The organism is Shewanella sp. NKUCC01_JLK (assembly GCF_019345615.1).
Taxonomy (GTDB): Bacteria; Pseudomonadota; Gammaproteobacteria; order Enterobacterales; family Shewanellaceae; genus Shewanella; species Shewanella oncorhynchi.
Window position 1 is genome coordinate 115,343 of sequence record NZ_JAHKRD010000011.1, and the last position, 57,671, is coordinate 173,013.

Consider the following 57,671-nt stretch of genomic DNA (forward strand, 5'->3'; position numbering starts at 1 on the left):
TGGAGCTGCAAGTGCTGGTGGATAACTCGGCCATGTCTAACCCGCGCCGCGTGGCTGTGGGTATGGATGCAAACCGTTTGGCCATGTTGCTTGCCGTAATGCACCGCCATGGTGGTTTGCAGATGTCGGATCAGGATGTGTTTGTTAACGTGGTGGGCGGCGTGAAAGTAACGGAAACCAGTGCCGACTTAACCTTGCTGCTTGCAATGGTATCGAGTTTTCGCGGTGATATTTTGCCTAGCGATTTAGTTGCCTTTGGTGAGGTCGGGCTGTCCGGCGAAATTCGGCCTGTGCCTAATGGGCAAGAGCGATTAATCGAAGCCGCTAAGCATGGCTTTAAGCGAGCAATAGTGCCCAAGGCCAATGTGCCGAAAAAGCCTCCAGCTGGGATGGAAGTGGTGGGTGTTTCTAAGTTATCTGAAGCGCTAGAAGCGATTTAGCATCAAATGCTCGCGAGTGAGATTAACACCAGCAAGCAAAACAGCGCCATTAGGCGCTGTTTGTGTTTGTGAGCGAGTGTCTTAATCTGTGATATTGTGTTTTTCGATAAACAACATAAGTTCACGATTCAGCAAAGAAGCATCACCTAGGTTCAGTTCCACCATACGTTTTAGGTGGCTGATACTATCAACATCGATAAAGTTACACTTCAAACCTAATTGGGCATTTTTTTGATGGACCAACTCAGTTTCCATACGGATCTCAATGTCAGATTCTGGTAAGGCAAAACTGAGGGTAATAGCATCACCCGAATTAATAAAATTTTGCGGTTCTTCAACCAAGGCGCCATTTAGACTCAAATCGAGAATGGTCGTCTCCCACTGTGCACCACCTTGTTGTAGATGTGCGCTCGTGGCAAATAGAATCCGCGAAAACTTACGCCTTTCGTCCATACCCAATCCTTTTTCTTTCATAGTCAGCTAAGTGTAGTCCCATCAGTGCCTCTAAGCATAAGTCATATTGATGTGACTGTAAAAGCAGAGTAATTTTTTGTTCAATAAAGCTACCAAGATCGCATATTCACGCAGGCGGTGTGAATGACGAGGTGTTCGTTACATAAAGCGTAAGTGTGGCTCCTTGTACAACAACCCCTGTAACATTAATACACCAAGTATCAATACACTAAGTATCAAGGTTTGGTTGACTTGCCATATTCTAATATTGGGAGATGAAGGAGGGGGGGAAGTTAGCGTACGTTTACGCGGCACTGGCAGACTCTTATCGTGATTAATGTGATATTAAGTAGCAGTTATTACATAGGTTTAGGCGTTTTTTTAAACAACAGATTTCAGTTTTTGCCGCTAATTTTTTATCGAAGTGTAGGCGATGTCTTAGCTATCTTTGGGAGATTCCAGTATCATCCGCGGCCAACAACGGCTGCGTCTACATGGTTAATGGCTTTTTAATCATCGCGAGGCATCACTGCTTGCAGATCATGGATTTTTCCCACAGTAGGAAAATGATGTGGATCTCTCACCCAAGTCTGATGGATTTGGGGCTCTAATCTGCCGCAGCCAGCGTCGCCAATTGCGTTTTAGGGTAATTGGTACCGACCCCATTTTAAGAGATCACAAGGTATAACAATATTATGTCTGAGCAATTGAGTTCAACAGCCGTATCCTCTGGTTCGTTTCTAGACCGTTATTTTTCTATTCAACAACGTGGTAGCACAGTTCGCCAAGAAGTGATTGCGGGATTTACAACCTTCCTCGCTATGGTCTACTCAGTGATTGTGGTGCCAAACATGTTAGGCCAAGCGGGGTTTGATCCCGGCGCCGTGTTTATAGCCACCTGTTTAATTGCTTCATTTGGTTCTTTGCTCATGGGTTTATGGGCTAACTTACCTATGGCGATTGGCTGCGCGATTTCGCTCACTGCCTTTACTGCGTTTAGCTTAGTGCTCGGTCAGGGAATGTCGATTCCAGTCACCTTAGGTGCTATTTTCCTGATGGGCGTGACGTTCACACTTGTGAGTGTGACAGGTATTCGCCAGTGGGTACTGGCGAATTTACCAAAGGGCATAGCCCACGGTACAGGCATAGGTATCGGCTTGTTTTTACTTTTGATTGCGACTAACAGTGTGCAGTTGATTGTGGCCAATAGCGCAGGCTTACCTGTGAAGTTAGGCGACATTAACAGTTTACCTGTTATCGCTACCGTTATAGGTTTAGCGGCGACAATTGGTTTAGAGCGCCGCGGTGTACCAGGTGGTATTTTGTTGGTGATTATCGCGCTATCGGTATTTGGTTTAGTGTTCGATCCGAGCGTTAAATACCAAGGTTTGTTCGCCTTGCCTGATTTTACCTCAGAGCATTCACTGATTGGTCAGCTCGATATTATGGGAGCCTTTAATCCTGTGGTCTTGCCTATCGTATTAGCGTTAGTGATGACGGCGATTTTCGATGCGACCGGCACTATCCGTGCTGTGGCTGGGCAAGCGAATTTACTCGATAAAGACGACAATATTGTCGGCGGCGGTAAAGCCTTAACCTCAGACTCAGTCAGCAGTATGGTGGCAGGTTTAGTCGGCGGTGCACCAGCGGCTGTGTATATCGAGTCGGCGGCGGGTACTGCAGCGGGCGGAAAGACAGGTTTAACGGCTACCATAGTTGGCGTACTGTTTTTATTGATGATGTTTTTAGCACCATTAAGCTATTTAGTGCCTGCCTATGCGACAGCGCCTGCTTTGATGTATGTGGGTTTGTTGATGCTGAGTAATGTGGCGAAACTCGACTTTGACGATAAAGTTGATGCCATGTCGGGCTTAACCTGCGCTGTGTTTATCATCTTAAGCTGTAATATCGTTACCGGTATTATGCTGGGTTTTGTGACACTGGTGGTAGGCCGTATTTGCAGTGGCGAATGGCGCAAACTGAAGTTAGGCGTGCTTGCCATCACCTTAGGTTTAGTGGTGTTTTATATGGGTGGCTGGGCGATTTAAGTTAGGCAAACTGAGTGATTTGAACTGAGTTATTGAGAACAGAAGCGAGTGCAGTCTTAGGATTAGCACTCGCTTTGATTTTGTGTCCTGTATTCACAATAGGCACGTAATAAGTCTTTCCAAGTAACAATCCCAACCAATTTACCGTCCTCTAACACGGGTAAGCAGCCGATATCGTTATCTAATAACATGCGGGTGGCCGTGTCTAAATTGATGTGGGGTGCGACGGTAACCGGATTACGCGTCATCACTTGATGTATACGTTTTTGCAGGGTTTCTAAGTCTCTTGCGGTTTCCGCGCTACTGCCTAAGTTCGGGCTAATTGCGCGTAATAGATCCCGCTCCGATAACACGCCTTCAAGTTGATACTCATCGACGACCAACAAGTGATGAAAGCTCGCTTGGTCGAAGATTTCCTTCGCCACAGTTAATCGATCGTCCATTTCAACCGTGACGACTCGGGTACTCATAATATCGGCGATAATGATCGGCATGATGATCCCCTGTTAAGCTTGCGCATCCTAAGATGCGCTCTGTTAATGCGCTGCATTACAGTTACTTATAACAGAGTGGTGCAAGTTTAGCCAACACCCATTACAAAGTTTTAACTCAAAGATCTTGGACCTCTGGCTCATCATCCGCTGTGATTGGCATCCGCTCCGATTCGGGCAAGTGTGCACCTATGTAGCGTTGATACTTTTTACCTTTCAGTTTGTGGGTGTCCACCAGCACTAAGCCATCGATACAATCGCCAAAGTCGGCGTCGATACCAAAGGCGAGAAACTTAACCCCATCGGTTTTACACAGTTCACCATATTGTTTGTAGAGCGTAGGTACGGCCGCTCCCATACTCGCGAGCACTTGTTTGAGTTGCTTAAAGTTACTCTGATAATCCTCGGAGAAATACAAGTCATCTAACTTAGCTTTTTGGGATTTAGATAAGCCAAAGGGCGACATGGAAACTGCCATCTGCTGCGCAGGTGCAAATTCCCGCGCATAGAAGTGCACTAGCATTTCCCTAGCACTTCCAGGCAGTTGATTACTGATGGACACTGGGCCAAATAGATAACGATATTCAGGATGCTTGGCGAGATAAGCCCCAATGCCAAACCATAGATAATCTAAACTGCGTTTACCCCAATATTTAGGCTGCACAAAGCTGCGACCGAGTTCTAACCCTTGCTTCACAAAGGGCATAAAGCTGTCGGCGTATTGGAATAGGGATTGGCTGTAGAGTGCGTTGTCGCCATATTTTGCTAAGACTTGCTCACCACTGGCAAAACGATAGGCGCCGATAATTTCAAACTGCTCTTTATCCCACAACACTAAGTGTTGGTAGTAGGAATCGTATTTATCGATATCGCGGCGCTTGCCCGAACCTTCGCCTACGGCGCGAAAGGCGATTTCCCTCAGGCGGCCGATTTCCCGCATGATGGGATTACTGTCGTGGTGTTGGTACAGATAAATCAACTTGTTATCTTGCGTTTCCCCTAGAAGTTCACATTGTTGCAGTGCCGCTTGCAGTTCACGGCGCGATTCGGGGTGGGCGATAGCGCTCTGGGTGATAAACAGTGGATCTTTATCTTTGCCGATACGATACAAGTGATTTTTAAGCAGTTTTATCTTGGTCTTGAGTGGAAAGTCCATTGAGCGTACGGCTTCATTGGGAATGAGCTCGCCAATGCGGATCGGCATATTACGTTTAGCCTGCTTGAACATTTCCTTCACTAGCAGCAGTGTCGCGAGTGGCTTGTAAATCATAGATGCGCCGTAGAAAGTGGCAGAGTTTTTGGCATCTAAAAATATTGGCAGTAGGGGCGCATTGCAGGAAATCGCCATCTTTAAAAAGCCTGAGTGCCATTGGGTATCACGCACGCCGTTAGGACGCAAACGCGAGACTTCGCCCGACGGGAAAATCAGCACTGCGCCTTCGTTACGCAGGTGCTGGTGGATTTTTTCTAAATGCTGTTTTGGTGTGCCGCCGGTCATATTGCGCACTGGCAGTAGGATTGAGTGCAGCGGTTCCAGCGCCATCAAGAGTTCATTCGCGACGACTTTTATATCTGGGCGAACTTCACTGATGAGTTTGATGAGCGCTAATGCATCGAGTGAACCTATAGGATGGTTGGCGAATATCACCACTCGGCCTTCGCAGGGAATGTTTTCTATCTCGTTGGCGGGCACGGTAAAGCTAAAGTCAAAACTCGCCAGCATTTGTTCGACAAAGTCTACGCCCTGTAAATAGGTATATTGACTGGCGATATCGTTGCACTGTTTTTCATTGAGTAGGTAACGCAGCATGGCCTTGGCAGGTTTAGCGAGCCAAGGTTTGTCATTGATAGCTGGTAGATTTTGTTCAACCACATTATCAACGGTAAAAATCATGTTATTCGCCTTAAACGGCACAGTATGCTTGTTATGGCTAAGGTTGCTGTTTAGCGTTTTTTCATTGTATTCCATAGCGTTATGTAATTGATTCATAGTGTTAGGCAACATCCCTTGGGCGAGTTTCGCCGGTATTTGTGTTTGGCATTTGCTGCGCTGCCGTTTTTTGTTGCTTGTCTTTGTGCGTCTTAGGCGGCTGTTGTACCAGCGCTATACTGTTGAGAATATCGAGCTTGAGCGTTTGCTCGTTCCAGCGGCAAAGTTGTAATTCGCCGCTTAAGGTTTCTGTGATTAAACTGCAGTTTTCGACCCAGTCACCGTCGTTGGCGTAGATGATCTGCCTCTTTTCAGGGGGACTGAGTGGTGAGTAATATTGGGCGGCTCTGGAGTGAGTCGAGAGTTCGGGTTGATGGATATGACCGCAGATCACACCGTCAACATCAAAGTGCTGGGCATAGTTGAGTACCGCTTGACGGTAATGTTCAATAGCCGCTTGAGCCTTGCCCACTTTGGACTTGATATAACTTGCCAGTGACCAATAGGGATAACCTAAGCGTTCCCGCAAGCTATGGAGATTGCGATTGAGGAACAATAATAGGTCATATAAATGGTCGCCCAATATGGCGTAGAAACGGCCGACACACACATCGGCATCAAACTGATCCCCGTGGAGCATCAAGAGTTTATGGCCGCCAATTCCGTGGTGAATATGTTGGCGGGCAATTTTAATATTCCACAGGCTTAGCTCGGCGTAGGGTTTAATCAGTTCGTCGTGGTTGCCCGGCAGATAAATCACTTGGGTGCCGTTTTGTGCCAGTTCAATGAATTTCTGCAGTACCTTATTGTGGCTATCGGGCCAGTGCAGCTTACGTTTCAACGCCCATAAATCGACTATGTCACCGACCAGATACAAGTGCTGACAACGCACGGTTTCAAGCAAGCTGAGCAGGTAGTCAGCCTTGCAATCCTTACAGCCTAAATGAATATCTGACAACCAGAGGGCGTTAACTGTGATGCTTGCTGTATGGGCTGAAGTTGATGCGGATGGGGTAATAGCGGCACAATTGGATTGATTTGAGGATGTTGGTGCTAATGTTGGCGTTGAGCGATTAAAGATGGGAGGGGAAAGGCTGGGGTCATTTATCTCTTCCCGCGTAGACCTCTCAAGTTTCCTGAAATTAAATCCTGTCATCTCGTATTCACCCCATTAGGCTGTTAACGAATATGAGCTTAGTGGGGGGCTTTGACCGAATGATGAAGTTTAGATGACATGCAGATGACAAAAGGTGGATTAGCCTGGACTGAACCTGTCAAGATTCACATCAGGATGCAATTAGAACTGACAGGTTGATTTAACTTATTATTGCCCCAAAGCAAGATAACTTTGTTGTCAGTTTGCAGCATGAATTGTCATTGTTTCCCCTGTGACTCGCCGCCCTTGCATTTAACAAGAAGCGTCCCTGAGGGCTCTACTAAAACATCCTGTTTTAGAAGGTCACAGTTGCAACAATGCCAATCTTAATTAACACTTCTGCTGTTCGTTTAGCTAAAAAGCTATTGCCCCAAAGTGTGTTTCGTAGTTTGAATGCTTTAATCAAAATCAAAGTCGTGGGGCTTCACCCCACACCCGACCAAGGAGGACTACTCGTCCTATCCTCCTTGGATGCTCCAAGACGCTCCCAACGGAGTTGAAAGCCCCTTGTGCTCATTGATAAATTTGCTATCGCTTCCGAAGGATGCGTCCCTGCACCTGCGAAAGCTAGCTCGCCATCCATGGCGAGACTCACGCAATTTGTCTATTCGCCCTGCGGCAACTCCGAGGGGAGGTGTATTCCTTGGAGTTTTGAGTCGTTAGATAGTGATTCATCAGCAAAAAATAAGCGCGAAAAAGGAGAAAGCTAAAACGATATCAAGTGATTACCCATCAAACTGTATAAAAAAACGCTACCGCAAAAAAGCAAATTCCTATAGCATCATTTTTACCAAGTGACATGGATGTGGCTGTGGCCATATTTAAGATTGAGTCAACAAGCGATTGATGCCCAGCAAATAGCGAAGCGCATAAATACTAAGACGTTAACCGCTATCGTAGTAGAGAATCATGTACATACCTAAGAATCTTGAAGTAAAAGATCCATTAGTAATCAGTGAGCTAATAGCTGAAAATGGATTTGGAATACTAATCAGTGCTGATCTAACTGCTACACATTTACCATTCATTTTCGAACCGGATGATGGAGGGCTTGGTTTTCTATTTGGTCACTTTGCTAAATCAAATACCCATTGGCAAATTGCTGAGAATCAGAGAGTTTTAGTTATTTTTCAAGGGCCACATGCCTATATTTCACCAAGTTGGTATGTAACTAAACCAGCTGTACCAACTTGGAATTATTCAGCGGTTCATTGCTATGGTTACCTCAGTATTCTTGATAACGATGAGAATCAGCAGGCTATGGCTGAACTTATTGTTAAATATGAACCTGAACTGTTAAATAATATTGATATTATGCCTGCTGATTATCAGTTAAAGCTTCGTAGCGGTGTTGTCGGATTCAAAATTGCAATTGACGAGATTCAAGCTAAAGAAAAATTAGGACAACATCGCAAACTAGAGGATCAAAAGGGAGTATTTGCGGGTTTACAAAAATCTAAGGATTTAAGTGCTGTCAGTTTATGTGCTTACATGCAAAAGAGAAATGTTGGTACAGGCAGTTAACAAATCGTGTTATTCGAGGCCTTCGGCCCTTAGCCGCTAAAAAGTTCGCGAGTATGCGCGGAGCGTTAATCCATAGAAATATTAATCCGAAACTCACTTATTCGAGCTAAAAGTCTAACTCGGAATTGTCCCAAAGCGTGCTGGGTATCTCCTTCAAACCCGCATGTTCCACTAATGCCAAAAAGGTGAGCCGTGGTGATTTGCGAGACGACCGTCCGCCCCATGGACGGGGCGGTCGAGCATCCAAGGACGGACTTGCTGCGAGTCGACGAGCAAATGGTATGGCAAACCTATAAGTCGGGGCCTATGCATTAAGTTCCCTACAGCTTAAGTTATAAGTCACTCAATCGTACTATTCGTGCACTTTTGTCCCAAAGCGTGCTGGGTATCTCCTTCATACAGACTGGTTACACTAGTGCCCAAAAGGTGAGCAATGGTGATTGGCGAGACGACCGTCCGCCCCATGGACGGGGCGGTCGAGCATCCAAGGACGGACTTGCTGCGAGTCGACGAGCGAATGCCATGGCAAGCCTGTGCGAGTGGATACCCGTAAACGCTAAACTTCTAACAACTGAAATTACTGCTCCCCAAACACTACTTTCCAACACATTTCTGTCCAAAAGTGAGTTGTGTGGTGTCGAGTGGAGATTGTACGATTAAGTCACGCTATATAATCAAATCAGCCAGTTCGTGTATGAGTTAGTGCAAAAAGGGGAGTCAGTTAATCTGACTCCCCTTTTTTAGAACGCTTGTTGGACTTACATTAAAACCTACGTTAGGCCCAAACTAGCGTAATTTTAGAACAATAAATGCGCTACACCTGCGATAACAGGCAGTGTCACTAAGGTGCGTAGAATAAACACTACGAAAAGCTCAACGAAGTTGACGGGAATTTTACTGCCGATAAGCAGTGCACCGACTTCACTCATATAGATCAACTGAGTCACAGATAAGGCTGCAATTACAAAGCGGGTCATATCTGATTCAATTGAGCTGGCAAGGATTGACGGAATAAACATATCCGCAAAACCGACCACGATTGTTTTAGAGGCTTCAGTGGCTTCTGGAATATGCAGTAATTCGAGTAATGGAATAAACGGCATACCCAGATAGTTAAAAATGGGCGTGTGCTCGGCAATAATCAGCGCTAGCGTACCAATGGCCATTACCACAGGGATAATGCCAAACACCATATCGACAACGTTTTTAACGCCTTCATTTAAAACGGCTTTTATGCCACCGGCACTGGCGGCTTTTTCTAAGGCTTTATCAAAGCCCCAAGATAAGGCGCCATGTCCTGCAGGGATCAGCTCATCATCTGGCATGCGTGGTGTGTCATCTATGTAGTTGTCTTTCTTCCACGATAATGGTGGCAACTTAGGCACAATCACAGCGGCGGCAAAACCCGCGAGGCACACAGTCAAATAAAAGGGTACAAACATATGCTCTAACTTAACTTGTGAGATCACCACTAAGCTGAAGGTAATCGATACCGCCGAGAAGGTTGTACCAATAACTGCGGCTTCTCTCTGGGTATAAAAACGGGCTTCGTATTGTTTGCTGGTCAGCAAAATGCCGACACTGCCATCACCTAACCATGAGGCCATACAATCAATAGCGCTACGACCCGGTAGATTGAACACGGGACGCATGACTTTCGTTAAGAGTGTGCCAAAGAGCTCGAGTAGGCCGAAGTTCAGCAGCAGCGGCAGTAACATACCCGCAAAGATAAATACTGAGAACAACACAGGTAATAAGTCGTTTAAGACTAATGCGCCAGTGCTCGAGGAGTTGATGATCTCTGGACCTAAACCTAAGTAAGTCAGTACGATAAACACTGCACCTAAGATTCGAGTCGTCAACCACATAGGGCTGACATTCAATAAACCATTAAGGAAGTGATTTTGGCTAACAAATGTGGGCTTAAACACTTTTGACAGTAAAGAGGCCAGCGCCGTAGTCACAACAATAATAGTCACTATGAGGGTTAGCACACCGCTCAATGCGCCTTGCAGTGCTTTAGATATGATAGCGATAGGAATTGTGATCGCATCGTTGTAGCTGATAGGGGTCATAAATAACAACAGACCAATCAGCGAAGGGACGATAAAGGTGAGTATCGTCTTAATGTTTCGGTTTTTATTTTCAGTAGCCAATGTTGTACACCTTAAAGTACGAGTCGTACATGGTAAATTTGAATAAATAGCCGCACGTAACAAGCTGTCGACGCTAATTAAGGTGCATTTAAATTCAACTCAAAAACGAGAATGGGGAAGATTACTCGCTTAGCTTCTCTATGTAAAACGATTCGCTAGTTAGTTTGATATAAGCAGCAAAACAGCATAGTTATTTTACTTCAGTTTTCGATAAATTAAGAGTGGCTATATTGGCTTGCATTACTGTAAAAGCATTATTAAACATGGCGTTATCATCACTCACTTGAGGTTGGTTAACGACTGGTTAATTACTTGTTTACTGATGTGTGTGAAACTATCTAGATGTTATTTCTGCACAAAAATGCATCAACAACTTTAGCGTTACTGCCGTGTTGGTTGGTTTTCTGTTCGATTTGAAAGTGCAATAGAGATAACTCTGGCTATATAGCGTTGGCGAGAACCTGTTGTGCATATCGCGGTAATGTTAAGGATCCTTGGGCACTAGGACACATTTTTATGCGATAAGCCTTTAAATCGACTTATCTCTAAAAGTGACCTTCTCCACTATCTTGATGCTTTTGTGATTGACTAAAAAGTCGCAAATAACGATGAAAGTAAAAATATTATTCATAAAGCGGATACCCGCCGCTTTAAATCTTCTCATTTCCATGTAAGTTAGTATTACTCCCATCCAGCTCTAGTATTCATGATCGCAAAAGTACAGAAGGTTACGATTAAAGGCGGCTCAACACTGGCCATTAAGTTTGGTTTTTTGGGGATCTTTGGGCTTTTAATTGGCATTGTTATTACTGTTTTGGGGTTCGATGATTCTGAATTCCATCGCTTCAATTTTTTGAATCACACCCTAAGTGAATTAGGGACTTATGGTCATTCGTCTTTCGCTGTCATTCTTAACGGTGGATTGTTTTTTGGCAGTTTAAGCCTCGTTTTCTATTGTTTGTCTTCTTTGCAGCAGGTGACTTCTTGCTGGGGATACCCTTTCTTTATCAGTTTGGCTCTCACTTTTCTGGCTTTAGCGAGCGTGGGATTATTTCCGGTGAACGTGTATCACTTGCATGTTCTTGGGCTGAAATGGTTTTTCTATCTGGGGAGTTTGAGTGCGATCTTCTATTTAGCCTTGGTCTGTTTCGGCAAGTCTAACTTTGGCCGTTGGACTGGGTTGTTGGCGTTAATAGTCTTATGTAGCATGTTGACGTTTCTGTATGCGCCACAGCTCAATTTAGGTTTGACCGAAGGCGATAGACCGTTTTATCAGGAGATGGTATTGCAACTGCCGCGTCCTACTTTGTGGTGGCCAGCCCTACTAGAATGGATTGGACTGGGAAGTTTATTGTGTTGGACAAGTGTGCTGCTTTTTAGCCAGTTAAGCTTCAGCCAAGATCCCAAAATCATTGGCTGAGTTATCTTTGAATTTAGACTTATCTTCAGCTCTAGGCTATGGATTCACATGCACAGCAAGGCCCGCGTCACCAAACCAATAACCGTTGCACTGGGTTATACCAAGTTTGCTATTCATCGAAAAATCCTGAGTATTTTTAGTCGCTTGAATCGTATCGACCAAAGCATTGGCTTTAGTGATGCAGTCAAGACTACTGGGTGATACTCGAAACACATCGACCCCCATTTGTGTCATTGCCGCTATTTCACTGCGTAAATCTAAACAGCTAGCGGATTGGGTTTGAATTCCATTGAGCCTGAGTAAAGGTTGCTGCTCTTGGGTTTGCGCGAGTAGTCCTTTACTGTATTCACGGCACACCGTTTCGCAATGATCTTTCGTGAGCTGTTTGTGCCTAGCGGTAAAGCAGCGCGCCGAATGGGCGAGTGGTAAATAGCCGTGGCCGAGCACTTCCACCTCAAATGATGGCTGTTCTTGAATTACTTGTTGTAACCAAGCCTTAGATAGCTCCACTGGCATCACAAATCTTTGCATTCCAAACCGCTGCAAGATGTCTAAACTGGCGCGATTGTAGTTATTGATACTCGCGCCGCAGACAAAGGGTAACTTACGTTCTTTGGCAAGATACACTGCCGCCATATCGTTTGCTTCGACGATAAATTCACCGTTATCGACCTGGCGTTTGAGCTCAGTATATTCAGATGGCGCTTCGATTAAGGCCAGCGTCGAAAGCACGACTTCTTTACCCGCCTGCTTGAGCATTTGCGCCAGCTCTAGATAATCGCCCCACTTGAGTTCGCGTCTGCGGCTACAAACCGCCTCACCTAAATACACTAAGGGAATTTGACTGGCGGCGACTTGCTGGTAAAAGTCAGCGACTTGCTGTTTCTGCCAGCAATACAACAGTGGTCCTAGGGAAATCTTCATAAGGTGTCCTTTGTCAATCTTGCTCTCTATTTACCTTTTATTGCCAATCGCGCTCGTAGGCGCCAAGCGTAGTGATCTGACCCTCGGATACTTTCGCTAGGGCTTGTTCCCAATGGGGTTGATTTTGGCTTTGTGAGTACAGCGCTGGATTATTTAGATAGGTGTCTATGGCTTGACGCCATACTCGAGTGACTTGTTCAACATAGGCGGGGCTGCGTTGACGTCCTTCGATTTTCAGCGACACTATGCCAGCTTTGGCTAGCTCTGGAAGTAAGCTTAAGGTATTCAAACTGGTTGGTGATTCGAGTAAATATTGCGGCGAATCTTGATCTGCTGTGATGTAACGGCCTTTGCATACCACGGGATAACCCATTTGTTCGTCGAGGGCCGATTTATCGATTAACACATCGTTGAGCCGGGTTAATCTGTTCTGTCCTTCTTCTTGCCAGCGTACGTGTTTTGCTGGTGAACAAGATCCACCTGTGTTGGGCGATTGGCCCGTTACATAGGATGACAGCTGGCAACGCCCTTCGGCCATAATGCACAGACTACCAAAGGCGAATACTTCCAAATCCACTGGGCTGACTTTAGCAAGATCCCGTACTTGTTTCATGGATAACACCCGTGGCAATACTACTCGGGCGATGTTAAAGGCTTCTTTATAAAAGCTCAGCGCACCCAGATTGGTTGCACTGGCCTGCACCGATAAATGCAGTGGCAGGTTTGGATAGTGCCTATGGGCATAATCGAGTAAAGAAAGATCGGCGACAATTAATGCATCCATACCCAGTTTTGCCGCTAAATCGATAGCCTGATACCAACGATGCTCTTCACCGGGCTTTGGAAAAGTATTTAAGGTCAAAAAGATTTTTTTGCCGTGCTTTTGCGTCAGCTCAGTGGCTTCTTGCAATTTTGCGGGGGTGAAGTTTAATCCTGCAAACGAGCGCGCGTTGGTGTCGTCTTTTAACCCTAGATACACTGCGTCGGCTCCGGCATGTAATGCCGACTTTAGCGAGGCCAGATTTCCTGCTGGACACAACAGCTCCATAGTGATGCTCCCGATAAAATGATAGCCGCTGAGTGTAGGTAAGATTGAATGGCGATGAATTGATTTAAAACAGGTTTAAGATCATAAAATCCCGATAAACTGGGATATATCATGTTTTATTCTTGTAGGGTTACCGCTATGTCCGCTGTTTTTTTCGCAAAATTTGCTCAGCAACTTTTAGAGTTCACCCCAAAAGCCATCGGCTTTCCCCTTGCTAAGATGCCGTTTAGCCTCAAAGCAAAAGCCATCAGCCAATTGCTTGAACTCTTACTTGCCGAGCAAGCTGCTGACGATGAGCTTGGATTTTTGACGGATAAATGGGTCGCGATTCGAGTGGAAGATATAAACTTAGCTTTTGAAGTCAGTTTTAATGGTAAGTGGCAAGTCAGAGAGCTCACGGATGCGCAGGTGACCTTTAGTGCCAACTCTGCTGAGCTAGTGTTAGTGGCGGCGGCGAAGGAAGATCCCGACACGCTATTCTTCCAGCGTAAGCTGAGTATTCAAGGTGATACTGAATTAGGGCTCGAAGTGAAAAACCTGCTGCTAAGTATCGAATTTGCCAGTATGCCAGCCCCAATTCGTCTTAGTGTTGAAAAGCTTGCCGCTGTGATTGAGCGTCTGCAAATTGAAGCGAAACCGACAATTATTCTCGCCAAATCCCCAAGCTTTTAACGTTATTTAGTGAGACTACACACTGCTAATTCCATAAATAAGCCCGCTAAGTTGTTATCTTAGTGGGCTTATTTTTATTTAAACTTTATTGTATAGTTTGGTCAATGAGTTAGTAGCTTGCACTCAGTTGTAGTCCCGAGTAGCTCGAATAAGCGCGTAACATCACATGGTAAGTTCCCGCTTGAGTCACGGTAATCGAACAGCTTTCATTGTTCCCATTTTTATAGGGACGGCAATCATAGCTGGTGGTCGTTGGGGTAGTGCCTGCTTTGACATACAGGTCTACATCTCCAGTTCCGCCACTGGTGGCAATGTTGAGTTGGCTATTGGCTGGAACCACTATCTTATACAGTTTCTCTGTTGCCGTTGCCCCGCTTAAATTCGTGACAGGTACGCCATTGGTTAAGCAGTTTGCATCGGTGCAGCTTCCGCCGCCATTCAGGTTATAGCTGGCTGTCAGTTGGGCATTGGCGTAATTATTATAGCCTTGCACCATCACATACCACCGACCCGCCGTAGGTGTGGTGAAATTACAGCTCTCGTTGTTGCCATTTTGATAGGGGCGGCATTGGTAGCTTGTTGTCGTCGGTTTTTGCCCTTGGCTGACATAAATATCCGCATCACCAGAACCACCCGCTAGATTGATCCCTAAACTTGCCGCATTGACTGGGACATCGATGTAGTAATACGTCGCAGAACCTGTGGCACCACTGATTGCGACACCCACATTATTTTGCAGCGGTGTTTCATCGACGGGGCAATTATTGCCACAGCCACCATCATCGCCTGCGAGTGAAAAGAGTAATTTATTGGGTGAACCTGTTTTCGCGTCTGTAACTTTATTTGACGTGGCGCGCGTCGTGAGTAAGTTTGTTACCTGTGCGGGAGAGAGATTTGGATTTTCATCTAAGTATAATGCGGCAACGCCTGCCACATGTGGGGCAGCCATTGAGGTACCACTTATGGTATTAGTCGCTGAATTCGAGTTATACCAAGCGGACGTAATGCTCGAACCTGGCGCATAGATATCAAGGCAAGTCCCGAAGTTAGAAAAACTCGAGCGGGAATCGTTACTGGTGGTTGAACCAACCGTGATGGCATTTACCGCCCGTGCGGGTGAGTAATTACAAGCGCTACTGTTGTCGTTACCCGCCGCCACTACGAAAGTGACCCCTGCGGCAACTGCGGCATTGACTGCATCATCAGTTGCTTGGGAGGCGCCGCCTCCTAAACTCATGTTTGCGACGGCGGGGCCGGAAGCATTGTTTTTCACCCAGTTTATCCCTGCAATCACGCCAGAGTTACTACCTGAACCTGAACAGTTGAGTACTCTGACGCCCACAAGATTGACGTTTTTAGCCACACCGTAGGTAGCACCGCCAACAGTTCCTGCCACATGGGTACCATGGCCGTTACAGTCAGTCGCATCGTAATCATTATCCACAAAATCATAGCCACTGCTGGCGCGACCACCAAACTCATTGTGAGTATTAAGCACGCCAGTATCGATCACAAAGGCGGTTACACCAGAGCCGTCGAAATCCGTGTGATAGTTACTATCCAATGGCAAGTTTCGTTGATCGATTCTGTCTATGCCCCAGGTCGGACTCGGTTGATTGGCATTGGCTTCAACCATAGGCGTTACTGACATGATTTGATCTTGTTCTATGTATTTCACATTTGGATCTTTACGCAGTGCTTTAATCTGTTGGGCGCTGGCCTTGATGAGTACACCATTGAGCACATTGCCAAAGTTTTTCATCACAGTGACATCATATTGGTTGACTAAACTCTCGGCTTGTTTCGTCGCGAATTCAGCTATGGTGTTGTTATTACTTAGATTAAGAACGCTTGGGGTATTGAATACAACAATGTAAGTATCTTTGATGGCTTTAGATTGTGGGACACTTACCATACTCGCTTGGTATTCATTAGCGTTAACAGGGAAGTAAGCAAGTCCAGTTGCGACCGCGACTGCAATTAAATGTTTCTTATGCATGTTGAACTCCATTTTCTTTTTATGTCTCCACGGACTTCGAGACATAATTTAATGTAGAAGGTATTTTCAACCTGCCCAGTTCGGTGCTTAAGGCATATCTAATTTACAAGGTTAAAATGTAACACTTGATTTACAATTTGACCGCAAGTGACTTTTTACTTAGCTAAAGAGTGAGGTGTACAAATAAGCGTCAAAATAATAACTATTAGTCTATTAAAACAACCTAGTCTGTAAAAGTGGTGATTTATCAAGCGACATTTTGTCCGAATCACAAACTGTGAAGCAGTGATAAATTCCGTCTGCTACTTTTTTGACATTCACCGCTGAAAAGAAGTCAGTCTAAAGTAGTGTTTTGACTAATGCTGAAATAAAGGCTTGGATTTAAGCGATTTAAAGGTTTTCCATACCGTTAAATGCATCTTTATTGTGATTTTTTATGCGGATTGTTTTGCGCAGGTTATTGCAGGTATTAGAGCAGATGTGACCGAGAGGCATTATAGCCACTCGGTCAGGTGACGTGATTAAGTTTTTTGCGTTAACACGGCAAATTTCACTAACAATTCGTCGTTAGATTCGACACGGTTTGGATCTGGGTCGATGCAATCAATGGGGCAGACAGACACGCAAGTCGGTTTGTCGTAGTGACCCACACATTCGGTGCAACGGTCTGGATCGATTTCATAGATCTCTTCGCCCATAGTGATGGCCTGATTAGGACATTCAGGTTCACACATGTCGCAATTGATGCAGCTATCGTCGATCAGTAGTGCCATGATCTTAACCTAGTTCATGTGGGTTGCGAGTATCCTGACCTTGGGGCAAGTTACGCAGCAAAATTCCGTGGCTCAAATCGACTTCTTTCGGCACGGGTAGATATACAGTGTGCCCCGAACCTAAACCGGCTTCAACCGCTTCAGCTTTGCGATTTTCGAGTTGTTCAATCGTCAAACTGATATTGCCTTGCGGCGTCATCAGTTCAACACTGTCGCCAACGGAGAACTTGTTTTTTACTTCAATTTCGGCCAATCCTGCAAGATTACGTTTTCCCGTCAGTTCACCTACAAATTGTTGGGTGTCACTAACTGAGTAGCCATAGTCATAATTTTGGTATTCATCATGCACATGGCGACGTAAAAAGCCTTCGGTATAACCACGGTGGGCTAGGCCTTCTAATTGATTCATTAGACTGCGGTCGAAATCTTTACCCGATGAAGCATCTTCAATCGCGCGGCGATACAGTTGTGCGGTACGGGCAACGTAATAGAAGGACTTAGTGCGGCCTTCAATTTTGAGCGAGTCTATGCCCATTTTAGTCAGGCGCTCAACGTGCTGAATGGCCCGTAAGTCTTTAGAGTTCATGATATAAGTGCCGTGCTCATCTTCGAAGGTGGGCATGTATTCGCCGGGGCGATTGGCTTCCTGTAGTAGGTAAATTTGATCTGTGGGGGCGCCTGCGCCTAAGGTCGTTGGCGTTTCAATTTGCACCGCATTTGGCAAGGCAATGATGTCACCGCTGTCATTTTGCTGCGCTTCGTGTACATCGTATTTCCAGCGACAAGCATTAGTGCAGGTGCCTTGGTTAGGATCGCGTTTGTTGATATAACCCGAGAGTAAACAACGGCCTGAATACGCCATACACAGGGCACCATGCACAAACACTTCAAGCTCGATATCGGGGCAGCGCTGACGAATTTCTTCGATTTCATCTAAGGACAGTTCGCGTGACAGGATCACGCGTTTGATGCCTTGGGTTTGCCAAAACTTTACCGAGGCCCAGTTGATGGCATTCGCTTGCACGGATAAATGCACCACTTGATCAGGAAACGCTTCACGCACCATCATAATTAAACCGGGATCGGACATGATCAGTGCGTCAGGCTTCATCGCCACTACGGGTTCCATGTCCTTGATATAGGTTTTTAGCTTGGCATTGTGGGGCGCGATATTGCTCACCACATACAGCTTTTTACCGAGTGCATGGGCTTCTTCAATCCCAGTGGCAAGGTTTTCCATTTTAAAGTCATTGTTACGTACCCTTAGACTATATCTTGGCTGACCGGCATACACTGCATCTGCGCCATAGGCAAAGGCGTAGCGCATGTTCTTTAAGGTTCCAGCTGGAGACAGCAGCTCAGGTTTAAACATAATCACTCTCAAATGGGTTAATAAATGACGCGGTGCGCGGGGGCGGCATTTTACACAATGAAAGTAGGGGTATGCAAATTGCCTTAGTTAACTTTAGCAGTACTTCACATTTTACGAATATAGTGAGTTTGGCTTAGATCAACTGGAGCGGAATATTTCAACTTGAGTGATGATTGAGGTCGATGATTAAGACAGATAAGTAAGGCAAAATTGATAACGCAATCATACAAATTATTAACGTCTGCTGTTTTTTCTACGCATCTAATGACAGCCAACTGATATACTCCAACAATCCAATGTTGATGTTTACAGATTGATGGGAGTTAAGATGTCTACCGAACATCTACTGTTAGTCAGTTTATTAAAAAAACTAAAAGACGATGCCTTAGTACTACCGACCTTGCCTGAAGTGGCGATGCGGGTGCAAGAAGTGGTTGGACGCTCCGATGCGAGCCTTAAGCAAGTGGCTGAAGTGATCGGTCAAGATGCCGCGATTTCTGCGCGTATTATTAAGGTTGCCAACAGCGCGTTATATAGCCGAGGCGTACCCGCTGAAAGTATCAACAGTGCGGTTTCTCGTATTGGGTTAATCCAGATTAAAAGCATTGCCACTTCGGTGGCAATGGAGCAATTATTCATTTCCACCAATGAAATGGTGTGGGAAGTCATGGACGAGGTGTGGCGTACCTCAATCGATGTAACTGCTGCGTCTTGTGCCATGCTGCAGATGTACAATAAGCGTCATTCAACCAGTCGGTTAAATTTTGATACCTTAACCTTAGCTGGACTCGTGCATAACATTGGCGCCTTACCTGTATTAACAGAAGCGGAGGCGCATCCCCATTTATTCACTAGCATTGATCAATTACGCGCGCTCGTACGTAAAATGCAAGGGCCTTTGGGTCGTGCAGTTTTGAAAAGTTGGGATTTCTCTACCGAAGTGATGGAAGTGGTTGAGCGTTGGGCTGATTTACCTTATCTACCCGATCATGTCACCTATCTCGACTTTATTCGTGCAGCGGCCTTTTATACCGGTGAATTGCGAGCGGGCACTGAACTAGAGCAACGTCTCGGTGTGTTTGTCGCCCGTGGATTACCTGTGACGACCGATGATTTAGCCAGTGATGAGTTTATGGAAAAATTCCATTCAATTAGAGAAAGTTACCAATAATCGTTAGGCCTAAATGGAATTCAAATGGCGCTGATATCTTTTATCGTGTCATTTGAGAAAAAGCTTACGTGGTATGGCAGAGGCCAAGGTATGTTCGTAATCGGGTTAGTTGTCGCTTCTCTCGCTTTATTGATATTTTCATTGTATATCCTGCAGTCAAAGTACAGATCTTTACGGTCGCAGCAAAAATTTTTAGCACAGCTTTGTACCCAGCTAGAGCAGCAAAAGGTTGAACGCCAAGCTTTAGACATTGGCATCGTCCCCCAAGCGTTTGTTCCTCTCTACCATACTTTAAATGAATTATTAAAGGCGTTACCGGCAAGTGTGGGTAAGGATAAGCTAACAGGACTTGTTAATCGTGTCGGCTTGAAACGTACTCTTACTGGCATGATGCCGCTGACTCAAGGGACATTAGTGCTAATTGATATTTATCGATTTCGCTATGTGAATGATCTCTTTGGTTTTGTGTTTGGCGATATCCTGCTGAAGCAATTTGCCGAACGCTTAAATAGCTTAAGTTTATCCCCGAGATTAATCGCACGCCTCAATGGTGATGAATTCTGTTTATATTACGAGCAAGCGTTGACTGAGGAGCAATTAGTCCACTTAAGAGGGCGGTTGCAAGTGCCTTTTAACATTAAGAACACGCCAGTCAGCGTTAAGCTTCAAATCGGTTGTCTGCATTTACAAGAACACCACGCCGACACGAGTCAGATGCTACGTCGAGTCGATTTGGCGCTGAAGAAAGCCCGCCATTCTCGTAGTGCGATTGCTTACTATGCTCAAAATGATGATATTCGTCAGTTAAGGGAACTGAAAATTATCGATAGTTTGCCTAAAGGTTTGCAACGTAATCAAGTATATATGGTGTATCAAGCTAAACAGGATATTGCCACGGGTCGATGTTTTCAGGTTGAAGCCTTGATGCGTTGGGAGCATGACGAACTCGGGATTATTTCTCCTGGAGAATTTATTCCCTTAGCTGAATATGCTGGCATGATTGATTTAGTCAGCCAATGGGCACTCGATCAGGTTTTAGCACAGCAGGCAAAATGGCGCGCGGCGGGGATACAATTGTGTGTTGCAGTTAACCTGTCGACACGGGACCTTGACAGTGAAACCTTACCCCAAGAAATTGCTGCAAGATTAGCCTATTACCAGCTCCCACCCGAATCTTTGATGATCGAAATTACTGAAAGCACCTTAATGGCGGATTTGACTAAGGCGGTCGAGACGTTAGGAAAGATACGTGCCTTAGGGGTTAGACTTGCAATTGATGATTTTGGTACGGGTCATTCTTCCTTAGCTTATTTAAAGCATTTACCCGTTAATGAAGTCAAAATTGATAAAGCCTTTTTAAAGGATCTGGAGCAGGATAAACCATCGGAATACATCCTCGAAGCCAGTATTAATATTGCCAAAAAACTCGGTTATGAGGTAACTGTTGAAGGAATTGAAACGCTTGAGATTAGAGATAGGTTAGTGGCTATGGGGGTTGATACTATACAAGGTATGTATTACGCGAAGCCCATGAGTGCCGCCGAACTCGAAATGAACTGGGCCCAACTACATAATACAATCTAAACCTTGTGCTCATTAAAGTAAGCGCTCGTTAAATCAAATGCTCGTTAAATCAAGAGTATTAAGGCTTGCAGTCGAGCCTTAATACTGTCCAGTTATCGCTATTTGAGTTGTACTTCTTTGAGTGATTTTTGTTGCCTTTGCTTATGTCGAAATAAGCTCAGGAAATCGCGCGCGTACTTGTATGTAAGAGTATTAGCTTTGTTCGCTTGATGTGAAACCAAGACTTAATATGGCGATTAACTCTGCCGGCATAGGCGCTAGTTGACGGGCTTGATTCATACACACCATTTCAATTGTTGCCGTGACCGCAGGCTTTTTACCCTGTGGACGCCAAATCTCCTGCTGCCACACAGTGCGGTACTTACTCTCAAAGTAAAACTTAGTGCGAACATCGATAATATCGGCAAATTCCACCCCCTCATGGCACAACATATCGCTACGATACACAGCAAAACCCAGTTGGTTTTGTTGCCATAATGCACTTAAACGCTCAGCACCAATCACATGCTCACGGGCTCGCTCGAAGTATTTCAAAAAGTTGGGGTGATACACCACGCCAGAAAAATCAGTATCTTCATAGTAGATTTGCACTGGGAAAGAAAAGGTCGGGCTAAATTGCGGCATGGGGTACGGCTATTCTAGATAGTTTTATTGCGCAATAGTTTAGCGGCTTATCTCTTAAAACAAAACCTCTAATGCGGAGAGACAAAAGCGCTGTTAAGGGAAATGTGCAGGCTACTTTAGGTCGGCAACTGCGATGCTTAATCTGGACATGATTGACAATGTGACGACTGAAATAGTCATTAGATTCGATTATGTGACGTTTTTCTGCTTATAGATAAAATGCTTGTTACCCAAAAATATCACGCTAATCAGGCAGTAAAATCACACTATCGTGCCTAATTCATTAATCCCTTCCTATACTGATAACTGCAATCCCTTTCTTACGTTGATTTGCTAGGTTGAGAGCTTTATATGAGCGAAATTAAAAAATCAGAAATATTGACAGAGAGTGGCACAAATGAACTCGAAATTATTGAGTTTCATCTACATAAGACACTTCCCAATGGTGGCCATAAAGTGTGCCATTACGGTATTAATGTCGCCAAAGTGAGAGAAGTCATTAGGGTGCCAGAAACGTCAGATTATCCCAATGCCCAGCGGCACATGGTTGGGGTGTTCTCGCTGCGAGAAAAATTGATCCCTTTGGTCGATCTAGCCGGTTGGCTCGGAATATCGACACCTGAGGATTTAACCCACAAAGTGGTCATAGTGACTGATTTTAATAAGATGATTAATGGGTTCTTAATCGATAGTGTTCGTAGCATCCATAGAGTGTCGTGGGAGCAAGTTGAATCGCCGAGTCAATTTTTAGAAGCGGGTGAAAATGATTGTGTCGTTGCCGTAGTGCGCCGTGATGGCATGCTCATTATGATATTGGATTTTGAGAAGATTATTGCCGATATCAATCCTGAACTGAGTATGGATAAGTACGATGTCACGCTCGATAGAAGTGTACTGATCAATGATAAAATGCTGGCGAAACGTGAAGCGAAAACGATTTTAATTGTCGATGATTCCGCTTTTATTCGTAAGATGATCGAAAATACCCTTCGCAGCGCAGGTTACAACATTATCACAGCCAAAGATGGTGGTGATGCCCTTGAAATGCTAATGGAATTTGAGAATCTTGCTGACCAAGATAATGCTTCTATTTCTGATTTTGTCAGCGCCATTATTACGGATGTTGAGATGCCTCGCATGGATGGCATGCATTTGGTGAAACGCTTAAGAGAATCCAAGGCGTATCGACAAATGCCAATTGTGATGTTTTCCTCTTTAATGAGTGAAGATAACCGCGCAAAGGCGATGGCATTAGGTGCTAACGATACCATTACTAAACCAGAAATTGGTCGTATGGTCGGTATGATAGATAAATACGTATTTGAAGAGTAATGCTATTTCACTTAGCGGCAATATTTGAATATGGGGTATTCGAGTCATCGCTATCAACGTCTTGAGTGATTCTTCAATGACAAACCATATCAAAGTAAAAAGCCATATTCACCGAGGCGAATATGGCTTTTTTGTAGGGTAAACGTTGTTTACTAGCGGATGATCATTTGATCGCGCTCTGGTCCAACAGAAACCATGCTAACGCGCACACCCATTAAGTCTTCAATACGTTCAACATATTGTTGTGCGGCGACTGGCAGGCTTTCGAAGGTGCGACAACCAGTAATATCTTCGCTCCAGCTTGGCATTTGCTCATACACTGGGCTTAACGCAGCAGTTTGTGGCCAAATTGGGTTCTCAGTGTGTTCACCAGCATAGGCAACACAGATTTTCAGATCTTTCATGCCAGAAAGACAATCAATCTTAGTCAGGGCAATTTCGGTTGCCGCTTGTAGCTCAACACCATTACGGGTGGCAACAGCGTCGAAGTAACCCATGTCACGTGGACGGCCTGTCGTTGCACCAAACTCGTTGGCATTTTCGCGGAAGGCGTCTTGCTCTTCCATTGCGGTCACTAACGTACCTGTGCCGACTGATGAGCTAAAGGCTTTCGCGACAGCAATTACGCGCTCTGGACGCAGAGCTGGTAAACCGCTGCCGATACCCGCGTAAGCCGCAGTCACGTTTGAAGATGTGGTATAAGGATATTCGCCGTAGACTAAGTCGCGGCCAGCACCTAATTGCGCTTCAAACAGTAAGCTCGCATCTTGTTTTTGTAATGCTTTTAATGGCTCTGTCACGTTACAAATAAACGGACGCCAAGGTGCCGTCACTTCTAATAACCATGCGGTCATTTCGGCGGCGGTTTGATTAAAATCGCAACTTGGATAAAGTGCTTTTAACTGCGGTAATTTCCAGTCGAGCATAAATTGAATGCGCTCTTGCAGCACTTCAGGTTGGTTTAACCAGCCGACTAAAATGCCTTTTTTCATCACGCGATCGCCATAGGCTGGTGCAATCCCTTGACGGGTTGAACCATAGGCGAGGTCGCCAAGACGTTGTTCTTCTAAGGTATCTTCTAATGCATGTAGAGGTAAGCACAGGGTAGCACGGTCAGAAATGCATAATTTGACTTCAATGCCAGCCGCTTGCACTTCAGCAATTTCTACACTGAGTTTTTCAGGACTGATCACCATGCCAGGGCCTAAAACTGCAACGCAGTTAGGGTTGAAAATGCCACTCGGTAATTGGTGTAATTTAAAGGTGCCATAGTCGTTGACGACGGTATGCCCAGCGTTGTTACCACCTTGAAAGCGAATACTGGCAGCGGCATCCGCGGCTAAATAATCTACGATGCGGCCTTTGCCTTCATCACCCCAATTTGCACCCACAACCACGATCGACGGCATAACAACATCTCCTCATTGATTAAGACGCTATGCTAGACCCGTCATTTAAATAAGAGAAATTAATTATGGTTATCATCCCAATAAGAATTTCATATATCATTGGCTATCATTAACTCTAATACTTTGCAAAAGGTGGCGTTATGCTCGATATCCATTGGTTAAAGACCTTCGTGACTTTGGCTGAATACAAGCATTTTGGGAAAGCGGCCACAGCGCTGCACATGACGCAGCCCAATGTTAGCTTGCATATTAAGCAGTTAGAGCAAAGCACTCGAGTCAAGTTGATTGACCGTAATCCCTTTCGATTAACGCAAGCGGGATTTCGCCTGTTAGAGAGCAGTCAGAAGACGTTAATGGAGCTGCAAATTTGTCAGGCGGATCTCAATGCGATTAATGACCTTAGCCAAGGCACATTGACCATTGCCGCCAGCGATATTATCTCGCGGTTATTGTTGATCCAGCCGTTTCAGCTTTTTAAGGCGGAGTTTCCGGGAATAGATTTCTCACTGCTCAACACAACCTCATCACAAGCCTCTGAATTGGTGAAAAATGCCGAGGCCGATTTAGGGTTTGTGATTGCGCAGAAGGAAAGTCAGCCACTGCATTTTACTGAGCTACAACAGATTAAATGGTGTGCAATCGGAGATAATTTACAGCAATGGCAGCAGGCAAAACCCTCTGTGGATACGCCCTTAGCCGAGCAACCGACGTTGATTTTATTAGGACACGATACGCGAACCCGCGAATTGTTAGATCCCGCATTACCGTCGCTGAACTTATCGAATTACAGAATAATGGAAGTCGGCAGTGTTGACGCGCAAATCGATTGGGCAGAGGCGGGATTTGGTGTGGCTATCGTACCGGAGTTTTCGGTTTACACTAAGGCGAATCTCACCACTAAAGTCACTCCTCTCCCGCAATTCCCTACTACGAGTTTAGGTTATATTGTGCGCCAGAATCAGATCTTGTCGAAGGCTATTAAGCAGCTGTTATATTGGGTGAATCAAGAGATCATTCGCTCGCAGCGGTAATCTATCATTCGCTTGTAGCGATAGTGGATTAGTCAGCGACTAAGAGCAGTTTGTCGTATTGGCCTGTGGCTTTTAGCTGTGATAAGCCAGCGTCGAGTTGGCTTGCTAAGGTTTGTGCTTGCGGATTTCCTTTCGAGAAGGCCAAAAAAATATCGCTGCTGTGGTTAGCAAATGCAGGAATAATCTCATCATCTACCCCCATTTTTTTCAGGTTTTCCTTCGCGACTAAGTCGAACATCAAGGCGGCATCTATGCGACCAATCAACAATAAATTGATAAGCTGTTGTTGGTTGGCGACGGTGACGATATTGAGCTGTTGCTGTTTAACTAATGTGGGAAACTCATCGCCATATTCATAGCTTTTAATCACGCCGATAACGGTGCCTTTAGGTAGCGCCCATTTATTGTCTGCCAGAATAGGCTTTTGTTTCTTTTGATAAAAAGAAGCCGTGGCGATAAATAATGGGGTGTTTCCAAAGATGAAGCGTTGCTCAGTACTGTTCTCGCGGGTGACGTTAAACACCCCATCAACTGCACCTTTTTCCGCCATCATTAAGGCGCGGGAGTAGGGCACAACTAAGCTATTCACTTCAATATGCGACTGTTTAAATGCGGCTTGGATTAAACGATGGGAAATACCTTGACCAAACTGATTGGCGAAAGGTGGCCAACTGTCTTCTGCGGCTAAGGTTATGGCTTGAGGTTGCGATTCTGCTGGTATTGCATTGCTTTCTTTAGCGAGTGCCATGTTACAAATAATGGATACGAGCAATAAAACGATGCTAAGTATCAATGCTGACGGCAAATTTAATGCCTGCTGCATCCTGAGCTTCATTCTGTTCCCTGCGCGCATTTTGCTTCCATCTCCCCGCTTAATATATGGCTTTTATAGCATAAAGAATTATATCTAGACTAATGATTTGAATATTAATTACTGATAGTTAGTCCTTTTGTGATGTTAATAGGATATTTTAACAACCTCAGTTTACTGTGTGCGGGTTTATTATTTTTATGTACTGTGTTTAAGGGGAATTTTACGCTGGGCAACACATGAACTGGCTTAGCTTTCTTGTTAATACCAATCGTACTAAATATCTGTTCATTCAGCGGGATTTCAACGCGCTTTAGACAAGGCGAAGGCTTGAAGGCATAGTGGTGCTCTGTCGAAAGCCTTGAACGCAGTATAAAGCGCGTTAAAACCCGCCCTTCGGGAGCCACACAGGCATCCCACTCCGGTGTTGCATTGACTTAAAAGGGAATAACCATTTCTGCGTCAATGCGCCTTGGATTGAGATGCCTGTGAGGCTCTGAACTGATTAGATATTTAATGTGATTGGTATAAGTAGAAGAAATTGAACTGGATAAGTTTCAATGCTGCCATCAAACGAATCGCTAAATTGTTTAGTGAGGTTCGTTTGATGGTGATGTGTGTTGATCTTAGCTGCGCTATTTGACCTTAGTGGCTTGCATCGAAAACCAAGTCTTATAGGGCTGATACTTGTCATAGCACCAATGGAATAGGGTGCTGTAGAAGAAGAAGAAGATCAAAAAAACCGCTTCTAAGCCCATGGCTGCCAACCAACCTATCTGTAGAAACCAGGCGATGGTCGGTATGCTAATGAAAATAAGTCCCCCTTCAAAACCAAAGGTATGCAGTATTCTGGTTTTCAAAGTGCGTTGCTCTCGATTTGCCCCAAATACCCTGTCGAATCCTAGGTTGTAGAAGTAGTTCCATACCACGGTATAAAGACTCAAAGCGATACCAACTATGACAAGTTCACTGGTTCCCTTGCCTGATATAAGGGCAGAAACGGGGATAATAATAGCAAGTGCAATCGCTTCAAAGAGTAAGGCGTTAAAGATACGTTCTGTCGTTTTCATGGCTATTTCCCATTCATTTAATGTGACTATGGCCATAATTTTATCTAGTATAGGGATAAGTTATAGTTAGATAGTATCGGTAAAAACGATATGTTTAGTCTCGAACAACTCGAAGCCTTTATGGAAACCGTAGAATCTGGTTCATTTTCGAATGCTGCAAGGCAACTTAAGAAAGCACAATCCGTGATTAGCCAGCATGTGATGAATCTTGAAATTGACTGTGGGGTTGAGTTATTTGACCGTTCGGGTCGTTATCCAGTATTAACGGCCGAAGGTAGTAAATTACTGCCCTACGCAAGAGCGACGATTCTTCAACATCGTAGGCTCAAACATACCGCCTTATCGCTCTTCAGTAGTCAATCTTCAGAAATGTGCCTTGCGATGGATGAAGGCATTCCGATACAGAGAATATCTGAAATTATTCGGTTGTTAGAAGGTGATTTCCCTAATATCGAACTCGAGTTTCTCAGTGCCTCAAGCATAGATATTATCGACATGGTGCATTCGGGAAGAGCATCTACAGGATTGATTTTTAGTGAATTATCTATGCCAAGTAGTATAGATTTTGAGAGTATTGGGGTGATTCAATTCGATCTTTATGTGGCGAGTTCGCATCCCTTAGCAAAATCAGTTGCACCGAACATGGACTCATTGCGACTGTATCGACAATTACTTATCCGCTCACGGAATACTAAAACCAGTAGTTTTCAGCAGGCGTTCAGTCCTGATGTTTGGTATGCCGATAACTATTACGTGTTATTGGAGCTCGCATTACAGGGCCATGGTTGGTGTCTATTGCCCGAGCATATGGCGTCCAGTTCAGTTTTATCGGGTAACTTAACTCGCGTCCCCATAGAATTTGAGCAGATAGGCTGGCATGCAAACGTCGATGTGATCCAGCATCAAGATAAAAGCAGCCTGCCATTATTGAAACGACTCAGACAACTGTTTAGAGAACTCTTGGTTGGACAGAAATAAATGGTTGGACAGAAATAAAGCAAAGCATAAATAAAACCCCAGTTAAGTGAGTACTCTACTGGGGTTTAGTTTTTGTGGATCAGGATTGGTGAATCAGGATTAATTATTACGCGGAAAGTTAGCCAGCACTAGCTCGGCCACTTTGCGCAGTTCATTCGGGCAAATTCCACTGGTCGCTTGTACGGCCATACCTTGCAATACAGTGCCTATATAACGGGCAAGCAGCAAGGGATCGGCGTCAGCGGGCAAATCACCTTCATTTTTGGCGCGTTGCAGTCGTTCGCACAGGGCTATTTCTCCGTCACGGCGACGATTAATCAAAGTGTCTTTAATCGCTTGTCCTGCTTCACTACAGGTGAGTGCCCCTTGAACAATCAAACATCCCTGTGGATGGCTTTTATCCACCAAAGAGCTTGCCGCACCGAGTAGCATTGACTCGATAACCTGATAGGCGGTTTTTTGTTCCAGTGCCGGGTAGAAAAACGCACAGGGGCGCTGTTCATATAATTCTATCGCTTTGAGAAATAACTGTTCTTTATTACCGAAAGCGGCATAAAGGCTAGGTTTATTAATGCCCATAGCTTGGGTGAGATCGGTTAACGATGTACCTTCAAAACCTTTGAGCCAGAAGACTTCTAAGGCTTTTGCTAATGCATCGTCAGTGTCAAAAGCTCGTGGGCGACCAACACAGGGCGTCTGGGTGACGGTTGACATCATTAGGCTCCTCAATTCTCAATTGCCCCTAGGATAGACATGGGTTTAGTCCCTGTCCAGCCACACTTGCTACCTATGACGGACTTAGGGGGATATGTCTACTTAGTCATTCAAGGTGTCACCTAAGTTCAGCATGTTATCTGCGTTAGTCAGTGTTTGCTCCAATATTCATCAAAATGCTTTGCAGTTCAAACTCGTAGCCTTTTGCCTCTGGACGCATTGCCTGCCTAGGGTAAGTGCACACTTTTAATTAAATACCGCTCGGTACATAAATTTGTTGACAGCATCATTTTACGCTATATATTACCGTCCAGTACAGAATGTTTTTTACCAGTCGGTATTTAATTGGTTTGGTTTGTAACACAGCTGCATGTGTGTGGTTCGAACAGCGTGAAATGCCCGCCACTTTGAGGATAGTAATATGATGAGTAACAAACCTTTACGAATAATGATGTTAACGGCTGTGGCTGCTTTCGTCCTTTCAGCTTGTGGTGAGCAAACAGCGCAGCAGGGACCTGCACCGAGTGCGCCTAAGGTGGATGTCGCTCAGGTATTGCATGAGCGAGTCACCGAATGGGATGAGTTTACCGGTCGTTTACAGGCGCCAGAAAGTGTCACCCTTATCCCGCGGGTGTCAGGCTATATAGACTCAGTAAATTTTAAAGAAGGCGCCTTAGTGAAAAAAGGCGAGGTGTTATTTCGCATCGATCCAAGCGTGTTTGAAGTGGAAGTGGCCCGGTTAAAAGCAGATCTTGCTAGCGCACTCTCTGCAGAGCAACTGGCCACTAATGATTTTGAACGGGCACATAAGTTATTTGACCAAAAGGCGGTCTCGGCCGAATTACTCGATACCCGTGAGTCGAATAAACGTCAGACTGCAGCCGCAGTCGCTTCGGTGAAAGCAGCACTCATGCGCGCCGAGCTTGATTTAGCTTATACCCAAGTACAAGCGCCGATTGATGGCCGCGTGTCCTACGCCAATGTCACCGCGGGTAACTATGTCACTGCAGGGCAGAGTGTGCTGACCAGCTTAGTCTCTACCGCCAGCATGTATGCCTATTTCGATGTGGACGAGCAAACCTACCTTAAATACGTGAAGTTAACTGCGCAGAACAAACGTAACGATCCCCGTGCTGACGATAATGCTGTGTACATGGCTTTAGCCAATGAGCGCGATTATCACCATATTGGCATGGTCGACTTTGTGGATAATGCGATGGATAAGCAGACGGGTACTATTCGAGTTCGTGCGACTTTTGACAATGAAGACAATAACCTATTGCCAGGCTTGTTTGCGCGTCTTCGTACTGCGGGCAGTGGCGCCTATGAGGGGATCTTGATTGACGATAAAGCCGTTGGCACAGATCTCAATAATAAGTTTGTGCTGGTCGTCGGTCATGATGGCACGGTCGAATATCGCGGCGTGACCTTAGGCGAAAAAGTCCAAGGACTGCGCATCGTGACCCAAGGCTTGATGGCCGATGACAAGATCGTCGTCAATGGTATGCAACGCGTACGTCCTAAGATGCAAATTGAGCCAAACATAGTGGACATGGTCGACAACGACAAGCTCGAGGCGCTACGCCAAGCCCAGTTAATACTCGATAAAAACCAAGAGCATTTGACGGCGCAAGCGGTCGAAACGGCGAGCCGCGGTTAAGGAATAACACACCATGTTGTCGCAATTTTTCATTAAAAGACCGATATTTGCAGCCGTGCTGTCATTGCTGTTTCTTATCACGGGGGCGATTGCCGTTTGGCAGTTGCCTATTACCGAATATCCAGAGGTCGTGCCACCAACTGTAGTGGTCACTGCTAATTATCCTGGCGCAAATCCTAAAGTGATTGCCGAAACTGTGGCTTCACCGTTGGAGCAGGAAATTAACGGCGTCGAAGACATGTTGTACATGTCATCGCAGGCGACGTCCGATGGACGTATGACCTTGACCATCACCTTTGCGATTGGCACGGATGTGGATAAGGCACAAACCCAAGTGCAGAGCCGAGTCGATCGCGCTATGCCCCGTCTGCCGCAGGAAGTACAACGTCTTGGTATTGTTACTGAAAAATCATCGCCAGACTTGACCATGGTGGTGCATTTGTTATCGCCGGATAACCGTTACGACATGTTGTATCTGTCTAACTATGCGGCGCTAAACGTCAAAGACGAGTTAGCACGAATTAATGGTGTCGGCGCGGTACGTTTGTTTGGCGCCGGCGAATACAGCCTGCGGATTTGGCTTGACCCGAATAAAGTCTCGGCGCTGGGTTTATCGCCAGCGGACATTATTGCCGCCGTGCGTGAGCAAAACCAACAGGCAGCAGCGGGCAGTCTAGGCGCGCAGCCCAGTGGTAGTGCTGACTTTCAACTTTTGATTAACGTTAAAGGTCGTTTAACTGAACTGTCTGAATTTGAAGATATCATTATCAAAGTTGGTCAGAATGCTGAGGTGATCCGCCTTAAAGATGTCGCGCGGGTCGAACTCGGGGCAACGAGTTATGCGCTGCGCTCTTTACTCGATAATAAGGACGCGGTCGCTATTCCTGTATTCCAAGCATCGGGCTCTAACGCGATTCAGATTTCCGACGATGTGCGCGCCAAAATGGCAGAGCTGTCTAAAGGATTCCCTGAAGGACTCGAATACGAAATCGTTTACGACCCAACAGTGTTCGTGCGTGGCTCGATTGAAGCTGTGGTAAAAACCCTGCTCGAGGCCGTGTTGCTGGTGGTGTTAGTGGTGGTGCTATTCCTGCAAACTTGGCGCGCATCGATTATTCCGCTGGTGGCCGTGCCTGTGTCTTTGGTCGGTACCTTTGCCTTTATGCATCTGCTCGGTTTCTCGTTAAACGCCTTGTCGCTATTTGGGCTGGTGCTCGCTATTGGTATCGTGGTTGACGATGCCATCGTCGTGGTCGAAAACGTCGAGCGTAATATTGCCGCAGGATTAAGCCCTGTAGAGGCAACGCAAAAGGCGATGAAGGAAGTGACTGGTCCGATTGTGGCAACCACCTTAGTGCTGGCGGCGGTGTTTATTCCAACGGCCTTTATGAGCGGTTTAACCGGGCAGTTCTATAAACAGTTTGCCTTGACTATTACTATCTCGACCTTTATCTCGGCGATTAACTCACTCACTTTGAGTCCGGCATTATCGGCGCTGTTACTCAAGAGCCATGATGCACCTAAGGACGGCTTAACTCGTCTAATGGATAAGTTGTTTGGTGCTTGGTTATTTGTGCCTTTTAATCGTTTATTTAACCGTGCATCCGATGGTTATGGCTGGTTAGTGCGTAAGGTGATCCGTTTTGGCGGCATTATCGGCCTAGTGTATTTAGGCATGGTGGCGTTAACGGGTGTGCAATTTGCCAATACACCAACGGGTTATGTGCCCGGCCAAGATAAACAGTATTTAGTGGCCTTTGCCCAGTTGCCCGATGCGGCATCCCTTGAACGTACGGATAGTGTGATCAAGAAGATGTCTGAGATTGCACTAAATCACCCCGGAGTAGCGCACTCGATTGCCTTCCCTGGCCTTAGCATCAACGGTTTTACCAATAGTCCTAACTCAGGCGTGGTGTTTGTTGCGCTCGATGATTTTGACTCGCGTACCAGTCCTGAACTGTCGGCGAATGCCATTGCCGGCCAATTAAATCAGCAATTTGCTGCTATTCAAGACGCGTTTATTGCCATCTTCCCGCCGCCACCTGTGCAAGGCCTCGGCACTATAGGAGGGTTCCGTCTGCAAATTCAAGACAGAGCCAACCTTGGTTATGAGGCCTTGTATCAGGTGACCCAACAAGTGATGTACAAGGCGTGGGCCGATCCTCAGTTAGCTGGTGTTTTCTCTAGCTATCAAGTGAACGTGCCACAACTTGAACTGGATATCGATCGGACTAAAGCGAAACAGCAGGCAGTGTCGCTCGATCAAATCTTCCAGACATTACAAACCTATATGGGCTCGACCTATGTCAACGACTTCAATCGGTTCGGTCGAACTTATCAGGTGAATATGCAAGCCGACGAGGCGTTCCGTCAAAGTCCGCAACAGATAAGTCAGCTAAAGGTGCCGAATCTGAATGGTGACATGATCCCGCTAGGTTCGTTCATCAACGTCAGCCAAAGTTCAGGCCCAGACAGAGTGATGCACTATAACGGTTTCACGACCGCTGAAATCAACGGTGGTCCAGCGCTCGGAGTGAGTACAGGCCAAGCGCAGGCGGCGATTGAGAAAATTTTGGCTGAAACCTTACCTAATGGTATGACTTATGAGTGGACCGAGCTGACTTATCAGCAAATTCTCGCGGGCAATACGGGTCTTTTGGTTTTCCCGCTGGTGATCATCTTAGTGTTTATGGTGCTAGCCGCCCAGTACGAGAGCTTAAGCTTGCCATTGGCGATTATCTTAATCATCCCAATGACCTTACTTTCAGCCCTCAGTGGTGTGCTGATTTACGGTGGGGATAATAATATCTTCACCCAAATTGGCCTGATAGTGCTGGTGGGGCTGGCGACTAAGAACGCTATTTTGATTGTCGAGTTTGCAAAGGAGAAACAAGACCATGGTATGGCACCTATGGAGGCGATATTAGAGGCAGCAAGATTACGTTTACGTCCTATCTTGATGACATCTATCGCCTTTATCATGGGAGTGGTGCCTATGGTGTTCTCCACTGGCGCGGGCGCCGAGATGCGCCAAGCCATGGGCGTGGCAGTATTCGCCGGTATGATAGGGGTGACAGTTTTTGGTCTTATCCTAACGCCGCTGTTTTACTATGCCTTAGCAAAGAGAGGCGGTAAAAAAGCCGATGAGTATAAAGAGATAACAGTCGGTTAAGCTTGTTTTCTAGTTGAAAACACATGAAAGGTCTACATTGAGTAGGCCTTTTTTGTTTATTCACGGCGAGAGCGATTAGATTTGACTATCTTTAGCTGGAGTTAATTAACATTAGGTCAATTGATGCTTAGTGATGGTATTGCTCGCTAGGTTAAAACTAAAACCAGAAATGAGGAATATCGTTGGTATTTTCTGGATCATCAATAAGAAACAATGAATAACTATTACCAGACCATTCTGTTAGCTTATAACTTATTGCCACTTGAGCGCGTCATTATCACAGAATGATTAGAATGGTTACTGTTTTACGACTTTTCTATATAATTTGATGATTATTCAATACATTAGTAATGTACAATGCTAGATGAATCTAGATCGTTTTTTTACGCAGAACTCAGCTAAGGTACTTGTTGGCCTTGCATCACTATGCCCGAGGTAACGGATGATCCTATATCGCGTTTTATATGCGTTAGTACTTTGCGTTTTGATCTATTTCACGCCTCAAGTCATGGCTGCTGAACTCAATATTAATGTAGTAGATCTGCAACAACAGGCCATTGCCGATACTGTCGTGGAGCTGATCCCTGCTGTAATGCCTGATAATGCAATACCTGTCGAGCATTATGAAATGTCGCAAAAAAATCGAACCTTTATTCCCTTTGTGCTGGCGGTGCCTAAAGGTGCAAAGGTGGATTTCCCCAACTTAGATCGTACTCGCCACCATGTGTATTCTTTTTCAGAAGCTAAACCTTTCGAACTTAAATTGTATGTGGGTCAGGCCGAAGCGCCGATTCAGTTCGATAAACCCGGTTTGGTCGCGCTTGGCTGTAATATTCACGATTATATGCAGGCATTTATCTATGTGGCAGATAGCCCTATTGTCGCGGTGACGGACGAAAAAGGTGAGATCCAGTTTAAGGGACTTACCGCCAGTCAATATAAAGTTAAGCGCTGGCATCCATGGCAGAAGGCGGCATCAGAGCCAACGGATTTACTGATAGTTAATGGTCCTAATCAACTCAGTCTGTCCTTAGACATTGAGCGTCAAGCTAAACCGTCGGCTCCGCCGTCGGGATTTGGTCACTACGATTCTGAAGGTAAGCCATTACATGCTAAATAGTTTTCGCGCCCGGCTGATTTTAGTTTTCTTTATTGTGCTGACGTTAGTGCAATTTGCCACGGCATTTTCTGTGTTGACAGCGACCGAAAAAGATAACTTTTTACAGCAACAGAAAAGCCTCGATATTGGCGCGAATGTGTTTCTCGAAGTGTTATCGAATCGCGGTATTCAGCTCAGTCAAAGTTTGTCCGTACTCAGTGCCGATTTTGGTTTTAAGCGCGCGATTGCTACTGGTGAGCAAGAAACCATTGAGTCAGTGTTATCTAATCACGGCTCTCGTATTGGTGCCGACGCCGCTGTATTGTTATCACCTAAAGGGGAGCTCTTGACCTCGAGTTTGCCCGGACTCACTCAGGATGATATTCAATCCTTATTTAATATGACCACCAGCAATCATAATGCGTTAGCTATCCTTAATTTTGATCATGCTAGCTATCAGTTTGTGCTGCAGCCGGTGAAGGCGCCGACCTTAATCGCTTGGGTTGGCATGGGTTTTTTATTGGATGAGAAGGTCGCCCAACAAGCTAAAGCCATTACGGGCATCGATGTGAGTTTTGTCAATCAGGCAACGGGCCGCACTGAAATTGCTTCAACCTTATCAGATAATGAAAAGTTAAGCGTAATTGAGCAGGCGAGCTTATTGCCTAGCTTGCTGAAAATGCCTAGTGAAAGTATTCCCGTAGATCATCTGTCTATGGGCATCAAACTTTATGATCACAACGGCAGCCAATTAGCGCTACTACACCAATCAAACCTCAAGTGGCAGCAAAGTTATCAGCAACTACGCAATAATATGCTGCTGATTTTTGCTTTGACCTTAGCACTGGCGATTGCGATTGCGATTTGGTTGTCGGGCAGTTTGACTGAACCTGTGCATCAACTTGTGAATTATGCCCGCAAAATCGGTCAAGGTAAGCAGCCTGCCAATATTCAAGGTGCGCCAGCAGAGCTGAGGGTGTTGGCCAAGAGTTTGTCCTTAATGCGCGATGATATTGAAGCGCGGGAAAAGGATTTAGTCTACCAATCTCGCCACGATAGCTTGACAGGTTTACTCAATCGTTTTGCCGCAAAACAGCATTTGGCGGATCTTAACGATAAATTATCCGGTGCTATGGTGTTGTTAGATATTAAACATTTCCGCCATATCAACGATATTATTGGTTTTGCCAATGCCGATACTTTGTTACTGCTTTTTGCTCGTCGCCTAGAGCAATTAGCACCGACACCGGATTTACTGGCGCGTTTAGACGGTGACTCATTTTTACTTCTGTATAGTCAAGGTATTCGCCCCGAGCACTTGCTGAAATCATTGGATATGCTGGAGTCTCCCTTTCCAATCCAAGGCTCAAATATTTCTCTTACCGTGCGGGCGGGATTACTTGAAATCGATGGTAATGGTGCTGATATCGATGTGTTAGTGCGCCGCGCCGAAATTGCTCTCAATCAAGCCTGTCTCGAAGAGCAACGCATCGTCAGTTATCGTCAAGGCGCCGATGAAAAGTATCAGCGTGAGCTGACGATTATCCGTGATTTGCCTATAGGTTTAGCGCAAAACCAATTGTATTTAGTGTTCCAACCTAAAGTGGATTTACGCCTAAACCAGTGCACTGGCGCCGAGGCATTGATCCGTTGGCAACATCCTACGCTAGGGTTTATTCCGCCCGATGAATTTATCCAACTGGCTGAAAATTCAGGCAACATTGATATTGTTAGCCAGTGGGTATTGAAGCAGGCAATTCAGCAATTAGTGACATGGCAGCGGCGGGGTATAGTGCTAAAACTGGCTATTAACCTGTCGGCCCATGATTTAGTCGATACTCGCTTACCGAATCAAATCGCCATTTTACTGAAAGACAATAATCTGCCAAGCGGTGCACTCTGTATCGAAGTCACTGAAGGCGCCGTGATGAAAGATGCACAGACTGTGGTGAGTGTATTACAGCGATTCCGTGACATGGGCGTGTCTGTTGCCATTGATGATTTTGGCACAGGTCATTCATCATTAGCCTATTTGAAAATTTTACCTGTTAATGAAGTGAAAATTGATCGCAGCTTTATCAAAGACATGCTCACGGATAGCCAAGATGTGATGATAGTCGATACGAGTATTAAATTGATCCACGGCTTAGGTTTTACCGTAGTAGCCGAAGGCGTTGAAGAACAAGAAGGTGTTGAGATATTGCGTAATCTCGATTGCGATATCATTCAAGGTTACGTGTTTTCGAAACCCTTAAAAGCGGCTGAATTTGATCTGTGGTTCGAGGCGTTTAACCATCCAAATACTTCTGATGCATAAGCGCGTTTACTCAAGTCAATATGCAAAGACGTTAGACTAACGATTCATCGTCGAAAGAATTAGAGCGGAGCATCCAGTGAACATTTCCATAAATGCATTGAAGTTGAATTCATTAACTTGGAATTATGTTAAGGCTTTGTTTTGCCTATTTTTACTATTGGGCACTGTTCCTACGTTTGCTGAAGGTAGCCGTGTGGTCGGGACTGGCGGCGGGACGATGATTGAAGGCAGTGCTGGCGGTGGCATAGTGCCATGGGCCGTGATCAACGGTTATGGTAGTAGCGGTGAATGGTCGGCAACGGCGATGGCGACGGGTGTCTATGTCGATGATTTTACGCTGAAAGTGATCGGTGCTTCTTTGAGTTTTGATAATCGATTCGAGCTGAGCGTTGCGCGGCAAACCTTTGATTTGGATACTATGGGCGGCGAGTTAGGCCAAGATATCTTCGGCGTAAAATACAAGCTTGCCGGAGAGCTGCTTTATACGGCTATGCCGCAAATTACCTTAGGTGCCCAGTATAAAAGAGTCGATGACTTTGCGATTCCTCAGGCAGTTGGGGCGCGGGATGATTGGGGTTTAGATGTGTATATTGCTGCCAGCAAAGTATTTTTTGATGCGGTAGCGGGACGAAATGTATTACTCAATGGGACCGTGCGCGCGACCAAGGCGAATCAAACGGGTTTATTGGGTTTTGGTACTCAAGCCAATCATGATTACCAGTTTGTGCTCGAAGCCTCTGCCGCGGTATTGCTGACGGATAATGTGGCACTGGGTATTGAATATCGTCAGAAACCCGATGAGTTAGCTTTTGCCCAGGAGGATGATTGGCAAGATGTGTTTTTAGCTTGGTTTATCAATAAGCATCTTTCCGTGGTGACGGCCTATGCGAATTTGGGCAGTATTGCGGGGTTTGAAGAGCAACGGGGTTGGTACCTGTCGGTGGAGGGAGCGTTATGAGGCGTTTACGGGTGAAGCTATTACCTTTCGTCGCAGTGTTTTTTTTCACTGGCTGTGCGGTGCAAACGACCGAAACCTCAGCATCACAAAATCACTTGAGTCGCCAAACCGCAAGCCATCAGACCTTATATCAAGAGCTAGGTGGTAACGCAGGCGTATCGGCGATAGTCGATGGTTTGCTGGCTCGTATTGCCACAGATCCACGCATAGTGCATCACTTCCAAGAGACAGATATTGCCCTATTTCGTGAGCGTGTCATTGAACATTTTTGTTTGGTTGCCGATGGTGGCTGCGTGTATCACGGCGAAAGTATGCAGCACAGTCATAGAGGCTTGAATATTACTCAAGCGGATTTCGATGCCTTAGTTGGCCATTTGATTGAATCGATGAAAGAGCAACATATTCCGCTATCGACCCGTAATGCCTTTCTAAAACATCTCGCCCCTATGTATACGGACATTACCTATCAGTGACTTGCTTCATCTTTAAAGTAGAAGCTCAACATAGCGTCTCTACATTGAGGGTGAAAGAGTAAATGAGTTAGATACGGTTAGCGTGATGGATAGGCGCATTCTGTCTTTTGACTAGAGCAATAACGCCTCATCTATGGGATGGAACTGGCTCGCTGCATCCCTTAAGGATTTAGCTGTCAGGGTAGGGACGCCATACACTTGGGTTTCAACGCCATACTTTTGATGAATTTTTTGCAGCAATAAATCGAAATCGCCATCACCAGACAATAAGATCACAGTATCCACTTCACTCGCCGCTTCCATAATATCGATAGTGATCCCCACGTCCCAATCGCCTTTGGCCGAGCCATCGCTACGCTGAATAAACGGTTTTAACTTCACCTCAAAACCTATGTGCTTTAGTGCGTCTTGGAATTTCAATTGCCCATCGTCGCCCTTATGGATGGCATAAGCCACGGCCAACGCTATGTCTCCCTCGTAGCCTAAGTGTTGCCACAGTTTACGATAATTAAATTGGCGACCATAGGCTTCGCGGCAGGTGTAATAGATGTTTTGTACATCGACAAATAAAGCTATTTTTTTCAAGGCGTTTTCCAGCGGCTAGGGGAGTAAGGGCACTATAGCATATCGAAGCAATAGGGTTTTCAAGGATGTTAGAGTGTTGGGTTCAGCCGTTGAGATGGTGAACCCAAAGCGTATGTTAGCTCCTATGGTATTTTTGATATTCCCCTGGTGACATGCCGCTGAGTTTTTTAAAGTAACGCCCCATATGACTTTGATTGGCAAAGCCATTATTGAGGGCGATATCGGTCAAGGATTGCGTTGAATGGCTCAAGCTTTGTTTGACCTTTTCAATGCGCACTTGCAGCAAATACTCCTGCGGCGTCATCGCAAATTGGCATTTAAACATGCGGCAAAAATGGTACTCGCTAAGCTGGGCAAGCTCGGCCAACTCAGACAGGTAAATCTGCCGATGTGAATGGCAATAAATAAACTCTTTGATCGCTTTGGCCACTTTAGGTGCGAGTCCCCCCTTAATTGGCCCCACCGACAAATTAAAGCCTGAGCTTTGCAGCAAAGTCACCAGCACAGTGTCGGTTACCTGTTCCATCATCAGATGGTGATCCCTCGTCTGCCAATCGAGCCCGGCAACTTGATGTCGAAACAGCGCCTCTAATCTCGGATTATCGACAAAGGTCAACTCAGGTAAACGCACTTGGCGTGGATCTTTATCAAAGACTTGCACCGCCAATTTTTTAAGATGTTCATCGCTAAAATACAAATGCATAAACTGCTGCGGTTGCCCCAGTTGCCAATGGCTTTGGCAGCCTTGGGGCATAAGACAAAACTTACTGGGCGCGCCATAGTCGGCCTTGATATCGGTTCTGTGGGTTTCGTAGCCGCCATCCAGATACATGCTCAGCGTATGTTGTGCATCGTTTTGGTAATACAGACGCTCGCTCGCATTTTGATAATGAGCCCAAGATAAATCCTCCGTAATCGCTTGTTTACGAATACAGGTTTTGGCGGATTTATCAAAACTGATGTATTTGGGCTCCATGGGTTCCTAGTGATCTCACTGGCTAAGCATTTTGTCTTTCCAAATTATCGCACTTATGGGCGTGGCTCAACGTCCGCTCGCGATTAAAACCGCAATATCGTGTTATGGCCAACAAGATGGTGACATAAGGACGAAAGCCATCGCTGTATAGTTTGCCTCATTAAGCATTTTATGAAGGTGTAGGGGACTCATTATGGCTGCTGTGATGTATTTGCTGATGATTTTTGTGTGGGGTTTTTCGTGGATTGCCATTAAGTGGCAGCACGGTGAGGTGGCGACGGAAGTCTCGATTTTCTATCGGTTTGCGATTGCGAGTCTCTTGATGTTCGCCATTGGCTTTGCCTTTAACAAGCTGCAAGCGGTAAAGCTTAGGCAGCATCCTTGGTTTGCACTGCAAGGCGTGTGTCTATTTTGTTTGAACTTTATCGCGTTTTATACCGCAACCCATTATATCGCCAGCGGTTTAACTGCAGTAATTATGGCCACTGCCCCCATTTTTAATGCGATACATGGCCGCATTTTTTACGGCACGCCAACCAGCCGCAATTTTTGGTTAGGCGTTAGTGTCGGTCTGGGGGGCATTAGCTTACTCTTTGGTGCCGATTTGCTCGTGACTCAGTGGTCACAAAATTTAGTGTGGGGCTTATTGTTTTCGCTGTTAGGTACGTGGTTTTTCTCGATTGGTAACATGATCAGTATGCGCAACTCGCGCGATAATGTGTCGCCCTTTACCTCAACAGCGTATGCCATGTGCTATGGCAGTGCGGCGTTACTGCTGATCATCTGGTTTAAAGATTTAAGCTTTAGTTTACCGCTGACAACCAGCTATCTTGGCAGCTTGTTCTACTTAGCCGTTATCGCCTCTGTGGTTGGCTTTACCGCTTATTTGATCTTGGTTGAGCGAATTGGCGCTAATGCCGCTGCGTATCTGTTGGTGATTACCCCTGTGGTGGCGTTAAGTGTATCGAGTGTGTTTGAGGATTATCAGTGGACTTGGTATTCAAGCGTGGGACTCTTGCTGGTCGCGCTCGGAAACATGTTAACGCGCCGTCAAAAACCGCTTGGTGCTGGTCTCGGTTTACTTTTAGGCTTAGCCAATAAAGCAAAAAACGCTTAAAACGTTAATGAGAAAAAAGCCAAGACACTGAGTGTCTTGGCTTTTTGTTATTCGATTATCAACAACTATGATTAGCGCTAGGCTTTAGGTGCGAGTTCCTGCTGTTTTGCCGCTAACTCTTGCGCTTTAATCGCCGCTTCGAGTTTAGCTTCAACATAACCAGGGGAGTGCGTTGTGGCCGAGATTAATCGATACATGGCGGGGATCACCAGTAAGGTCACAAAGGTAGCAAACGCCATTCCGAAGAACACCACAGTACCTACAGCAATACGGCTTTCTGAGCCTGCGCCCGTCGAGAAAATTAGCGGCACAGCGCCCACTAAGGTAGTGAAGGCTGTCATTAGGATTGGCCGTAAACGACGGGATGACGCATCGATAATGGCTTTATCGAGTTCAAAGCCGCGGTCACGCAATTGGTTGGCAAATTCCACGATGAGGATACCGTTTTTAGTCACCATACCAATTAACATGATCATGCCTATCTGGCTGTAGATGTTGATCCCTTGGCTGGTGATCAGTAGTCCTAAGAAACCACCGAATACACCCATAGGCACAGTAAACATTACCACTAACGGGTTGATAAAGCTCTCAAACTGTGCGGCTAATACTAAGTAGGCAACCAGTAAAGCTAAACCAAATACGATAAAGATACTGCTTTGGTTTTCTTTAAAATCTTTGGATTCGCCCGTGTAACCAATCGAAATATCCTTAGGTAATAATTCAATGGCTTTAGCGTCAAGGAACTTTAAGCCTTCACCTAAGGTGTAACCTTCACTGACGTTAGCCTTGAGGGTGATCGATTTTTGCTTATTGGTGTGGCTTAATCTTTGTGCCGAGGCAATTTCTTCTATATGGGTGACAGTATCGAGAGTGACTAATTCACCCTTAGCTGACCGCATGTAGATTTGGCTCAGGTCACCGACATTGTTGAAACTGTTTTCATCACCGCGTAAATACACATCGTATTCTTCACCTCGATCAACAAAGGTCGTTTCGGTGCGTCCACCCAGCATGACTTCTAAGGTTTCCGATACTTGGTCGACACTGATCCCCAGTTCTGCGGCGCGCTCTTTATCGACAGTAACAATGAGTTCTGGCGTTGTTTCTGCGTAGTCTAAGTCAGCCCCTTCCATCATAGGGCTAGCGTTAGCCTCTTCTTTCAATATCTGCGCCCACTTAAACAGTTCGGCATAGTCCGAACCACCAAGTACAAATTGCACGGGTTCGCTCGATTGCCCTCTAAAGCCTGGCATCATAGGGCGAACCATTACATCTGGAATATCCTTTAAGGCATTGCTAATAATTCCAAGGGCTTGTTGCGCAGTCACATCGCGGTGTTCCCAATCTTCTAGCTGCATGATGACAAAGCCAGTTTGATCGCCAGCACGGCCACCAAAGGCGGGAGCTTGTACGCTGAAGGATCGCAGCACACCTTTACCTAGCAAGGGCATGAGTCTGTCTTCGACTATGTCCATGTTGGCTGTCATACGGTTATAACTGGTGCCTTCGGCGCCTTTAATAAAGGCGAACAACACGCCGCGGTCTTCCTGCGGCGCAAGCTGTGACGGTACTTGTTGCATTAACCAAGCGCTGCCGCCGATACAAGCGAGGATAACTAAGGGCGCGAGTAAACGGAGTTTAATCGCTCGAGTCACGGCGACGCGATAAACGCTTTCCATGCGAGCAAAGCCGCTGTCGACCCAACGATTAAAGCGATTCGGTTTGACGTTGGCTTTGAGTAATTTACTGCTCAGTACAGGCGTAAGTGTGAGTGCCACTAAGGAGGAGAACAGCACTGACACCGCCAGCATCACGGAAAACTCGGTAAATAGTAGTCCGACCATGCCCTCCATAAAGGAAATTGGGAGGAATACCATCACCAGTACCGCCGTAGTGGCGATAACGGCAAAGCCCACTTCTCGAGTACCTTTATAGGCGGCGAGTAAGGGCTCTTCACCTTTTTCGATATGGTGGAAAATGTTTTCAACCACCACAATCGCATCATCCACCACTAGACCGATGGAGAGGATTAATGCCATCAATGTCAGTAGATTAATCGAATAACCTAGCATGTTGGCGGCGATAAATGCCGAGATCAAAGATACTGGAACCGTCACCGCTGGGATTAACGTTGCTCGTGCTTGTCCAATGAAGATATACAGCACGAGTACGACCAAGGCGCCGGTGACATAAAGGGTGCTATACACTTCGTTAATCGAGCGGTCGATAAATACGGTCGAGTCGAAGTCGACCACTAGGCTAGTGCCTTCGGGCAGGAAGTCTTGTACGCGATCAACTTCTTTATGCACTTCTTTGGCAACGAGCAGGGGGTTGGCATCGGACTGGGCAATAATGCCTAAACTGATGTTAACTATGCCGTCACTTTTGAAGGTCGAGTTTTCGTTTTGTGCGCCAACAGCCACATCCGCCACATCTTTTAAGTAGATAGCCGTGCCATCGCTGGCGGTACGCACCACAAGATAGTCGAAATCCTTCGGCGTGTAGTACAAGCGTTTGGTACGCACCGACATCACAGTGGTGTCGTTGCGCACTTGGCCGCCGGGCGTTTCTATGTTCTCTTTACGCAGGGCGTTGATAATATCCGTTGCGGTGACATTACGTCCTGCCATTTGTTCGGGCCTGAGCTTGACGTACATGACCTTATACAAGCCGCCGGAAATGCTGATAGAACTCACGCCGCTGATTAAACTGAATTTGTCCTCGAGAACTCGCTGGGCATAGTCCGTTAATTGAGTGCGGTCCATCACACTCGAGCTTAAGTTCACATAGACAGAGGGTTCGCCGGAGCCGTTGTCTTTTGAGACGACGGGGTCTTTTGCATCTTCTGGGAGTCTGCGTTGGGCGCGGGCCACAGCATCACGCACATCGCTGACCCCTTCGGTTAAGTTCCAACCTAGGAGGAATTTAACTGTGATACGCGAGCTACCGTTACGAGTGGTCGAGGTGATTTCGTCAATACCACTGATCCCTGTTAGCTCATCTTCTAAAGTCTTAGTGATCTGGCTTTCCATAATCGCCGCCGATGCACCCGAGTAACTGGTGCTGATGGTGACCACAGGGCTTTCGACGTCGGGCATTTCCCGTATCGACAGTTTAGTGAACGACACTATGCCAAATACACACAGCAGTAAGCTTAAAACGATGGCAACGACAGGGCGTTTAACCGAAACATCGGATAACCACATTATTTCGTCTCCGTTGCTTTAGGACCTGAAAGCTCTGTCGCACGGACTGAGGCTTTATCATCGAGCGTGACTTCATTGATTTGCAGGCCATCGCGCATATTGACTAAGCCCTGTACCACGACTTTGTCACCTATGTTTAAACCGCTTTCGATTAAGACTTGGTTATCGATACGTGCCCCGAGTGTCACTTCTGTGCGGTGGGCAATGTGGTCGGCGCTAACTACGTATACGTAACGTTTAGTTCCTGAATATTCAAGAGCTTGCACTGGCACCATAGGTGCTGAAATCGCTGGGAAGGTGATGGTTGACGACATCATCATGCCCGGTTTTAAGCGTTTCTTCGGATTATCGAATAGCACTCGTACTTTGAGGTTTAAGGTTTCCTCATTGACGCGGGGATCGATAGCCACCATTTTGCCAGTAAAGATTTCATTCGGCCAAGCGCGACTGGTGGCTGACACTTGCATGCCAATACTCAGTTGCGATAGGAAATGCTCAGGTACTTGTAAGTCGAGGCGCATGCTGGACAAATCATCTAGCGACATCAACTCAGTGCCCATGCTGACCATCTTGCCTTCGCTGAAATTAATCAGGCCAGTATTACCCGCAAACGGTGCTATCAGCGAGTGGTAATGTAAATCTGCTTGGGCGGAGGATAAGCGTGCTTGGGCGATATCAACACTGGCTTTTTGTGCGTCAATCTCGGTTTGGGTAATGGCGTTACGGCTGATCAGTTTTTCAAATTCTTTGAGTTTACGTTTTTCATCATTGAGGAAAGCATTGGCCTCGGCGACGGCGGCTTGGGCTTTCATATCATCGAGTTCAATCAGTAACTGGCCTTTTTTCACCGCTTGGTTTGAGGTCACTGCGACTTGTTTAATCTTACCTGTGACTTGCGGTGCAATGATCACTGCACGTTCAGCCGCGAGTTTGCCGATAAGAGAGATAGATTGCGCTAATGGATATTCAATCACTTCACCCGTGACCACAGGAACGGTACGCATAAGATGTGGTGCGTTCTCGGGTTTAGCCGCTTGAAGGACATCACTAAAACTCACCGCTGTGGCGATAATCGCAAGCAGGGCAATGGCAATAATGGTTTTTTTCATTGTAATTATTATCTCGCGCAAAGGCAGTTTAAAAAGGTAATCGCTCTAATGGCGCTATTCTAGTGAATAACGTACGCCAGTTGGGTAAAAGTTTGTAAAGGTAAGCGAACGAAAATGAAAGAAATTGTGTTTTTTGAGCATTGAGCACAATTCAACGAGAGTTTCGCTGTTTTTTTGTACTGTTATTGTTTTTTAAAAGCTGGACGGACTTTAGGGATGGACTTCTGTTCGCGTTTTTTCAATCGGCGCTTGAGTCGTTTCAACCTGAGGATATTGGCTTAAAATTGCTGCTAATCGTCCATCGCGGCGCATACTTTCTAAACCTTGATTAAAATCCGTCACTAACTGCGGATGATCCGCCACAGCCAAAGAGATCCCTAAATGAAATACCTCAGTCGCTATGGGGTGGCCGACTTGCTCAAAGGCACCCTCATATTCACTTGGTCCTTTTTTAATTAAATACACCGCTAAGTTATGGCCAATCAAGACTAAGTCAATACGCTTTAAAAACAGCTTTTTGAGATTCATCTCATCCGAATTTCCTTCCTCTGTGGTGAGCCCCGCGGCGAAGATTTCTGGTGGATTAGCGTAACCGCGACCTATACCGATAGTGAAAGGTTTAAGATCTGAAAGTTGACTGAAACTCAGCGGTGAATCTTTACGTTTATAAAACACAATTTGTACGGGTTGGATAGGCGCAGAATATTGGGCCCATTGCTCGCGTTCTTTACGATACCAGAGCCCAATGATGCCATCAGCTTGGCCAGTTTTAACGAGTAAAGCCGCGCGGGCGAAGGGATAAAACTTGAGGCTGGCAGTGTAACCTTGGCGTTTAAAAGCTTCTTTGACGACTTGCGCAACGCCGCCCTGTTCAGGTAAAGCATCGGCATAAAAAGGAGGATAGTTAGTGGCGACTAATTGGAGTTCCCTGCCCGCAAATGCTGGGGGATAGAAGCTGAATAGAAACAAGCAAAAGCTAGATAATGTGAGTAATTTCTTCCCCATTTCTACTCCAGCACTTAGGTGAGTCGCACTTGGCTTGAGTATAGTCAGAGTTAATTAAAACAGGCGAACTTATGAATATTAAGATGGGTGAATGTTGAGAGCCATACAGATTGAGCGTTATGTCGATTGAGAACCATGGCGGGCGCCCATTTTATCCTTGCTCATTCATGCCTTATTGCCCCAGCGCATTCATGGATTAGGGCGCTAGCTCATTCACGTATTGGGGCAAAAGATAGTAGTAAGGCAGGTTATAGCGAAACCTGCTCACCCTGATACAAACCTCGGCGGAGTTTGCCAGCGTCGATAAGTAACAGCTCACCGGATTTACCATTCTTAATGCTGCTATCTATCGCAATGATTTTATTATGATAAAGCCCAAGCACTTGTTCCTGAGATGTGTGCCCTACGACGATATGATCGACCTTGAAATAGTTCAGTATGCTATCGATATCCGACTCTTTCAGTTCATCTTTAAAGTAGCCACGATACCAAGTTGGACCATTGGTAAAAAACAAAAAGTTGAGTAAATCATCCTTTTTCAACTCGGCTTTTTTATCATCTAAATGCTGCCGAAATAGTTGGTTAGCATCGTTGATATTTAATTTACGCTCTACCCATTCAGGGCTGATGCCGCCGTGCATAAACAAGATATTATTGATTTTGACTAAAGTATGTTTGCTGCGAAGCCATTGGCCTATTTCGGTGTCTTTGTTGTAGAGCGCATCGTAGCTGCGTTTGAGTAAATCTGCCGAGACTTGGTAGCGTTCGTTGACGTAGCGTAAGTCGCCGCGAAACACCATTTGCTCGTGATTGCCCATGAGTAGATGTAAGCGTCCGCCCGCAGCTTGGGCTTCTTGGTCTAAGGTATATAAAAACCACAATACTTCATTGACTTGATGACCACGGTCAAACATGTCGCCCGTCATCACCATATGACCGTCACCAAAGGCCCAGTGGTTATCTTTGTCGATAATCTGATGGGCTTTTAGCAAGTTAATCATTACATCAAACTGGCCGTGTACATCGCTAAGGGCGACAATTTTGCTGACATGGGTGAAGGTATCTGGCTCAACCGTGACAGCTTGTGTGTGAAGGTGCGGTTGGGGTAATTCACCGCAACTGGCAGGGCGAGTTAACTGCGCCTTCGCAATCGGTGTTTGTTTTAGCTCGCTTTGGCAAATCCAATAGGCTGTGTCTTTTTGAGCATCATCTAAAAACACATAAGGGCCATCGGTGACACTGTTTTCTTGAACTTTTAGCTCTAGCTCGGCTTCACTTGCATTGGTCGTCAGTGAGGTTAACGCAAGTGAGGTAAAGGGGAGTGCGGTGACAAGCCATAACAGGGGCGTGAATTTTCTCTGTTGCTTGAGTATCCATTGGCTGGCTCGGCTAAGTCGCGTCATAGATAGCGTGATTGGGTGAGCCCCGACTGGCATCGAATTGATTTGCATTAGACCGCATCCTTGTTCTTGTTTTAGTTATTTATTTTGTCATTTTAGACACTTGAGTTGATGAGTCTTCGAACGTGCAGCTTGACGAATTCAATTTCAAGCGCTTAATCCAAACGTTTAATCGCAAGAGCTTAATCTTAAGTACTTAATGTCAAGTGCTCAACCTATTGAAAACACTAAATCATACGGATAAGGCTTAACATCGGCAAGTCGTGGGGCGGGCTAAATTAAACTTGCCCGCCTCGTGATTCAGTTATTCCATCATTGCATGTCTATAAGTGCATGACTGTCTTTACATGGTATTGGCAGTTACATGGCATTGACGACGGTATAACTATCAACAAACTGCTCGAAACTGACGATTTTGCCGCTGTGTATCTTCCATAAATGGGCGACTCGGGCGCTAAAATGTTTGCCTGTTTTGACATAAGTACCTGAATAAGTGCCGAAGGCAAAAACCTTATCGCCTTGGGCTACATAGTCTTCTATATCGACGCGATAGTTATCCCATTCAGTTTCGAGGCGGGCGAACACCTTGGCGGTTATCGCGCTAAAACCTATGTAAGTGCCCGCATAGGGAAAACCTGCCGCCTCTGTCCAGTGTGCGTCATTTGTCAGTGCATGCTCAAGATTTTTAGCATTTTCGGCTGAGCTATGTCCATCGTAAGTACTTTTGACAAGTGCAAGATTCGCATCAGTTTGCCTTGCTGTTTCGATAAGATTTAACTGAGCAGGCTCACTCACTAAAGAGCTTGTTGGAACACCATTAAGCGTTGGCATGATTACGACTCAAACTGTGCTTCAAGATGGCTTAACCACTGGGCGGGTTGGCCATAAAAGCGGTTGATATTAATGGCGGTGATGTTGCTGTCATTATCCTCTATAGCCATTGAAGGGAAGCCTTGGGCACCCATCAGATTCAGTAATGCTCTGGATTCAACAATATGCTCATATAGCTTGTCTTCACCTTGGGCATAATGCTGCGCAAAGCTCATAGGGTCGAGCCCAAGGTCAGCGGCCAACCTTGCGAGATTGCCCTCATCACTGGCGCTGTGACCATCGCGGTAATGGGCGAGTTGCACTGAGTGTAGATAGGCCAGACTGTCGCCACCCATAGCATCGACTGCGAGCATGGCTTTAATAGGAGGCGCCGAGTCGAGTACGATTGTGGTATCACGCAGCAGACCATCAAAATAGTTTTCCCCAAAAGGTTGTCCGGTTAGCTCGGCAATACGCAGATCGTGGGGCATAACATAGTCGCGCCAGTTAGCATCGATTTGTTTACGTCTTGGGCCCGTGAGCATACCGCCGCCGTGGAGCTTAATGGTAAAGCCTGCTTTTGCGGCGGCATCGAGTAAAGGCGCTGCGGCATAACACCAACCACATAAAGGGTCGATAATGGCGTGCAGAGTGCGCTCTTTGGCCGTTGCTGTGCTGCTGGTTGTGCTAGTTGGATGAGCTGTTGGCTGAGTCATAGTGTTAAACCTTTTGGCTTAAGTTCGTCGCGACATTAGCGACTTAAGCCCTTTGAGAACATCGATTAAAATAGTTAGGTTGGTACCGTTATTTAGCTAAAAAATGGCACGCAATCGCTCACGTGCCTGTCTTTAACTATTTGCACTTAAATGCTTGTATCTAATCGCCTAGATAGGTATGACTAGGCTTACATAGGCCAGGTCATTTCGCCCATGTAAACTTTGGCGCTGATCTCAAGCCCTGCATCGGCTGGCATTTGTGGGTATAGCGCCAGCATCTTTTGGATTAATTCGGCTGAATCTTTCGAGGCTTTTGCAGCGATTTCAAAGGCTTTTACATATTCACGGGTAAAACCGATGGCGTGGGTATTAAATCGCGCTTCGCCTAAATAGTGCCCTGGGATCACTGTGGTCGGCAGCAGTTTTTCCATTGCATCTAAATGGGTTAACCATTCCTGACGCTCAGAGGCAGTTTGAGTGTCAGCCATCCAAACATGCGTGTTATCAAATACTTCCACGCCACCTGTAATGGTTTTTGCCGATGGCACCCACAGGAAAGTGTGTTTAGGGTGTTTATCATTAAAACCTTTGATAATCACTTGCTCACCGTCGATGGTAAAAGTGTCACTGTGAATCGCCTTAGGTAACACTAATTCGCTTGGCGCATTATCTTTTAAAATCGGCCCCCAGTAGGCGAGTTTGCCTTCCATTGAGGCTTTAATCGCATCGACAGTGGTTTGAGTCGCGACGATTTGTGCATCGGGGAAATTCTTTTTAATCACGGCTAAGCCGAAATAGAAATCAGGATCGCTATGGCTGATATACACCTGAGTCAGCTTTTTACCGCTGGCTTTGATGGTGTCGACCAATGTTTGGGCATCGTTATTTTGAAATTGCGCATCGACGAGCATCATTTCGTGTTTGCCGCTGATAAAGCTCGATGACACGGCAAAGATGCTGTTTTCGCCCGGATTAAAATGGCTCACTTGCAATGGCGCTGCATTGACCGCGCTAAGTCCTGCCAGCAACAAGGTGGCGGCTAGGCTTATTTTAGACGAGGCCTTCAATGTGGCGTTAACTGTGTTACGTATTGCATAGGTCGATGTGTTCATTTGGGGCTCACTTATAGTCACAGGGTGAAAGAGTAAAAGGTTCGATTTAGCATTCATTGATTTGCAGCTGCTGCAAAAGTGAGTTAAGTATAGGTTGCAAAAATCAATAGATAAATGCGAGTATCTGTCCATGTTTGTTGCATTAATCGGACGAATAGCTGCGTGTACTATTGCACTCTTAGTTATTAACTATATAGCTATTAGCTATGTGGATACGCGAGTATGTGAGTGGCCTTCGAGTGATTGAAAGTTATTGATTGAAAGTTATTGATTGAACGAGAGTGGAGATAAATCATGGACAGACTCGAAGCGGCTAAGGTGTTTGTGACTATTGTTGAGCGCGGCAGCATGATCAGCGCCGCCAATGCCTTAGATATGTCGCGTTCTATGGTGACCCGTTACTTGAGCGAAATGGAAGAATGGTCTGGTGCTAGGTTATTGCATCGCTCGACGCGTAGCCTCAGCTTAACGCCAGCGGGTGAGCAAGTGCTGGACTATTGCCATCGGCTGCTCGAACTGGCTAACGAAGTGCCTGCGGTCAGTCACGCCGCTGTGGCGATTCCGCGAGGCTTATTGCGTATTAGCTGCTCACAATTTTTGGCACATCAGATTTTAGCGGCCGTGGTACAGCAATATTTAGCCAGTTATCCGCAGGCGAGTGTGAATTTTCACGTGAGTAGCCAAACCGTCGACTTGGTCGCCGAGCGAATTGATTTGGCGATTCGTATCACTAATGAGCTTGACCCTAATCTTATCGCTAGGCGCTTGGGGGAATGTGAGTCTGTTGTGTGCGCTGCCCCGAGTTATCTTGCCGCGCGCGCCGCCGTGCTGCATCCCGAGGATTTAACTCAGCATAACTGTTTAACCTATTCCTATTTTGGCGATGTGATGTGGCGGTTTTATCAAACCGATGTGGTTGTTAAACAGGCTCAGGCGCTGAACTCCGATCCTAAGTTAAACCAAGGTCAGGCGTTTAATGTGCCTGTGAATGGGAATTTTAGCGCCAATGATTCTATGGTGGTGCTCAATGCCACGCTGGCAGGCGAGGGGATTGCTATGCAACCGCTGTGGGCGGCGAAACCCTATTTAGATTCGGGTCAGTTAGTGCCATTGTTAACTGAGTTCATGCCGCAGTCCCTTGGAGTGTATGGCGTGTATCAATCCCGCAAACACATGCAGCCTGCACTTAGAGTGATGATGGACATGCTGGTGGCCTACTTTGCCAGCTTGAATTGAAATAGTGTCAGTTTGAAATAGCGCCAAAGTCTACGGCACTCATAGCGTAACTGGATGCCATAAAAAAGGAGCTTAACCCTTTCGAGCTAAACTCCTCAGATTTACACTTGTCTAGATTCTAGAATCTAGATTTACTTTATCATGCGCTTGTATTTCAAGCGGTGTGGCTCAACCACATCGGCGCCATAGGTGTTCTTCAACCATGCCGAGTATTCTGTGTAGTTACCTTCGTAGAAGTTCACTTGACCTTCGTCGCGATAATCCAGAATGTGGGTCGCGATACGGTCGAGGAACCAACGGTCATGCGAAATCACCATAGCGCAACCTGGGAATTCCAGAATCGCTTCTTCCAGTGCGCGCAGGGTTTCAACGTCTAAATCGTTGGTGGGTTCGTCGAGTAATAAGACGTTACCGCCCGCCTGCAGCAGTTTGGCTAAATGCACTCGGTTACGTTCACCACCAGATAAAGTACCGATGACTTTTTGCTGATCGCCACCACGGAAGTTGAAGCGGCCTACATAGGCGCGGCTCGGGATTTCCATGTTGTTGATACGCATGATGTCTTGACCACCGGAGATTTCTTCCCAAATGGTGTTCTTATCATTCATCGAATCGCGGAACTGCTCAACCGAGGCCAGTTGCACAGTATCACCCAGCTCAATGCTGCCGCTGTCTGGCGTTTCTGCGCCGGATAACATGCGGAACAGCGTCGATTTACCCGCGCCGTTGGCGCCGATAATGCCGACGATCGCGCCCTTAGGCACAGAGAACGACAGGTTGTCGATCAAAACGCGGTCACCGTAAGATTTGGTCAGGTTATTCACTTCAATAACCTTGTCGCCTAAACGTGGTCCGGGCGGAATAAACAGCTCGTTGGTTTCGTTACGTTTTTGGTAATCGTTAGTGTTCAGCTCTTCAAAGCGCGCCATACGGGCTTTGCCCTTAGACTGACGGCCTTTCGCACCTTGGCGTACCCATTCCAATTCCTTTGCAATGGTTTTTTGACGGGCGCTTTCGGTGGCCGATTCTTGCTTCAGACGGGCATCTTTCTGCTCAAGCCATGAAGAATAGTTACCTTCCCACGGAATACCTTCACCGCGGTCGAGTTCTAAAATCCAGCCAGCAGCATTGTCGAGGAAGTATCTGTCGTGGGTAATCGCGACCACAGTACCGGCATATTCCTGCAGGAAGTGCTCAAGCCACGCCACAGATTCAGCATCCAAGTGGTTGGTGGGTTCGTCCAGTAACAGCATTTCTGGTTTTTCAAGCAGCAAGCGACAAATCGCCACGCGGCGACGTTCACCACCGGATAATACTTCGATTTTCTCATCCCAATCTGGCAGACGCAGGGCGTTGGCGGCGCGCTCAAGGACGTACTCTAAGTTATGGGCATCTTGGGCTTGGATAATGGCTTCGAGTTCGCCTTGCTCTTTTGCAAGGGCGTCGAAATCGGCATCCGGCTCGGCGTAGGCGGCATAAACGGCATTGAGGCGAGTCAGGGCATTTTTTGCCTCTGCTACCGCTTCTTCAATCGCTTCACGCACGGTTTGATTCGGATCGAGTTTAGGTTCCTGCGGCAGGTAACCGATTTTCAATCCCGGCATTGGGCGCGCTTCACCTTCAATTTCGGTGTCAATACCCGCCATAATGCGCAGTAGTGTCGACTTACCTGAACCGTTGAGGCCGAGTACGCCAATTTTGGCGCCGGGGAAAAAGCTTAAAGAAATATCTTTAAGGATCTGCTTCTTAGGCGGAACAATTTTACCCACCCGCAGCATGCTGTAAACAAACTGAGCCATTTTTCTCTATCTTAAGTGACTAATGATGCGGCTAATTCTACTCGATTGCGCGCCGAACTCAACTCGACAATGAGCCAAGTTCAAGCACTATCTGCAGGAATTTCATGTTTCAAATACTGGGATTGTGACCGCGTTCCGAGTAGAATACCGCGCAACCCTACCTATAAGAATTGGCAGCTGGAGTAAGCAATGCTGAAAAAAGATATGAATATCGCAGATTATGATCCGGAACTGTTTAACGCAATTCAGAATGAAACTCTGCGTCAAGAAGAGCATATTGAGCTGATTGCTTCTGAAAACTACACCAGTCCACGCGTGATGGAAGCGCAAGGTTCACAGTTAACCAATAAGTACGCTGAAGGCTATCCAGGCAAGCGTTACTATGGTGGTTGTGAGTATGTGGACGTAGTTGAAACCTTAGCGATTGAACGTGCTAAACAACTGTTTGGCGCAACTTACGCTAACGTACAACCTCATTCAGGTTCACAGGCAAACAGCGCGGTTTACATGGCATTGTTAAAACCTGGCGATACCGTACTGGGCATGAACTTAGCTCATGGTGGTCACTTGACCCACGGTTCACCGGTTAACTTCTCTGGCAAACTGTACAACATCATTCCTTACGGTATCGACGAGTCTGGCAAAATTGACTACGACGAGATGGAACGTATTGCCTTAGAACACAAGCCTAAGATGATGATCGGCGGTTTTTCTGCCTATTCAGGTATCGTTGACTGGGCAAAAATGCGTGAAATCGCAGACAAAATAGGTGCTTATTTATTTGTCGATATGGCACACGTTGCCGGTCTTATTGCTGCGGGCGTTTATCCAAACCCAGTACCACACGCGCACGTTGTGACATCTACGACCCACAAAACCTTAGCGGGTCCCCGTGGTGGCGTGATCCTATCTGCTGCTGACGATGAAGACTTGTATAAGAAGTTGAACTCAGCGGTATTCCCTGGTGGTCAAGGTGGTCCATTGATGCACGTTATCGCCGGTAAAGCGGTGGCGTTCAAAGAAGCCCTAGAGCCAGAATTTAAAGTTTACCAACAGCAAGTGGTTAACAACGCTAAAGCTATGGTTGAAGTGTTCCTTGAGCGCGGTTACAAAATCGTCTCTGGCGGAACCAGCAATCACTTGATGCTAGTTGATCTGATTGGTCGTGACTTAACGGGTAAAGAAGCCGATGCCGCCTTAGGTAGCGCTAACATTACTGTGAACAAAAACTCAGTGCCAAACGACCCACGTTCACCCTTTGTGACCTCAGGTGTGCGTATCGGTACGCCAGCCATTACGCGCCGCGGCTTTAAAGAAGCGGAATCGAAAGAGCTGACTGGCTGGATTTGTGACATCCTTGATGATGCAAGTAATCCTGCAGTGATTGAGCGTGTTAAGGGCCAAGTACTGGCACTGTGTGCACGTTTCCCTGTTTACGGTTAATCTGTAAATAGTCTCCTTTTTGTGGTGCTGAGCCTAACAAGCATCAGGTGGTTAACCTCAGCCCATAAATAGGATAAAATCCCATGGCCGCATTAAGCGGCCATTTTTATTGGTAAAATCTTAGGCTTAAATCCATAGCGTTTGACTGAGATTTAACAGGTAAACCTATTAACGCTTTACGACCATTCACTGGCAGGAGGCTCAATGCATTGTCCATTTTGCAGCGCGACAGATACTAAAGTCATCGATTCCCGATTAGTGGCGGAAGGCCACCAAGTGCGCCGTCGCCGAGAATGCACCGAATGTCATGAAAGATTTACCACCTTCGAAGGCGCCGAATTAGTCATGCCTAGGGTGATTAAGCGCGATGGTTCACGCCAACCCTTCGATGAAGAAAAACTCCAAGGTGGCATGTTGCGCGCCGTTGAAAAACGCCCCGTGTCTATGGATGAAATCGAGCAAGCACTCAGCAAAATCAAGTCTACCCTGCGCGCCACTGGCGAGCGGGAAGTGCCGTCAGAAATGGTGGGTAACTTAATGATGGAGCAATTGATGAGCCTAGATAAAGTCGCCTACATTCGTTTCGCTTCTGTGTACCGTGCCTTTGAAGACGTGTCTGAATTTGGTGAAGCCATCGCCAAGCTGCAAAAGTAGTCATCGAGTTTTGTCGCCGATAAGGCAGACGTGTACGAGCTATTGGCGTGAAAGCACAAATTTAAAAGACAGGTTTGTAAGACTGGTGAAAGCCGGAACCTTTAACAACAGGGTTGAACATGAGCTTGAACATAAGTTGGTCCGTACTCGATACCCAAATGATGAGCCGCGCGATTCAATTGGCGCGCAAAGGCTTTTACACCACAAGACCCAATCCTAGTGTGGGCTGCGTTATCGTTAACGATAACCAAATCATCGGTGAAGGTTATCATCAAAAAGCAGGTGAGCCCCACGCCGAAGTGCACGCACTACGTATGGCTGGTGAACACGCCCGTGGCGCAACCGCCTATGTCACCCTAGAGCCCTGCAGCCATTATGGCCGCACGCCGCCCTGCGCCTTGGCGCTGATCAATATTGGCGTTAAACGTGTGGTGGTGGCGGTGGAAGATCCTAATCCGCAAGTAGGTGGTCGTGGCATTCAAATGCTGCGCGATGCCGGTATTGAAGTGGATGTGGGATTACATCGCGATGAAGCCTATGCCTTGAATTTAGGCTTTATGAAGCGCATGGAATCGGGTTTACCCAGAGTTACAGTCAAATTGGCTGCGAGTCTCGATGGTAAAACTGCGCTGTCTAACGGTGTGTCTAAATGGATAACTGGTCCAGAATCTCGCCGCGACGTGCAGCGATTACGCTTACGTTCCTGCGCGCTAGTTACGGGGATCGAAACCATACTGGCAGACGCTCCTTTACTTAATGTGCGTTATCAGGAACTTGGCAGCTTAAAAGACAGTGTAACCGAGGCGCAATTACTGCAGCCATTAAGAGTGATACTCGACAGTCGCGCCCGTTTGCCGTTATCGGCCGCCTGCTTGGCTATCGTGTCGCCCATACTCTTGGTCTCGACCGTGGCTTATCCCACAGAGTTTCAAGCACAATTGCCCTCCCATGTGAGTTGCCTCGTGTTACCTGCAATTGCAGGTCGCGTCTCATTGCCTGAACTATTAAGCTATTTAGGCCAAAGCTGTAATCACGTGCTGGTGGAAGCGGGTGCAACCTTAGCGGGCGCATTTTTAGCAGAGGGGCTGGCCGATGAGTTAGTGCTATACCAAGCGATGAAAATCCTCGGTGGGCATGGGCGTAATTTGCTGCAATTGCCCGATTATCAAACCATGGCACACATTCCTGCACTCACTTTGGTCGATGAGCGCAAATTAGGGCCAGATACCCGTTTAACCTTGAGCGTTAAGCTTGATACCTCTTTATTTAAATCGAATTGGAGCAAGATAACCGTTTAACCTTGAGTCTTATGCCTTATTACTTCTTTATTTAATTAAGTGAGTTAACCATGTTTACTGGGATTATTGAAGCCGTTGGCACCCTGCGCAAACTGGAGCGTAAAGGCGATGATATTCGTCTTACCGTGGCGAGCGGCAAACTGGATTTAAACGATGTGCGTTTAGGCGACAGCATTGCCACTAACGGTGTGTGCTTAACGGTTGTGCAGCAATTAGCCGACGGTTATGTGGCTGATGTCTCTGCCGAAACCGTGAGTCTAACCGGCTTTGCTAATTACAAAGTGGGCACTAAGGTGAATCTTGAAAAGGCCGTCACCCCAACCACACGCTTAGGCGGCCACATGGTCAGTGGCCATGTTGACGGTATTGCAACGGTTGAGCAACGCTTAGTGCGTG

The 57,671-nt window shown here is 46.2% G+C and carries 48 protein-coding genes (2 of these 48 running past the window's edge); 22 read left to right on the plus strand and 26 right to left on the minus strand.

Annotation, left to right across the window (positions count from 1 at the left end; translation table 11 throughout):
- Positions 1–440, plus strand: partial view of a DNA repair protein RadA gene (radA, locus tag KO537_RS13380; protein WP_219234633.1) — the final stretch only. The gene continues 925 nt to the left of window position 1, outside the view; the window shows 440 of its 1,365 coding nt (coding positions 926–1,365); its start codon lies beyond the left edge, outside the window; its stop codon occupies positions 438–440.
- Positions 441–521: 81 nt separating this feature from the next.
- On the opposite strand, the gene KO537_RS13385 is transcribed toward radA, so the two are convergent.
- Positions 522–893 (minus strand): PilZ domain-containing protein, encoded by a 372-nt coding sequence (locus KO537_RS13385; protein WP_173243387.1) that lies wholly within the window; start codon positions 891–893, stop codon positions 522–524.
- Between the two features lie 695 nt (positions 894–1,588).
- Here KO537_RS13385 and KO537_RS13390 point away from each other — a divergent pair.
- Complete coding sequence (locus KO537_RS13390; RefSeq protein WP_105251716.1) at positions 1,589–2,941, plus strand: NCS2 family permease; 1,353 nt, start codon at positions 1,589–1,591, stop codon at positions 2,939–2,941.
- Between the two features lie 62 nt (positions 2,942–3,003).
- Here the strand turns inward: KO537_RS13390 and KO537_RS13395 are convergent, their stop codons facing one another.
- From KO537_RS13395 to KO537_RS13405, 3 genes are all read right to left on the minus strand, one after another.
- Positions 3,004–3,435: a CBS domain-containing protein gene (locus tag KO537_RS13395; RefSeq protein ID WP_219234634.1), complete on the minus strand. Its 432-nt coding sequence runs from the start codon at positions 3,433–3,435 to the stop codon at positions 3,004–3,006.
- Positions 3,436–3,550: 115 nt separating this feature from the next.
- Positions 3,551–5,437, minus strand: coding sequence for a lysophospholipid acyltransferase family protein (locus KO537_RS13400; RefSeq protein ID WP_105251717.1), 1,887 nt, complete (start codon positions 5,435–5,437; stop codon positions 3,551–3,553).
- A complete protein-coding gene (locus tag KO537_RS13405; RefSeq protein ID WP_219234635.1) occupies positions 5,427–6,518 on the minus strand; it encodes a UDP-2,3-diacylglucosamine diphosphatase in 1,092 nt (363 codons plus the stop codon). Before KO537_RS13405 ends, KO537_RS13400 begins: the two co-directional genes overlap by 11 nt.
- Positions 6,519–7,427: 909 nt before the next feature.
- Between KO537_RS13405 and KO537_RS13410 the strand changes: the two genes are divergently transcribed.
- A complete protein-coding gene (locus KO537_RS13410; RefSeq protein WP_219234636.1) occupies positions 7,428–8,042 on the plus strand; it encodes an FMN-binding negative transcriptional regulator in 615 nt (204 codons plus the stop codon).
- Between the two features lie 171 nt (positions 8,043–8,213).
- On the opposite strand, the gene KO537_RS13415 is transcribed toward KO537_RS13410, so the two are convergent.
- Together KO537_RS13415 and KO537_RS13420 are read right to left on the minus strand one after the other, a co-directional pair.
- Complete coding sequence (locus KO537_RS13415) at positions 8,214–8,354, minus strand: hypothetical protein (protein ID WP_219234637.1); 141 nt, start codon at positions 8,352–8,354, stop codon at positions 8,214–8,216.
- Between the two features lie 485 nt (positions 8,355–8,839).
- Positions 8,840–10,198: a YjiH family protein gene (locus KO537_RS13420; RefSeq protein ID WP_219234638.1), complete on the minus strand. Its 1,359-nt coding sequence runs from the start codon at positions 10,196–10,198 to the stop codon at positions 8,840–8,842.
- Positions 10,199–10,904: 706 nt separating this feature from the next.
- Between KO537_RS13420 and KO537_RS13425 the strand changes: the two genes are divergently transcribed.
- On the plus strand, positions 10,905–11,618 hold the full coding sequence (locus KO537_RS13425) for a hypothetical protein (RefSeq protein WP_028761881.1): 714 nt from the start codon (positions 10,905–10,907) through the stop codon (positions 11,616–11,618).
- 36 nt (positions 11,619–11,654) lie between these two features.
- Here the strand turns inward: KO537_RS13425 and KO537_RS13430 are convergent, their stop codons facing one another.
- The gene (locus tag KO537_RS13430; RefSeq protein WP_219234639.1) at positions 11,655–12,542 is read right to left on the minus strand and encodes a U32 family peptidase; all 888 of its coding nucleotides are present in this window, start codon (positions 12,540–12,542) and stop codon (positions 11,655–11,657) included.
- 37 nt (positions 12,543–12,579) lie between these two features.
- The gene (locus KO537_RS13435) at positions 12,580–13,590 is read right to left on the minus strand and encodes a peptidase U32 family protein (protein WP_113939322.1); all 1,011 of its coding nucleotides are present in this window, start codon (positions 13,588–13,590) and stop codon (positions 12,580–12,582) included.
- Positions 13,591–13,728: 138 nt separating this feature from the next.
- On the opposite strand from KO537_RS13435, the gene KO537_RS13440 reads away from it, so the two are divergent.
- The gene (locus KO537_RS13440) at positions 13,729–14,262 is read left to right on the plus strand and encodes an SCP2 sterol-binding domain-containing protein (RefSeq protein WP_219234640.1); all 534 of its coding nucleotides are present in this window, start codon (positions 13,729–13,731) and stop codon (positions 14,260–14,262) included.
- A gap of 109 nt (positions 14,263–14,371) precedes the next feature.
- Here the strand turns inward: KO537_RS13440 and KO537_RS13445 are convergent, their stop codons facing one another.
- From KO537_RS13445 to yegQ, 3 genes are all read right to left on the minus strand, one after another.
- Positions 14,372–16,261 carry a S8 family peptidase gene (locus KO537_RS13445; protein ID WP_168822857.1) on the minus strand — a complete coding sequence of 630 codons (1,890 nt, stop codon included), beginning with the start codon at positions 16,259–16,261 and terminating at the stop codon, positions 14,372–14,374.
- A 521-nt stretch (positions 16,262–16,782) separates the two neighbouring features.
- The gene (locus KO537_RS13450; protein ID WP_105251726.1) at positions 16,783–17,034 is read right to left on the minus strand and encodes a YfhL family 4Fe-4S dicluster ferredoxin; all 252 of its coding nucleotides are present in this window, start codon (positions 17,032–17,034) and stop codon (positions 16,783–16,785) included.
- A 4-nt stretch (positions 17,035–17,038) separates the two neighbouring features.
- Positions 17,039–18,406 carry a tRNA 5-hydroxyuridine modification protein YegQ gene (gene yegQ / locus KO537_RS13455; RefSeq protein WP_219234641.1) on the minus strand — a complete coding sequence of 456 codons (1,368 nt, stop codon included), beginning with the start codon at positions 18,404–18,406 and terminating at the stop codon, positions 17,039–17,041.
- Positions 18,407–18,734: 328 nt separating this feature from the next.
- On the opposite strand from yegQ, the gene KO537_RS13460 reads away from it, so the two are divergent.
- Positions 18,735–19,577 carry an HDOD domain-containing protein gene (locus KO537_RS13460; RefSeq protein ID WP_028761421.1) on the plus strand — a complete coding sequence of 281 codons (843 nt, stop codon included), beginning with the start codon at positions 18,735–18,737 and terminating at the stop codon, positions 19,575–19,577.
- A 90-nt stretch (positions 19,578–19,667) separates the two neighbouring features.
- The gene (locus tag KO537_RS13465; protein ID WP_212599414.1) at positions 19,668–21,161 is read left to right on the plus strand and encodes a bifunctional diguanylate cyclase/phosphodiesterase; all 1,494 of its coding nucleotides are present in this window, start codon (positions 19,668–19,670) and stop codon (positions 21,159–21,161) included.
- Between the two features lie 192 nt (positions 21,162–21,353).
- Here the strand turns inward: KO537_RS13465 and KO537_RS13470 are convergent, their stop codons facing one another.
- Positions 21,354–21,785, minus strand: a complete 432-nt coding sequence (locus KO537_RS13470) for a thioesterase family protein (RefSeq protein ID WP_105251729.1) — start codon at positions 21,783–21,785, stop codon at positions 21,354–21,356.
- A 351-nt stretch (positions 21,786–22,136) separates the two neighbouring features.
- Here KO537_RS13470 and KO537_RS13475 point away from each other — a divergent pair, with 351 nt between their 5' ends.
- Entirely contained in the window at positions 22,137–23,117 is a 981-nt protein-coding gene (locus KO537_RS13475) for a chemotaxis protein (RefSeq protein WP_028761419.1), read from the plus strand.
- 152 nt (positions 23,118–23,269) lie between these two features.
- Here the strand turns inward: KO537_RS13475 and KO537_RS13480 are convergent, their stop codons facing one another.
- Entirely contained in the window at positions 23,270–24,526 is a 1,257-nt protein-coding gene (locus tag KO537_RS13480; RefSeq protein WP_028761418.1) for an adenylosuccinate synthase, read from the minus strand.
- A 140-nt stretch (positions 24,527–24,666) separates the two neighbouring features.
- On the opposite strand from KO537_RS13480, the gene KO537_RS13485 reads away from it, so the two are divergent.
- Positions 24,667–25,557 carry a LysR family transcriptional regulator gene (locus KO537_RS13485; protein ID WP_028761417.1) on the plus strand — a complete coding sequence of 297 codons (891 nt, stop codon included), beginning with the start codon at positions 24,667–24,669 and terminating at the stop codon, positions 25,555–25,557.
- A gap of 28 nt (positions 25,558–25,585) precedes the next feature.
- Here the strand turns inward: KO537_RS13485 and KO537_RS13490 are convergent, their stop codons facing one another.
- The gene (locus KO537_RS13490; RefSeq protein ID WP_219234642.1) at positions 25,586–26,410 is read right to left on the minus strand and encodes a transporter substrate-binding domain-containing protein; all 825 of its coding nucleotides are present in this window, start codon (positions 26,408–26,410) and stop codon (positions 25,586–25,588) included.
- A gap of 593 nt (positions 26,411–27,003) precedes the next feature.
- Complete coding sequence (locus KO537_RS13495) at positions 27,004–27,438, minus strand: PACE efflux transporter (RefSeq protein ID WP_219234643.1); 435 nt, start codon at positions 27,436–27,438, stop codon at positions 27,004–27,006.
- Positions 27,439–27,528: 90 nt separating this feature from the next.
- On the opposite strand from KO537_RS13495, the gene KO537_RS13500 reads away from it, so the two are divergent.
- On the plus strand, positions 27,529–28,416 hold the full coding sequence (locus KO537_RS13500) for a LysR family transcriptional regulator (protein ID WP_219234644.1): 888 nt from the start codon (positions 27,529–27,531) through the stop codon (positions 28,414–28,416).
- Positions 28,417–28,515: 99 nt separating this feature from the next.
- Here the strand turns inward: KO537_RS13500 and KO537_RS13505 are convergent, their stop codons facing one another.
- Positions 28,516–29,133, minus strand: a complete 618-nt coding sequence (locus KO537_RS13505; RefSeq protein WP_173243422.1) for a TetR/AcrR family transcriptional regulator — start codon at positions 29,131–29,133, stop codon at positions 28,516–28,518.
- Positions 29,134–29,551: 418 nt separating this feature from the next.
- On the opposite strand from KO537_RS13505, the gene KO537_RS13510 reads away from it, so the two are divergent.
- The 6 genes from KO537_RS13510 (at position 29,552) to KO537_RS13535 (ending at position 38,809) form a co-directional block, all read left to right on the plus strand.
- The gene (locus KO537_RS13510) at positions 29,552–30,790 is read left to right on the plus strand and encodes an efflux RND transporter periplasmic adaptor subunit (protein WP_219234645.1); all 1,239 of its coding nucleotides are present in this window, start codon (positions 29,552–29,554) and stop codon (positions 30,788–30,790) included.
- A gap of 13 nt (positions 30,791–30,803) precedes the next feature.
- Entirely contained in the window at positions 30,804–33,962 is a 3,159-nt protein-coding gene (locus KO537_RS13515) for a multidrug efflux RND transporter permease subunit (RefSeq protein WP_219234646.1), read from the plus strand.
- Positions 33,963–34,404: 442 nt separating this feature from the next.
- Complete coding sequence (locus KO537_RS13520; RefSeq protein WP_219234647.1) at positions 34,405–35,082, plus strand: methylamine utilization protein; 678 nt, start codon at positions 34,405–34,407, stop codon at positions 35,080–35,082.
- Positions 35,072–37,378, plus strand: coding sequence for a GGDEF domain-containing phosphodiesterase (locus KO537_RS13525; protein ID WP_219234648.1), 2,307 nt, complete (start codon positions 35,072–35,074; stop codon positions 37,376–37,378). Before KO537_RS13520 ends, KO537_RS13525 begins: the two co-directional genes overlap by 11 nt.
- 76 nt (positions 37,379–37,454) lie before the next feature.
- The gene (locus KO537_RS13530; protein WP_219234649.1) at positions 37,455–38,336 is read left to right on the plus strand and encodes a DUF3034 family protein; all 882 of its coding nucleotides are present in this window, start codon (positions 37,455–37,457) and stop codon (positions 38,334–38,336) included.
- Positions 38,333–38,809: a group 1 truncated hemoglobin gene (locus KO537_RS13535; RefSeq protein WP_219234650.1), complete on the plus strand. Its 477-nt coding sequence runs from the start codon at positions 38,333–38,335 to the stop codon at positions 38,807–38,809. The genes KO537_RS13530 and KO537_RS13535 overlap by 4 nt, the downstream gene beginning before the upstream one ends.
- A gap of 111 nt (positions 38,810–38,920) precedes the next feature.
- On the opposite strand, the gene KO537_RS13540 is transcribed toward KO537_RS13535, so the two are convergent.
- Positions 38,921–39,394, minus strand: coding sequence for an NYN domain-containing protein (locus KO537_RS13540; RefSeq protein WP_006082658.1), 474 nt, complete (start codon positions 39,392–39,394; stop codon positions 38,921–38,923).
- A 115-nt stretch (positions 39,395–39,509) separates the two neighbouring features.
- On the minus strand, positions 39,510–40,370 hold the full coding sequence (locus KO537_RS13545) for a helix-turn-helix transcriptional regulator (protein WP_219234651.1): 861 nt from the start codon (positions 40,368–40,370) through the stop codon (positions 39,510–39,512).
- Between the two features lie 193 nt (positions 40,371–40,563).
- Between KO537_RS13545 and KO537_RS13550 the strand changes: the two genes are divergently transcribed.
- Positions 40,564–41,487 (plus strand): EamA family transporter, encoded by a 924-nt coding sequence (locus KO537_RS13550; protein WP_219234652.1) that lies wholly within the window; start codon positions 40,564–40,566, stop codon positions 41,485–41,487.
- 77 nt (positions 41,488–41,564) lie between these two features.
- On the opposite strand, the gene KO537_RS13555 is transcribed toward KO537_RS13550, so the two are convergent.
- The 7 genes from KO537_RS13555 to KO537_RS13585 all read right to left on the minus strand — a co-directional run bounded on the left by KO537_RS13555 (position 41,565) and on the right by KO537_RS13585 (position 50,845).
- A complete protein-coding gene (locus KO537_RS13555; RefSeq protein WP_219234653.1) occupies positions 41,565–44,693 on the minus strand; it encodes a multidrug efflux RND transporter permease subunit in 3,129 nt (1,042 codons plus the stop codon).
- Complete coding sequence (locus KO537_RS13560) at positions 44,693–45,802, minus strand: efflux RND transporter periplasmic adaptor subunit (RefSeq protein ID WP_219234654.1); 1,110 nt, start codon at positions 45,800–45,802, stop codon at positions 44,693–44,695. Before KO537_RS13560 ends, KO537_RS13555 begins: the two co-directional genes overlap by 1 nt.
- Before the next feature lie 210 nt (positions 45,803–46,012).
- On the minus strand, positions 46,013–46,807 hold the full coding sequence (locus KO537_RS13565) for a transporter substrate-binding domain-containing protein (protein ID WP_219234655.1): 795 nt from the start codon (positions 46,805–46,807) through the stop codon (positions 46,013–46,015).
- A 248-nt stretch (positions 46,808–47,055) separates the two neighbouring features.
- The gene (locus KO537_RS13570; protein WP_219234656.1) at positions 47,056–48,258 is read right to left on the minus strand and encodes a metallophosphoesterase; all 1,203 of its coding nucleotides are present in this window, start codon (positions 48,256–48,258) and stop codon (positions 47,056–47,058) included.
- A 309-nt stretch (positions 48,259–48,567) separates the two neighbouring features.
- A complete protein-coding gene (locus KO537_RS13575; RefSeq protein WP_219234657.1) occupies positions 48,568–49,038 on the minus strand; it encodes a nuclear transport factor 2 family protein in 471 nt (156 codons plus the stop codon).
- A 2-nt stretch (positions 49,039–49,040) separates the two neighbouring features.
- A complete protein-coding gene (locus KO537_RS13580) occupies positions 49,041–49,733 on the minus strand; it encodes a DsbA family protein (RefSeq protein ID WP_219234658.1) in 693 nt (230 codons plus the stop codon).
- A gap of 188 nt (positions 49,734–49,921) precedes the next feature.
- Complete coding sequence (locus KO537_RS13585; RefSeq protein ID WP_173243465.1) at positions 49,922–50,845, minus strand: MBL fold metallo-hydrolase; 924 nt, start codon at positions 50,843–50,845, stop codon at positions 49,922–49,924.
- A 294-nt stretch (positions 50,846–51,139) separates the two neighbouring features.
- Here KO537_RS13585 and KO537_RS13590 point away from each other — a divergent pair, with 294 nt between their 5' ends.
- The gene (locus KO537_RS13590; protein ID WP_219234659.1) at positions 51,140–52,081 is read left to right on the plus strand and encodes a LysR family transcriptional regulator; all 942 of its coding nucleotides are present in this window, start codon (positions 51,140–51,142) and stop codon (positions 52,079–52,081) included.
- Positions 52,082–52,212: 131 nt separating this feature from the next.
- Here KO537_RS13590 and ettA read toward each other — a convergent pair whose 3' ends face one another.
- A complete protein-coding gene (gene ettA / locus KO537_RS13595) occupies positions 52,213–53,880 on the minus strand; it encodes an energy-dependent translational throttle protein EttA (protein WP_219234660.1) in 1,668 nt (555 codons plus the stop codon).
- A 189-nt stretch (positions 53,881–54,069) separates the two neighbouring features.
- Here ettA and glyA point away from each other — a divergent pair, with 189 nt between their 5' ends.
- The 4 genes from glyA to KO537_RS13615 form a co-directional block, all read left to right on the plus strand.
- Complete coding sequence (gene glyA, locus KO537_RS13600; RefSeq protein WP_105251747.1) at positions 54,070–55,323, plus strand: serine hydroxymethyltransferase; 1,254 nt, start codon at positions 54,070–54,072, stop codon at positions 55,321–55,323.
- Between the two features lie 204 nt (positions 55,324–55,527).
- Complete coding sequence (gene nrdR, locus KO537_RS13605) at positions 55,528–55,977, plus strand: transcriptional regulator NrdR (protein WP_006082643.1); 450 nt, start codon at positions 55,528–55,530, stop codon at positions 55,975–55,977.
- Between the two features lie 119 nt (positions 55,978–56,096).
- Positions 56,097–57,275 carry a bifunctional diaminohydroxyphosphoribosylaminopyrimidine deaminase/5-amino-6-(5-phosphoribosylamino)uracil reductase RibD gene (gene ribD, locus KO537_RS13610; protein ID WP_219234661.1) on the plus strand — a complete coding sequence of 393 codons (1,179 nt, stop codon included), beginning with the start codon at positions 56,097–56,099 and terminating at the stop codon, positions 57,273–57,275.
- A 50-nt stretch (positions 57,276–57,325) separates the two neighbouring features.
- Positions 57,326–57,671, plus strand: partial view of a riboflavin synthase gene (locus tag KO537_RS13615; protein WP_113939349.1) — the 5' portion only. 311 nt of this gene lie beyond the right edge of the window; the window shows 346 of its 657 coding nt (coding positions 1–346); the start codon lies at positions 57,326–57,328; its stop codon lies beyond the right edge, outside the window.

Bases quoted from the DNA above. Each gene is read 5' to 3' on its own strand.
- KO537_RS13590 (WP_219234659.1), top strand. From the start codon at position 51,140: ATGGACAGACTCGAAGCGGCTAAGGTGTTTGTGACTATTGTTGAGCGC.
- KO537_RS13570 (WP_219234656.1), bottom strand. From the start codon at position 48,258: ATGCAAATCAATTCGATGCCAGTCGGGGCTCACCCAATCACGCTATCT.
- KO537_RS13500 (WP_219234644.1), top strand. From the start codon at position 27,529: ATGTTTAGTCTCGAACAACTCGAAGCCTTTATGGAAACCGTAGAATCT.
- KO537_RS13585 (WP_173243465.1), bottom strand. From the start codon at position 50,845: ATGAACACATCGACCTATGCAATACGTAACACAGTTAACGCCACATTG.
- KO537_RS13460 (WP_028761421.1), top strand. From the start codon at position 18,735: ATGTCTACCGAACATCTACTGTTAGTCAGTTTATTAAAAAAACTAAAA.
- KO537_RS13430 (WP_219234639.1), bottom strand. From the start codon at position 12,542: ATGAAGATTTCCCTAGGACCACTGTTGTATTGCTGGCAGAAACAGCAA.
- KO537_RS13525 (WP_219234648.1), top strand. From the start codon at position 35,072: ATGCTAAATAGTTTTCGCGCCCGGCTGATTTTAGTTTTCTTTATTGTG.
- KO537_RS13405 (WP_219234635.1), bottom strand. From the start codon at position 6,518: ATGACAGGATTTAATTTCAGGAAACTTGAGAGGTCTACGCGGGAAGAG.
- KO537_RS13385 (WP_173243387.1), bottom strand. From the start codon at position 893: ATGGACGAAAGGCGTAAGTTTTCGCGGATTCTATTTGCCACGAGCGCA.
- KO537_RS13535 (WP_219234650.1), top strand. From the start codon at position 38,333: ATGAGGCGTTTACGGGTGAAGCTATTACCTTTCGTCGCAGTGTTTTTT.
- yegQ (WP_219234641.1), bottom strand. From the start codon at position 18,406: ATGTTTAAACCTGAGCTGCTGTCTCCAGCTGGAACCTTAAAGAACATG.
- KO537_RS13400 (WP_105251717.1), bottom strand. From the start codon at position 5,437: ATGTTGCCTAACACTATGAATCAATTACATAACGCTATGGAATACAAT.
- glyA (WP_105251747.1), top strand. From the start codon at position 54,070: ATGCTGAAAAAAGATATGAATATCGCAGATTATGATCCGGAACTGTTT.
- ribD (WP_219234661.1), top strand. From the start codon at position 56,097: ATGAGCTTGAACATAAGTTGGTCCGTACTCGATACCCAAATGATGAGC.
- KO537_RS13490 (WP_219234642.1), bottom strand. From the start codon at position 26,410: ATGCGCGCAGGGAACAGAATGAAGCTCAGGATGCAGCAGGCATTAAAT.
- KO537_RS13445 (WP_168822857.1), bottom strand. From the start codon at position 16,261: ATGCATAAGAAACATTTAATTGCAGTCGCGGTCGCAACTGGACTTGCT.
- KO537_RS13410 (WP_219234636.1), top strand. From the start codon at position 7,428: ATGTACATACCTAAGAATCTTGAAGTAAAAGATCCATTAGTAATCAGT.
- KO537_RS13440 (WP_219234640.1), top strand. From the start codon at position 13,729: ATGTCCGCTGTTTTTTTCGCAAAATTTGCTCAGCAACTTTTAGAGTTC.
- KO537_RS13485 (WP_028761417.1), top strand. From the start codon at position 24,667: ATGCTCGATATCCATTGGTTAAAGACCTTCGTGACTTTGGCTGAATAC.
- KO537_RS13515 (WP_219234646.1), top strand. From the start codon at position 30,804: ATGTTGTCGCAATTTTTCATTAAAAGACCGATATTTGCAGCCGTGCTG.
- KO537_RS13565 (WP_219234655.1), bottom strand. From the start codon at position 46,807: ATGGGGAAGAAATTACTCACATTATCTAGCTTTTGCTTGTTTCTATTC.
- KO537_RS13465 (WP_212599414.1), top strand. From the start codon at position 19,668: ATGTTCGTAATCGGGTTAGTTGTCGCTTCTCTCGCTTTATTGATATTT.
- KO537_RS13545 (WP_219234651.1), bottom strand. From the start codon at position 40,370: ATGGAGCCCAAATACATCAGTTTTGATAAATCCGCCAAAACCTGTATT.
- ettA (WP_219234660.1), bottom strand. From the start codon at position 53,880: ATGGCTCAGTTTGTTTACAGCATGCTGCGGGTGGGTAAAATTGTTCCG.
- KO537_RS13555 (WP_219234653.1), bottom strand. From the start codon at position 44,693: ATGTGGTTATCCGATGTTTCGGTTAAACGCCCTGTCGTTGCCATCGTT.
- KO537_RS13575 (WP_219234657.1), bottom strand. From the start codon at position 49,038: ATGCCAACGCTTAATGGTGTTCCAACAAGCTCTTTAGTGAGTGAGCCT.
- KO537_RS13395 (WP_219234634.1), bottom strand. From the start codon at position 3,435: ATGCCGATCATTATCGCCGATATTATGAGTACCCGAGTCGTCACGGTT.
- KO537_RS13550 (WP_219234652.1), top strand. From the start codon at position 40,564: ATGGCTGCTGTGATGTATTTGCTGATGATTTTTGTGTGGGGTTTTTCG.
- KO537_RS13475 (WP_028761419.1), top strand. From the start codon at position 22,137: ATGAGCGAAATTAAAAAATCAGAAATATTGACAGAGAGTGGCACAAAT.
- KO537_RS13425 (WP_028761881.1), top strand. From the start codon at position 10,905: ATGATCGCAAAAGTACAGAAGGTTACGATTAAAGGCGGCTCAACACTG.
- KO537_RS13560 (WP_219234654.1), bottom strand. From the start codon at position 45,802: ATGAAAAAAACCATTATTGCCATTGCCCTGCTTGCGATTATCGCCACA.
- KO537_RS13580 (WP_219234658.1), bottom strand. From the start codon at position 49,733: ATGACTCAGCCAACAGCTCATCCAACTAGCACAACCAGCAGCACAGCA.
- KO537_RS13450 (WP_105251726.1), bottom strand. From the start codon at position 17,034: ATGGCACTACTGATCGACGATAGCTGCATCAATTGCGACATGTGTGAA.
- KO537_RS13495 (WP_219234643.1), bottom strand. From the start codon at position 27,438: ATGAAAACGACAGAACGTATCTTTAACGCCTTACTCTTTGAAGCGATT.
- KO537_RS13435 (WP_113939322.1), bottom strand. From the start codon at position 13,590: ATGGAGCTGTTGTGTCCAGCAGGAAATCTGGCCTCGCTAAAGTCGGCA.
- KO537_RS13520 (WP_219234647.1), top strand. From the start codon at position 34,405: ATGATCCTATATCGCGTTTTATATGCGTTAGTACTTTGCGTTTTGATC.
- KO537_RS13415 (WP_219234637.1), bottom strand. From the start codon at position 8,354: ATGCATAGGCCCCGACTTATAGGTTTGCCATACCATTTGCTCGTCGAC.
- KO537_RS13470 (WP_105251729.1), bottom strand. From the start codon at position 21,785: ATGCCGCAATTTAGCCCGACCTTTTCTTTCCCAGTGCAAATCTACTAT.
- KO537_RS13480 (WP_028761418.1), bottom strand. From the start codon at position 24,526: ATGCCGTCGATCGTGGTTGTGGGTGCAAATTGGGGTGATGAAGGCAAA.
- nrdR (WP_006082643.1), top strand. From the start codon at position 55,528: ATGCATTGTCCATTTTGCAGCGCGACAGATACTAAAGTCATCGATTCC.
- KO537_RS13390 (WP_105251716.1), top strand. From the start codon at position 1,589: ATGTCTGAGCAATTGAGTTCAACAGCCGTATCCTCTGGTTCGTTTCTA.
- KO537_RS13510 (WP_219234645.1), top strand. From the start codon at position 29,552: ATGATGAGTAACAAACCTTTACGAATAATGATGTTAACGGCTGTGGCT.
- KO537_RS13505 (WP_173243422.1), bottom strand. From the start codon at position 29,133: ATGATGTCAACCGTCACCCAGACGCCCTGTGTTGGTCGCCCACGAGCT.